Raw genomic sequence first — 54693 nt, forward strand, 5'->3', positions numbered from 1 at the left:
TCGACGATCCGATCGAGATGCAGCGCCTCGGCGAGGAGCTGCCGATCGAGCGCGCCGCGTCGCGCTTCATCGTGTCGGACGACCCGGACGAGCACGTCGAGCGCATCTCCTGGTACATCGACCTCGGCTTCCGCCACCTGGTCTTCCACGACCCCGGGCACGACCAGGAGGCGTTCCTGCGCCGCTACGGCGACGAGATCCTCCCGCGCCTGCGCGCGAAGTACGGCGCGTGAGCCCGCTCTTCCGCCGACGGGCCCGTGCCACAGCTCAGGACGAATCCGCCGCACCGCCGCACTCGCCCGGAGTGTCGGCGGCACCAGCCACCCCTCGGCCGGAGGGCACGCCGCGCTGGGTCGTCGTCGTGCCGGTGAAGCCGTCGGCTCGCGCGAAGTCCCGTCTCGCGGTGCCCGGCGTGGACCGCGCCGGACTCGCCCGCGCGATCGCGCTCGACACCCTGGCGGCGGCGACGGCGTGCGACCTGGTCGCGCAGGTGGTCGTGGTGACCGACGATCCCGCACTCGCCCGCGATGCGGCGGCCATCCCCGCGCTGCGATTCGTGCCCGAGGGCGACGCATCCGGCCTCGACGCCGCCGTGGCGACCGGGATGACGGCGATCGATCCGGGAGGACGGATGCCGCGCGCGGCGCTGCTCGGAGACCTGCCCTCGCTGCGACCGGCCGACCTCGCGGCGGCGCTGCGTGCCGCGGCATCCGTCGACCGCGGAGTCGTCGCCGACGCGGAGGGCACCGGTTCGACGCTCGTCACGGCCCGCACGGGGGTCGCGTGGGCATCGGCGTTCGGCGACGGATCGCTCGCACGGCACGTCGCCCTCGGCTGCACCGAGCTGCCGATTCCGGATGCCTCGACCCTCCGCCGCGACGTCGACACGGCGGAGCAGCTCGAGGCCGCGCGGGCGCTCGGGCTCGGGCCGCGCACCGTCGCCCTCCTCGGCGGGTAGGCCGGTGGCCGGAGCGGAGGCTCGGGACGTCCCGTCTGCAGGAGATCTCCCGTTGTGCAGGACGATGTCGTGCGCAACCGCCCTGCACAACAGCTGATCTCCTGCAGAACCCATGTCCGCCGAGGGCGGGCTGCGCTCCGGATTCGGCGGGCGGATGCCGCGTCGCAGCCGGCCCGGGTCAGGGGATCCGCCCGGGTCAGGCCGGATGCGGCGGGAATCGTCCTGATCTCGGCCGTTCTCCTGCGCCGGATGACGGCCCCGCTGAGTGAGCGGTCGGGCGCAGCCGCTCAGCCGAGGAGCAGGTAGACGGCTCCGACGATCGTGAAGGCGATCACGAGGCGCTCGAACACGTGCTGCGGCATACGGTCGGCGAGCCGCCGTCCGGCGAACGCGGCCACGACGACGAGGGGCACGAGAACGAGGTCGAGCAGCAGCCCAGGCACCGTGATGATCCCGAGCCCGACCGAGAACGGCACCTTGAAGAGGTTGACGATCGCGAAGAACCAGGCCGCCGTGCCGAGGAACTCCTTGACCGGGAACCGGCGCGCGAGGAAGTACATCGACATCACCGGTCCTGCGGCGTTCGCGACCATCGTGGTGAAGCCGCCAAGAGTGCCGTAGGTCGCCGCGGCGACGCGGTGCGGCCCCGGCGTGGCGACTCCGGAGGCGAAGCGGCGACGCAGGAGCGTGATCGCGATCACCGCGAGCAGGATGACCCCGATCGTGCGCTTGACCCACAGGTCGTCGGCGAACCACAGGAAGACGACCCCCGCGAGCACACCGGCGACCACGGCCGGCGCCAGCCGCGCCAGCGTCTTCCAGTCGGTTTGCCGGCGATACATCGCCACCGCGAACAGGTCGGCAACGATGAGCAGCAGCAGCAGCGTCCCGGTGGACTGCTTCGCAGGGAGCACCGCAGCGAAGATCGCGACGGCGACGGTCCCCGCACCGGGGATCGCGGTCTTCGACAGTCCGACGATGACGGCAGCGACCGCGAGCAGCGCCCACGCGTACCACGCCAGCTCGGGCACGTCAGAGACCCGCGGCGCCCAGCGCGACCTCGGCGATCGCGGCGGAGGCGACAGCATCTGTCATCCACAGGGGTGCGACGAGAGGACGGATGCCGCGCCCCGCCACGTCGGGCGCGACGGCGGCGTCCTCCTCGGCGAGCAGCCATGCGTCGAGCACTCCGCCGCTTCCGCGGGAGCCGTAGTGCGCCGCGACGGCGGACGCCGAGGTCTCGACGCCGATCGCGGTGAGGCACACGTCGGCCATGCCGCGCACGACCTTGCCTCCGATGATCGGCGAGACCCCCACGACCGGGGCGGCCGCGGAGGCGAGGACGTCGCGCAGGCCGGGTACGGCGAGGATCGGGCCGATCGAGACGACGGGATTCGAGGGTGCGATCAGGATGACGTCGGCCGACGCGATCGCCTTGACGACGCCGGGGGCCGCGGAGGCCACCTCGATACCGGGGTTCTCGAACCGCGTCGGGGTGAGACCGGCGCGGTGGCGGGTCCACCACTCCTGGAAGTGCAGGCGCGAGCCGTCCTCGACCACGACGATCGTGTCGACCTCGGCGTCGGTCATCGGCAGCAGGCGCGCGCCCAGCGGCCAGCGGTGCGACATCCGCTCGAGCACCTGCGTCGGGGTGAGACCGTCGCGCAGCCAGCCGGTGCGGGCGAGATGGGTTCCGAGGTCGAGGTCGCCGAGCGTGAACCACGGCCAGCCCGCTCCCCACTGCTGCAGTTCGCGGCCCACGCGCTCGGAGTCACCGGCCCGACCCCAGCCGCGCTCGGCGTCGTTGACGCCCGCGAGCGCGTAGGTGATCGAGTCGACGTCGGGCTGCAGCCGCACGCCGGAGAGCCAGAGGTCGTCGCCCGTGTTGACGACGACGGTGAGCGCGGCCGCCGTGTCGTCGACGCCCCGCCGGCGCAGGGCCTCGCGCACGCCGAGCACGAACTTCGAGCCTCCGACACCGCCGGCGAGCACGACGACGCGGGGCGAGACGCGCACCACCAGATCAGTCCTGACGCGGAAGCGGGAGTGCTCCCGTGCGCGGGGCGAACTCGTCTGCGGCGTGCGGCAGCGAGAATCGCGCCACCGCGTCGATCAGCGCATCGACGGTCTGCGCGTCGGCGATCACGTCGACCGGGAGTCCGGCGCGGCGGGCGTCCTTCGCGGTGCGCGGTCCGATCGCGGCGATCAGGGTGGTGGAGGGCAGGTCGGGGAACTGGCCGTGAACCTGCTCGGCGACCGACCCGCTCGTGACGAGGACCGCGTTGATGCGACCCGATCGCACGTCCTCGGCGATACGGTCCGTCACCGGCACGCCGACCGTGCGGTACGCGACGACGCTGCGGACCCGATGCCCGGCATCGGAGAGCATGCGGGTGAGCACCGGCTTGGCGATCTCACTGCGCAGGGTGAGGATGTCGCGCGGCTCCGGCTCGAGCCCGATCAGCTGCTCGGCCATTCCGGCGGCGGAGTTGTCGTCATCGGGCACGAGATCGACGCGGTAGCCGACGGCGAGGAGTGCCGCCGCCGTCGTCTCGCCGACCGCCGCGATCTTGGTGGATGCCGGGACGATCGCGCGGTAGGCGTAGAGCACGTCGACCGTGGTCGCGCTCGTGACGGTGAGCCAGTCGAAGGCGCCGGCGGCGAGGTCCGCGAGCGACTGCTCGAGGGCGGCCTGGTCGTTCGTCGGCGCGAAATTGATGAGGGGAGCGATCACGGGAGTGGCGCCTTGGCGGCGCAGGCTCGCCGCGACACCGTCACCCCAGGGGCCGCCACGGGGCACAAGGACGCGCCATCCCGCGAGGGGCTTGGCGGGCGTGTGCTGGGAGGCTGTGTTCATGGGTCGACTCTCGTGGTACTCAGCCGGCCGCCCTAGACGTCGAGCAGCCGATGCGCGAATCGAATCGGGCTCGCGCGTCGGCAGCATCCGCACCATTGCACTGCCTCACTCCGAGCATACCCCTCCGTCCGCGCCCCGCGTCGTGCCAGGGTCCTGACGGATGAGCAGTCGGAGTCAGCGGCTGTAGGAGCGGACGAAAGCCCAGACCCCGGCGCCGATCCCTGCGGCCGCCACGACGACAGCCGCCGCCGCGAGGACGGGGTTGCGCTTGGAGAACTTCTGGGCCATGTCGACCGACTCGTCGATCCTGACCGAGAGGCGCCGCGGGATGTTTCCCTTCACCTCGATGGCGGCAAGGGCGGCCTTGAGTTCGGCGCGCGCCTTCTCCACGGGGTCGGTGATGCCGAGGGGCACGGCGGTGCGCGGCACGGGTACGGGCGCGTCAGAGCTCATCGCGCACCTCCTTCACATCCTGGGCGATCGACTGCACGGGGTTCTGGCTCTCGCCGATCTTGCGGAACCGCAGGATGCCGAGCAGCGCCAGGATCGCGGTCACGATCAGCATCGCGAAGAACACGACGAGCGCCGACAGCCACACGGGCCACCAGGACGACAGGCCGGCGATGACGAACGTGCCGAGGACGGGCACCGCCCAGAACAGCACGAAGATGGCGGCGACCATCCACAGCGCCCCCCACCCGCCGTCCTTCGCGGTGCGGGCGACCCACTTCTTCGCCGATTCGATCTCGGCGATGACGAGGTTGCGGACGAGCTCGGGAACCTCGCCGAGCAGCGTCAGAAGGCTGTCGTCCGCGCGGTCGCGGAAGCCACGCGGCGAACTCATGTCACGCTCCGCCGCGCCCGGCGGCCGGCGGGTCGTCGGTCTTCTCGTCGATCAGGTCCTCGACGGCGTCCTTCGCGGCCTTCGCCGTCGTCTTCGCGGCACGGCCCACGTCGTCGGCCTGCTCCTTGCCGGTGTCGAGTGCGGCGTCGAGGCGCTCGCCGGGCGTGCCCTTCGTCGTCGCCGCCTTGGTGACCTTGACGGCCGAGTCCCACAGCGTGCTGGGGAGCGCCATGGCGCTCGACTTGGCGAAGTCCTTGACCTTGCCGACCTGCTCCTGCACCGGGTCGAGGTTCCAGACCTTGAGCCACTGGGTCTTGATCTGCTCGTAGCGCTCGCGACCGGCGCGCGTGCCGAGCACGTAGCCCACGGCAAGTCCGACGACGAGTCCTGCTTTGCCCCTCATGGGGTCTCCTCACGATCGGTGGTGCGCTGATGACAGTCCCAGGGTAGCCCCGTATTCCGATTCCGGCATCCACCCTTGACAACGGGGAGCGAAGCGATGTCAGTCCGGCGCCGAAGACGCCCATAGCGCCGCCCGGCGCACCCTCTCGGCCTCGTCCCGGGCGTCCGCCACGACCTGCGCGAGCCCGCTGCCCGAGAGCCACGCGCCGACGGCGGCGAGGCCGGGGAGCTTCGCGACGGAGGTCCGCACGGCGGTCGCATGATCGTCGTGGCCGCGCGCCGAGGCCGGCCGGGGCAGGTCGAACCCGGCGCGGTGCCAGCCGCGCACGGCGTCGGCGCCGAGCGGCACGCCCAGGAGAGCGGATGCCTCCGCTCGGGCGATCTCGGCAAGGGCGGCGCCGTCCGGCGGCAGGGACGCGGCCGCGGTGCCGTCGTCGTCCAGCTCGCGCCACCGTGACTCGACAGGGGCGGATGGGCGATCGAACGCGACGTTGAGCACGTGCCGGCCCGGCCCGGCCGCCTGCGCGAGCCAGGACCACCGCGCGGTCGCGTGCACGACCCCCGAGGTGCGGATCGGACCCGGAACGGGATAGACCTGGCCCCCGCGCGGCGAGGCATTCAGCGCGGGCGCGTCCACGACGAGGGTGACAACGTCGCGTCGGGGCGAAGCATCCGTCATCACGGTGACGGCGGTGCCGGCGTGCGGGGCGAGAAGCGCGGCGGCGTCCTGCGGGCCGGTGGCGATCACGAGGATGTCGGCCGCGGCGACCACCTCGTGGCCGTCGAGGGCGCGCCATCCGGTGTCGTCGCGTTCGATCCCGGTCACACGTACTCCGGTGGAGACGACCGCCCCGAGCTCGGCGAGCCGGGCGACGAGCGCGTCCACCAGCGGCGCGAGGCCGCCGTCGAGCGACTCGACGCCGCCACCTTCACGTCCGACGAGGAGATCGGCCACGGCGCCGCCGAGCGACCCGGTGCGCGTGAGCGCCGAGCTGAGCCCCGGCGCAGCGGCCGACACGTCGACCCGGTACGGAGAGACGCCGAATCGGCCGAGGCTGAGCGGCGCGACCATCCGCTCGAGCACGGCGTCGCCCATGCGCGAGCGCACCAGGCGTCCGAGGTTGAGCTCCTTGCCGATCGTGAGCGGGGGGCGCAGACGGTCGAGGTACGCGCGCCACGCCCCGCTCCAGCCGATGAACGGCCGGACGGACTCGTCCCACGGGTTCGCCGGGATGCCGAGCACGGACTCCCGGGGCACGGGCGCCGCCGCCCCCTTCGCGAGGCCGGCGATCCACGTGCGATCGTCGACCGGCGTCACGACCCGGTCGCCCAGCCCGAGCTCGTCGACGAGCTCGCGCACCACCCCGCCCGCCGTCCAGCACGAAGCACCGACGTCGACGCGGATCCCGGCGACCTCGGCCGTCGCGATCGTGCCCCCCAACGCATCGGACGCCTCGAGCACGGTCACCGGCATCCCGACCTTCGCGCACTCCCACGCGGCGACGAGTCCGGCGATGCCGCCGCCCACGACCACCACCCGCGTCTCGCGCGCGTGCGTCATCAGCTCGTCGAAGGGCTCGGGGGCAGCGGGCATGCTGACATCCTCGCATCCGGACGCTGCGGGAACCGGGTCGCACCGGCTGCGGGACCAGTGCGAGACTGGCGTCATGACGCTCCACATCACGGGGGACGAGACCGCCGACCGTCTGCTCACCGACGACCCGCTCGCCCTGCTGATCGGCATGCTGCTCGACCAGCAGGTCGCCATGGAGACCGCGTTCGCGGGTCCGCTCAAGATCGCGGAGCGCGCAGGGACGCTGGATGCCGCGGCCCTCGCGACGTTCGACCCCGAAGCCTTCACCGAGCTGTTCAAGGCCACCCCCGCCGTCCACCGATTCCCCGGCTCCATGGCCGCACGCGTGCAGGCTCTGTGCACGGCGGTCGAGCAGGACTGGGGAGGGAACGCGTCGGCGATCTGGACGCAGGGCGATCCCGACGGCGCCGCCGTCCTGGCGCGCCTGAAGAAGCTCCCTGGCTTCGGCGAGCAGAAGGCGAAGATCTTCCTCGCCCTGCTCGGCAAGCAGTACGGCTACGACGGCACGGGCTGGCGCGAGGCATCCGCCCCCTACGGCGAAGACGGCAGCTTCCGCAGCGTCGCCGACATCGTGTCGACGGACTCGCTGACGAAGGTGCGCGAGCACAAGCGGGCGATGAAAGCGGCGGCCAAGAGCGGCGGCGGAGGCGTCTGATGAAGAAGACGGGCGGCAGCGTCGCCACCTTCATCGCCGGGGTCACCCCCGCCAAGCGTCGCCGCGACGCCGAGACGATGGTAGCGCTGATGCAGGAGGTGACCGGGCGCGAACCCGAGCTGTGGGGGACGATCGTCGGGTTCGGGGCGTGTCACTACCGGTATCCGACGGGCACCGAGGGCGATGTGCCGATCGCCGCGTTCGCCCCCCGCAAGCAGGCGACGACCGTCTACCTCCTCGATGCGGGCGCGCACGACCTCGACGCCCTCGGACCGCACACGACCGGCGCCGGATGCCTCTATCTCAAGGACCTCGAGTCCATCGACACCGACATCCTGCGCGGCGTGATCGCGACGGACTACCGGCGCGTGCTCGACGGCGACACCGGCGACGCGACCTACACGGTCACCGATTGATCTGACCGGCCGGGCCCCGTCAGGCCCCGCGCAGGCGCTCCGCGAGGTAGGCGTGGAGGGTCTCGAGCGGCACGCGCTCCTGGCTCATCGTGTCGCGATCACGCACGGTGACGGCGCGGTCCTCGAGCGAGTCGAAGTCCACGGTGACGCAGAAGGGCGTGCCGATCTCGTCCTGCCGGCGGTAGCGGCGGCCGATCGCGCCGGCGTCGTCGAAGTCGACGTTCCACTCGCCGCGAAGGTCCTCGGCCACCTCGCGCGCGATGGGCGAGAGCTGCTCGTTGCGCGACAGCGGCAGGATCGCGGCCTTGACCGGCGCCAGGCGCGGGTCGAGCTTGAGGACGGTGCGGGTGTCGGTGCCGCCCTTCGCGTTCGGCGCCTCCTCCTCGTGATACGCGTCGACGAGGAAGGCCATCATCGCGCGCGTGAGTCCGAACGAGGGCTCGATCACGTAGGGGGTGTACTTTTCCCCCGAGGCCTGGTCGAAGAAGGTCAGCGATTGACCCGACGCCTCGGTGTGGCTGCTGAGGTCGTAGTCCGTGCGGTTCGCGACGCCCATGAGCTCGCCCCACTCCTTGCCCGCGAAGCCGAAGCGGTACTCGACGTCGATGGTGCCGGCCGAATAGTGGGCGCGGTCGTCCTCGGGCACGTCGAACCGCCGCATGTTCGCGGGATCGATGCCGAGATCGATGAACCAGTTCCAGCACGCCTCGACCCAGTGGTCGAACCACTCGCCGGCGTCGGCGGGCGGGGTGAAGAACTCGATCTCCATCTGCTCGAACTCGCGGGTGCGGAAGATGAAGTTTCCCGGCGTGATCTCGTTGCGGAACGCCTTGCCGACCTGGCCGATGCCGAACGGCGGCTTCTTGCGGCTCGCGGTGAGCACGTTCGAGAAGTTCACGAAGATGCCCTGTGCGGTCTCGGGGCGCAGGAAGTGCAGGCCCGACTCGTCGTCGACGACGCCGAGGTAGGTCTTCACCAGGCCGGAGAACGCCTTGGGCTCGGTGTACTGGCCCTTGGTGCCGCAGTTCGGGCACGGGACGTCGGCGAGGCCGTTCTCGGCCTTGCGGCCCTTGCGCGCTTCAAAGTCCTCGATCAGGTTGTCGGCGCGGAACCGCTTGTGGCACTGCAGGCACTCCACCAGCGGGTCGGTGAACGTGGCGACGTGACCGGATGCCTCCCACACGCGCTTGGGCAGGATGATCGACGAGTCGAGTCCGACCATGTCGCCGCGGCCACGCACGAACGTCTGCCACCACTGACGGCGGATGTTCTCCTTGAGCTCGGTGCCGAGCGGTCCGTAATCCCACGCAGAACGGGATCCGCCGTAGATCTCACCGGCCTGGAACACGAACCCGCGGTGACGGGCGAGGGCGATGACTTTGTCGAGGCGGGACTGCTCGGCCACGGTGGCTCCAATGGTCGGGAGAGGGGAAGTGCGAAGTCGCTGCACCGCAGAGCGCGGCATCGTCGATTCTAGTCGCCCGACCCGCCTGGCTTCGCGGCCCTCGAACCCGCTCAGACCGGTCGCAGCGCGTCGGGGCCGACCTCGGCGATCGACGTGTGCCCCGACAGCCCCAGGGTGATGTCGAGCTCGGCGAGCACGTTGCGCACGACCTCGCGCACGCCCTCCTCGCCCGCGATGCCGAGCCCGTACGCGTACGGCCGGCCGAGCGCGACGATCGTCGCACCGAGGGCGAGGGCGATGAAGGCATCCGATCCCTGCCGCACGCCCGAGTCGAAGACCACGGGCACGCGTCCGCCGACGCGCTCCACGACCCCGGGCAGGGCGTCGAGGGTCGGCACGGACTGGTCGATCTGGCGGCCGCCGTGATTGGACACCCACACCCCGTCGACCCCCTCATCGAGCGCACGCGCCGCGTCGTCGGGGTGCACGATGCCCTTGAGCAGGATCGGCAGGCTCGTCCACTCCCGCGCCTTCGCGAGGTCGTCCCACGTGAGGGCCGGCGTCGAGAACACGTCGAGGAACGTCTCCACCGCCGCGCGCGGCAGGGGCGAGCGCAGGTTCTCGCGCAGGCCCCCGCCGGTGAGCGCGGCGCCCTTGCGTGCGATCTTCACTCCCGCCGCCACGGTCTTCGGGGTGATCCGCACCGCGGGCGCCGGCGGGACCGCGGCATCCGGACCCTTCCTCACACGCTCGCGCACGAGCTGCTGGAACACCGGATCGCTCGAGTACTGCGCGATCCCCATGCCGCGCGTGAACGGCAGATAGGCGAGGTCGAGATCGCGGGTCCGCCACCCGAGCAGGTGCGTGTCGAGCGTCACGACGACGGCTTCGCAGCCGGATGCCTCGGCACGCCGCAGCAGCGAGGCGTTGAGCTCGTCGTCGGCGGACCAGTAGAGCTGGAACAGCCGGGAGCCGCCGGGAGCGGCATCCGCCACCTCCTCCATGGGGAAGGAGGCCTGGTTGGACAGTGTGTACGGCACGCCGAGGGATGCCGCGGCCCGCGCGACCGCCAGGTCGGCCTCGTCGTGGGCCATCTCCATCACGCCGAGCGGGGCGAGGAGCAGCGGGGTGGGGCGTCGACGGCCGAGGAACTCCACCGAGAGGTCGCGCGCGGACACGTCGCGGAGCGGTCTCGGCCACACCTGCCACCGCTCGAACGCGGTCGTGTTGGCGCGCATCGTGCGCTCGGCCCCGGCGCCGCCGGCGATGTAGGCGAACGCCTCGGCGCTCAGCGCCTTGCGCGCGGCACGCTCGAGCTCAGCCTGATCGACCGGCACCCGCGGGCGCGTGCCGCTGATGCCGGCGCGGTAGATCTCCGACTGGGTGCGGCGGGAGATGCCGCGTGCGGCGGCGGGATCGTGGGGTCGGGCGCTGCTGACCATGCCCCCACCCTAGGCGGGGGCATGGCCGCAGCCAGGGTCGGATCAGGTCTGGCGGCGGATGAAGCGCATGAGCCACGCGATCACGGCGATGATGATGATCACGAGGCCGATCCACAGCAGGAACTTCGCGGCCTCGATGAAGACTCCGAGGAGCAGCAGCACGACGCCGACGATGAGAAGAATGACTGCGAGAGAGGTCATGCTCCCACTCTGGCGAGGACCAGGCTCGCGCTGCAGGGTCTTGACAAGCGGCATCCGCTCGCGCTCGCACTCGGCCTAGGAGCCGAACCCGCACCAGTTCGCGACCCACGTGAGGATCTCCCCCCGCATGTCCTCCGAGGCGGCGAGCTCGATCTCTCCGGGCTCGCCGTCGATCTCCACCTCGACGTCGAAGATCGTGCCGCGCTTGTCCTCCTGCACCGCGTGGGGGTCGCACCGCAGCGGCATGATGGGCAAGGCGATCTCGGTCATCCCGGCGTCGCCCTCGCGGACGGCATAGCCGATGGGGTACGTCTCAACGGTGGCGTCGGCGACTTCGCCGAACGTCAGCAGATTGGTCGTCTGGATGCCGGTGATCGTCACCGCTCCCCGGCCAGTGGGGGCAACGCTCATCGTGAGCGTCGCGGGCTCCCCCGGCGGAGAGGGGTCGAAGCCACCGAACGACACGTGCGCGGAGTCCGCGACCTCTGCCGCCCGGCAGTCGCGTTGGTGGAGCGGCCCGACCACGTCGAGCGGGTCCCGGAGCGGCCCCTCAACGATCGATGCCTCCGGTCGCACGGCGCGCTCGGGCAGATCGAGTTCGAGCTGCACCGTCATCTGGCCATCCGCGGTGTCGCACTGCATGGGCGGGAGCTGGATGCGGATGTCGACCGTTCCACCGGGGGCGATGGTCGACGACCGGCCCGCGGTCGGCCGCGTCGCGACGTCGGCGAAGCGCGGGTCGGTCACCGTGACGTCGCCGATCTCGATCGTCTCGTCGGTGTCGTTGTGCACCTGCACCTGCGCCTGCCGGGCGGCGACATCGGAGCGCAGCTGCACGAACTCGACCGATACACCGTCGGGCAGCGGTGGCGGAGCGACATCTCCGGGAGGCGCGCAGGCCGTGAGGCCGGTCCCGACTGCGCAGACAGCGAGCAGCGCCCACGCGCCACGACGCCGTGCCCGCGCGCCCGTCACCGCGTGAGCGTCTCTCGCACCACGGTGAAGTCCTCAAGCGCGACCGGATCGATCTCGATCCCCAGTCCGTGCCCGGTCGGCACGCGCACGTGACCGTCTTCGAGCACGGCGGGCTCGGTGACGATGTCGCGCGTGTAGAACCGGCTCGATGCCGACACGTCGCCCGGCAGGGTGAAGCCGGGGAGCGCTGCGAGGGCGGCATTGGCGGCACGGCCGATCCCCGTCTCGAGCATGCCTCCGCACCACACCGGGATCGCGGCATCCCGGCACAGGTCATGGATCGCGACCGCCTCCAGATAGCCGCCCACCCGCCCCGCCTTGATGTTGATGACGGATGCCGCACCCAGCGCCAGCGCGTCGGCGGCCGCCTTGGCCGACACGATCGACTCGTCGAGGCACACCGGCGTGCGAAGGCGCCGGGCGAGGGTCGCATGGTCGACGAGGTCGTCCTCCTGCAGCGGCTGCTCGATGAGGAGCAGGTCGAAGCGATCGAGTTCGGCGAGCGTGTCGACGTCGGCGAGCGTGTAGGCCGAGTTGGCGTCCACCTGCAGCGTGATGGCGCCGAACGCGTCGCGCACGGCGGCGGTGTCGGCGATGTCGCGGCCCGGCTTGATCTTGATCTTGATGCGCGCGTACCCCTCGTCGAGGTAGCCGCCGACCGCGTCGACGAGGGCCGCCGGATCGCGTTGGATTCCGACGGAGACCCCGCTCGGCACGCGGTCGCGTACCGCACCGAAGTACTCCCCCAGCGCGCGGCCCTCGCTGCGCAGCGCCGCGTCGAGCACGGCGAGCTCGAGGCCGGCCTTCACCATGCGGTGGCCGACGAACGGCGCCAGCACGGACGCGACCTCTTCGGGTGCGAGCCGGCCGCGGTCCAGCAGCGCCGGGGCGAGCCAGCGCAGCGCGACATCCCACGCGCTCTGCGTGTACTCGCTCGAGTACAGCGGCGCCGCCATGGTCACGATCTCGCCCCAGCCGTCGCCGTCCGAGGTCAGGGCGCGCACGACGATCACCTCGCGCACCGTCTCGGTGCCGAACGACGTGGTGAACGGGGCGACCAGCGGAAGGTGCAGCACCCTCAGCTCGAAGCCCTCGAGGGCGACGGATGCCGCGGCGGAGGCGATGGGCATGCGCTCAGCGTACGCCCGGCCTCGGCGGCGATGCCGTCAGTGCGCGAGGTGCAGGGCGGGCAGCGGCCGCGCCGCGGGAAGCTCGGGCATGACCGGGACGAAGGTGCCTCGCGCCCGCCGCGGACCGCGCTTGCGAACCGCACGAGGACGGTCGCGCCGCAGCTTCGCGGCCACGGCGGCCATCAGGATCTCGATGTGTTCGTGCATGTCCGTCTCCTCGGATGCGTGTCTGCAGGGGAGGAGTGCCGTACGCCGAGCCAGATACCTCGAGCCACCGACCTCGGGCCATCGCGGGCGCACAACTCCTGCACTTTCACGGGCGCCGAAGGCGAGCGCGCCGTGATTCCGGGCCCGCGACCCGCGACCGACCCAGATCTGCAGGAGTTATGCGCCGGTCAAGGTCAGACGGGGACTTCGGCGAACGCCCGCACGGGGAAGGTCCCGAACCCCTCGACGGCCGGCGGAGCGGCTGTGAACCGGGCGCCGCGCGGCGGCAGCTCGCCCAGGTTCGTGAGGTGCTCGACGACGTGCACGCCCGCGCCGAGCAGGAGCGAGTGGGCCGGTCGCTCGCCGCCCGACTCGGTGTCGTCGATGTTGAGCGAGTCGATGCCGACCAGCGCGGCGCCGGCGTCGATGAGCCACTGCGCCCCCTCGCCGGTGAGGAACGGCGCGCCGGATCCGTACTCCGGCCGGCCGAACCAGCGATCCCACCCGGTGTGCAGCAGGACGGCCACGCCGCGCACGTCGCGATCGGCGAGGGTCTCGGGTCGGATGCCGCGGCGCTCCGGCGTCCACGCGTCTTCGAGGTGGAACACCTCGGCGCGCAGACCGACCAGCGAGGACAGCTCGAGCCCCGCGAGGTCGGGGCCCTCGGCGTAGCGGTGGAACGGGCTGTCGAGGTAGGTGCCGGTGTTGCCGATCATGGTGAGGATGTCCATCGCGAACTCGGTTCCCGGCGCGTACTTCGCCCGCGAGTCCTCGCGCGTCAGGTGCGGCGTGATCTCCGGCGCAGGCAGGCCCGGGTAGGTCACGAGCCCGGCGCGGATCGGGTGACTGAGGTCGACCACGCGCGTCGTCGCAGCTGCGCCGGATGCGGCATCCGACACTCCGCGGCTGCCGCGGTGCGGCTCCTCGACGATGCGCAGCCCGCGCAGGTCCACCTCGTCGACGAGCGCGAGACCGAGGTGCTGCACGAGCAGCCGGCCGATCTCAGCCTCGGACAGGTCGCGGTCCGGCAGGTCGAGCCGGAAGCCCGTGCCCGAGAGCTCCCCGCCGTTGGCGAAGCGGATGTCGAAGTCGAAGTGGGCGCGGTAGGGCATGACGCGAGCCTAGGGATTTCCGGCCCGCAAGGAGCGAAGGAGAAGTGACGAGCGGAGGAGGATTCCTGCCGGATACGTGAAGCGCAGCGCTCAGGCCGGGCGCACGAAGAGGTAGCCGCGCTCGTCGTCGAACCCGCCGATCACGAGGCCCTCCGCCAGGCGGGCGAGGATCTCGTCGCGCACGCGGAGGCGCCAGGTCGCAGCATCCGCCGGCGCCTCCCGGCGCAGGGTCTCGATGTCGTGCGGGATCGCGACCGAGGCGACCACCCGCTCGTCGGCCGGGGTGGGAACGGGAGGAGCGGCGAGCGCCCACGACACCATGACGCGGTCGGTCTCGTCGCCGCGGTTGATGCCGTCGTCCATCGGGCCGTAGTGGTTCACGAGGTACTCGGTCACGCGCGTCCCGAGGGTGCGCAGGTTGAAGTGGGCGTTGCGGGCGACGAGCGGGTCGAACGTCCACGTGATGTGTCCGACGTCCCGGGCCAGCGCCCACTCGCGCTGGTGCTGCTTGAGCACGCGCCCGAGCCCCTTGCTCTGCAGGTCGGGGAGCACCCCGGTGATGTGGCTGTGCATCGAGCGGGCCGCGGGCGCGGCGAAGAAGGCGACGGATGCTCCCACCATCCGGTCGCCGTCGTAGAGCCCGACGGCGTAGTTGCCGGCATGGGCGAGCGCCCGCAGCAGGTTCGGCGGCATGCCCCCGTTGTCGCCGCCCCAGACCTCCGCGAGGACCCGCGATGCGGCGTGAACCTCGTCGACGGTGTCCAGGGGACGGATGTCGATGCCCGGCGGGGTCGCGGAGTCGGCCATGGATCCAGTGTGGCACTCGCGGGCGTGCACAACTCCTCTCCGATCGGCCGGGCAGCCGGCATCCGGCCATCTCGGCGACTTCCGGAGGAGTTGTGCTCGCGGAGCCGCAGGCCCACGGCGCGGATAGCCTTGTCCGATGGGCACGCCGGAGGAGAACGCGAGAAGACGACTCACCCGGATGCCTCGCCAGGGAGCGATCATCGCGGTCCTGGCGATCGCAGGTCTCGCGTCGTCGTTCATGTTCACGCTCGTGGTGCCGATCCAGTCGAAGCTCCCGGAACTGCTGAACGCGAGCCGGGAGGACACGGCCTGGGTCGTGACCTCGACCCTGCTCGCCGCGGCCATCATCACGCCGATCTCGGGCCGCCTCGGCGACATGTACGGCAAGCGGCGGATCGTGCTCGTGCTGCTCGCGCTGCTCGTCGCGGGCTCGGTGATCGCGGCGCTCTCGCCCGGCATCGTCGGCATCATCGTCGGCCGCACCCTGCAGGGCGCCGTGGTGGGCGTGGTCCCGCTCGGGATCTCGATCCTGCGCGACGTGCTGCACGAGAACCGCGTCGACACCGCGATCGCGCTCATCAGCGCCACACTCGGCGTGGGCGGCGCCCTCGGCCTGCCGATCAGCGCGCTGATCACCGAGCGTGCCGACTGGCACTTGCTCTTCTGGGTCGCGGCAGGGCTCGGCGTCGTCGTCTTCGCACTCGTGCTGTGGATCGTGCCGGTGAGCGTGCTGCGCACGGCCGGCCGATTCGACTTCGTGGGTGCCGCGGGGCTGAGCGTGGGTCTGCTCGGCATCCTGCTCGCGGTCTCCCGCGGAAACGAATGGGGCTGGACCGCCCCGCCCACGCTCGCGCTCGGCCTCGGCGGGATCCTGGTGCTCGTGGTGTGGGGCTGGTACGAGCTGCGTATCGCCGAGCCGCTCCTCGACCTGCGGGTGGCCGCGCGGCGCCCCGTCCTGCTCACGAACATCGCCTCGGTCGCGATGGGCTTCTCGCTGTTCGCGTCGAACGTCGTGTACCCGCAGATGCTCGAGCTGCCCGTCGCGACCGGCGGCTTCGGGCTCTCCCTGCTGGCGGCCAGCTTCGTGGTCATGCCGGCCGGCGTCGTGATGATGGTGCTCTCCCCGTTCTCGGGACGCCTCGCCCGCACCATCGGGCCCAAGCTCCTGCTGGTGATGGGCGCGATCTCGCTCATCCTCGCGTACGGGTTCACGCTGCTCTTCTCGAGCGAGGTGTGGCAGCTCGTCGTCGCGAACTTCCTCATCGGCGCGGGCATCGGCTTCGGCTACGCGGCCATGCCGATGCTCATCATGCGCTCGGTGCCGCAGTCCGAGACGGGGGCGTCCAACGGCCTGAACGCCCTCTTCCGCTCGCTCGGCACGAGCACCGCCGCGGCTGTGATCGGTGCGGTGCTCGCGACCTACACGATCGACGCGGGTGGGATGCCGGTGCCGTCGCCGACCGCGTTCCAGCTGTCGTTCGTGCTCGGTGGCGCCGCCGCGGTCGTGGCCCTCGTCGTGGCGCTGTTCATCCCGCGTCGGCACGCGGCCGAGGAGCGGCATCCGTCCCTCCCCGAGGGGTACTGACGTCGGCGGACCTCGCCCGCTAGCCTGACGTCATCCACGACGGGCGGCGACGGGAGCAGCCATGGATCACCGCGACGATCGCGAGGCAGAGCAGGTAGCGGCAGGCACGACCGCGCTGGATGACGGCGCCGACCACGACACCCGGTTCTTCGGGCAGCCGTGGGCCCTCGCGCACATCTTCGGCGTCGAGATGTGGGAGCGCTTCAGCTTCTACGGCATGCAGGTCGTGATGACCTACTACCTCTACTTCTCGGTCAGCGAGGGTGGATTGGGTCTTCCGCAGGCGACGGCGCTCGGCATCATCGGGGCGTACGGCGGCACGGTCTACCTCTGCACCATCCTCGGCGCGTGGCTGGCCGACCGCCTGCTCGGCTCCGAGCGGGTCCTCTTCTTCAGCGCGATCGTGATCATGGCAGGGCATGTCGCGCTGGCGGCGATCCCGGGAATCGCCGGCGTCGGTGTCGGCCTGGTTCTCGTCGCCCTGGGCTCGGGCGGCCTGAAGGCGAACGCGACCTCCGTCGTCGGCACGCTGTATTCGGCCAAGGACCCGCGACGCGACGCCGGCTTCTCGCTCTTCTACCTGGGCATCAACCTCGGCGCGTTCTTCGGGCCGATCATCACCGGCGCCGTCCGAGACGTCGCGGGCTTTCACTGGGCCTTCCTCGTCGCCGCGATCGGGATGGGCATCGGGCTCCTGCAGTACTCCTTCGGCCGCAAGTCGCTTCCGCCGCAGTCCCGGGTCATCCCCAACCCGCTGCCGAGGAAGCGCTACCCCGTGGCGATCGGCATCGGTCTCGTCGGCGCGGCGGCCATCGCCGTCCTGGTGCTGACCGGCGTCGTCACCGCGGACAACCTGTCGGCGTCCGTCGCGATCGTGACCTTGGCCGCGGCGATCGCCTACTTCGCGCTGATCCTGACCAGCAGGCTCACCACGCCGGACGAACGCTCGCGCGTCTTCGGGTTCATCCCGCTCTTCATCACGTCGACCGCGTTCTGGTCGCTCTACCAGCAGCAGTTCACCGTCGTTCCGGTGTACTCCGAGAGCAAGCTCGACCGCACGATCCTGGGGTGGACCATGCCCCCGGAGTGGGTGCAGTCGATCAATCCGGTGTTCATCATCGTCCTGTCGGGAGTGTTCGCGGCCATCTGGACCAAGCTCGGAGACCGCCAGCCCTCGACGCCGGTGAAGTTCGGCGTAGGCACGATCCTCATGGGATGCGCCTTCCTCCTGTTCCTGCCGTTCGCCGGCGGCGGCGAGAACTCCACGCCGCTGTTGGCGATGGTCGGCATCCTGCTCGTGTTCACCGTCGCGGAGCTGCTCGTGTCCCCCATCGGGCTCTCGGTGACGACGAAGCTGGCGCCGGAGAAGTTCCACACGCAGATGGTGGCGCTGTTCTTCCTGTCGGTCGCCCTCGGCACGTCGGTGTCGGGCATCGTCGCGGGCTACTACGACCCGGAGAACGAGGTGCCGTACTTCACCATCCTCGGAGGTCTTGCGATCGTGGTCGGTGCCGGCCTCCTGCTGGCGACGAAGCCGGTGCTGCGCCTGATGCGGGGTGTGCGATAGCGGTCGGCCCCGCCGCACAGGGCGCACAGCGGAAGACGGCGCTCAGCGTCGTCGGTTCTGCCGCGCGTCGAGTGCGGCGCGGTAGTAGGTGTCTGCAGCTCCGACGACCTCGTCGAGGCCGTCGAGTTCCCAGTCGCGACCCTCGGGAGCACCTCCGAGAGTCAGATCGAGTTCCACGGCATCGTGGACGGCGTTCGCTATCCCACTCAGGAGGAATGCCCGCCGATCGAAAGGAATGGAGGTTGAGACCTCTCGGGCCTCGCGAATAAGACGTGAGACTCTCGCGTTCGGGGACTCTTCGCTCGTCATCGACAAGATGTTGGCCTTTCGGTTGTTCGCTACAGCTGGCGAAAGAGGCCGGTGATCGGGTCCTCGCGTGGAACGACCAGCACCTGGCCGAAGGTTTCTTCGGCCTCGGTCACAAACGCGCCGAGGGTCGCACTACGGATCTCCTCGCGGATGTGGGGTTCACCGTCCTTGAACAAGTGACCGCTGCCCGCGTTTTCGACCCAGAACCCGACCGCTCCCGGGGTGGGCTCGTCGCCCGGCAGAGTGTGCAGGAACACCGGGCGCTCGACAGGTTCGCCTGAGTAGATCGCGTTGAAGTTGACCGAAGGGGTCGCGTCGTACCGAAACCCCCGCGGGCCTACCGACGACAGCATCACGAGCATGCCGCCGATGGTGCTTGGTCGTCGGAACTGAATGAGGTGCTGCATGGTCGACATCAAACGCGATCGGGCGCTGTCGTCGGGGAAGTCGCCGTAGCGCGCTCGCACGAGTTCGAACACCGTCGTTCCGTTGAGATCCTCGTCATCGCCGGCGATGACGAGGCCCTCGGACGTCACCTCGGCCCATTCACCGTCCTCGACCCTCCACAGCTGCGCGCCGTTTCCCGCAACGATGAAGGTCGCGCCACCCACCTGGGCAAGACCGTCGAGCACCGCGTTCCGCTCAAGACCACGCAGGTTTCCGACCCTCTCTGCAAGGGTGGATGGTCCGGCCCCGGCATATCCGACGGCCAGTCCCTCGGAAAGGCGGATCACCTTGAGCACGGGGTCGGAATAGATCTTGCGCGAGCGCGTCTCGTCTGCAGCCCAGGTGATCTTCGAGTCGCCGGCGAGGTGCACGGTCCCGGCGCGGGCGTCGATTGCTCCAACGATGAGTGTCATATCACCGAGACCTCCACTTCGATGCCGGCTGCCAGGGGCGAGAGCGACCGCGTCAGCGGTCCCATCTCTTATGACCCCCGTGCACACGGACAATGACGCGACGGCGGCACATCGTCGCGAGGTACATCGATGATGCGGGTGCGACAGCGGGCTCGCCGCCCGACAAGGCAGAATCGACGCATGGCCGCTACCCCGCACCTCCCCGCCGACCACGCCTGCCTGATCGTCCACGGCAGCGACCGGCCAGGGATCGTGGCGGCGGTCTCGGCGCTGATCACGCGCAACAACGGAAACATCGTCGCGTTCGACCAGTACTCCGACGACCCGATCGGCGGGGCGTATTTCCAGCGCGTGGTCTTCCACTGCGCCGACCTGTCCGCGGCACTCCCCGGCATCGAGGCCGACCTCGCCCGCACGCTGGGCGACGGGTTCGATCTGCAGTGGTCGATCACCGACCAGTCCATCCCGAAGCGGATGGCGATCCTCGCGTCGAAGCAGGACCACTGCCTGCTCGACCTGCTGTGGCGCCACCGCCGCGGCGACCTGCCGGTCACGATCCCGATGGTGATCTCGAACCACACCACGGCGGCGGAGGACGTGCGCTCGTTCGGCGTCCCGTTCTTCCATGTGCCGTCGGTCGCGGGGCCCGACAAGTCCGCCTCCGAGGCGGAGATCGTGAAGCTCCTGGCCGGCAACGTCGACTTCATCGTGCTCGCCCGCTACATGCAGATCCTCTCTGCGAGCTTCCTCGAGCAGGTGGGCGTGCCGGTCATCAACATCCACCACTCATTCCTGCCCGCCTTCATCGGCGCCGAGCCGTACAAGAAGGCGAAGGAGCGCGGCGTCAAGCTCATCGGCGCGACCTCGCACTACGTCACGGACGACCTCGACGAGGGGCCGATCATCGAGCAGGACACCGTGCGCGTCACCCACGGCGACAGCGTCGAGGAGCTCGTCCGCCGCGGCTCGGATGTCGAGCGCCAGGTCCTCTCCCGTGCGGTGCTGTGGCATGCGCAGGACCGTGTCATCCGCCACGGCAACCACACGATCGTCTTTTAGCGCGACGCAGCGTCGCGGCGAGTCAGACCGCGCGAAACGAAATGTCGCCTGTCGGAGGCTGCGGTGGTCGCCATCCGTAAAGCGGAATCAGCGCTCTTTCCTCCTCCTCGCCGCTGAAGATCGCGCCCGTGTCCACTTCGGCGAGCACTTCTCTTCGCCCGTCGTCGTGAGTCGAGCGCGCCCAATCGATCACTTCGAGAACGTCTCGAGCACCCTCGACACGGTATGCGTTGAGGTTCTCGGCGTACTCAGGCTGCGGCGTCGTCCAAACGTGCACGCGAAACGCCGGCATCTGCTGCACAAAGTCGGTTACTTCCGTCGCCGTCATGATTCACCTCCCGGTCATGTCATCTCAGAAACGCCTCGGCGCACGAGAGGCATGGCTGAAAGGTAGACGATGAGATCCAAGAACCGCTCAACCAGGTGACGCCGACAAGCCCCAGGGAAAGGTGTTTGCAATGAGCAAGCTAACGGGAGTACTCATCAGCACGGCCATCCTTGCGGCCGGGTTGACCATTCTGGGTACGGCCGCGATCCTCACCTTTGAAGCCGGGATGATCGCGGATGCAACAGGCGGAGTCGGCTCGTCGACACCCACCCGGACTGCCATGTGGATCACTGGGCCGGTCATGATTCTCGTCGGCGCCGTGTGGCTGCCGATCGCAATCGGGAAGCGGTCGACAGCCCCCGTGTGATCATCCGACTCGCCGCTGCGGCAGATTCCATGGACCGCTTCACTCGCTGAAGGCGTCGACGAAGCGGTCGCGGAAGGCGTCCATGCGCCAGACCGGCGCGGCGGGCGAGGGGTGCACGCCCTTCTCCCATCCCCACGACGCGATCGCGTCGAAGACCGCCGGGTCCTGCGCGATGATCGTGATCGGCACGTCATGATCGGCTTCCTCCCCGCTGACGATCTGCCACGGCTGGTGATCGCCGACGAGCACGAGCACCAGGTCGGGCTGATCGAACGTCTCGAGGTACGAGAACGTCGCGCCGAGCGTGTAGGCCACGGACTCGCCATACAGCTCCCGCACCCGCTCCCGGTCGCCCCAGACCTCGGAGGCGGACTCCCCGGATGCCGCCTGCCGCGCGAACACCCGGCCGTCGCCGAGCTGCGACCACGGCACGAGCTGCGGTAGCGGCGTCCAGGGCGTGTGGGAGGACACCAGGTCGAGCTCCGCCATCACCGGGCCGTCGATGTCGGCGCGCCGGGAGTGGAACACGCTCCACGTGTACTGGTCGGGCATGTGCGCGTAGCCGAAGTGCGGGCCGCGGTACGCCATGTTCCGCTCGTCGAGCATGGTGTCGAATCCGTAGAAGTCCTTGCCGGCCTCCCATGCGCGCTCGTTCGACGGCACGACCGACATCGTGTGCCAGCCCGCAGAGCCGAACAGCTCGCTGAGGCTGCGCCGGTCGCTGTCGAGCAAGCGCGTGTACTTCAGGGGCGAGTCGGCCCACGCCCCGGTCTGCAGCGTCGAGTGCGCGAGCCAGCTGACCCCGCCGAACGTCGGCGAGGTGAGGAACGCACTTCGGGCGGAGAACCCGGCGCCGGCAAGGGCCTCGCCACCGTTCGAGAGCGCGCGTTCGACCGGGGCCGTGAACGGCGCCGGTTCGAGAGCGACGCGCCCGTAGGCCTCGACGAACACGATCATGACGTCCTTGCCGCGCAGAGCCGTGAACAGCTCGTCGCCGGGCATCGCGTCGAGCGGATCGACGCGGATCGCCCGGTCGAACGCCTGCAGCTCCTGCACGCTCGCGACGGCCCGCTCGGTCGTCGTGACGAGCTCGTCCGCGGAACGGGATGCCGCCACCGGCACGTCGGGGGTGAGTCGGGCTCCGGCGAGCGCGAGCACGATCCACCCCGCCGCGATGCCGGCGACCAGCATCCGTCCGTGTGGTCCGTCCGCCACCGCGCCGCTGACCCGCATCGCCGCCAGCGAGATGCCGGCGACGCTCGCCGCGGCGACGACGGCGACGGCGACGAGCGCGGAGGCCGCGCCGACCTGCCCCATCGCGTCGGCGACGACGCCGTACCCGTCGGCGATCGCCTTGCCGCCGTCGACCGGGTTGAAGGCCCGGTCGATCGTCAGCCGGAACGCGAGGTCGAGCGCCGAGATCAGGATCGCGAGGACCACCACCACGCCGAATCCGATCCCCACTCCGATCCGCAGCGGTCGCCGCACGGCGATGAGGAGCACGAGCACGACGGCGATCGACTCCCCCGGGATCCCCGCGAGCGCCACGGCCCCGTCGCCGCCGAGCACGCCTGGCACGAGCGGAACCAGCACCAGCGTCCCGGCCGCGACCGCGGTGAGCGCGGCGGCGCGGCGCGAGGCGCTCGCGCCGTCGAGCCCGGGCTCAGACCGGCCGCTCACCGTCGGGAGGTCCCTGCGGCGCCCGCACGGCATCGGGGTCCGCGTCGAAGCGGTGCGACAGCGCGTACCGCAGCAGCACCACGTCGGCGATGGGCCGCGTCTCGGTCAGTCGCGCGCGCCGCGACGCGTTCCACGGGAATCGCCCCTCGCCGACGAAACGGGGCGCCTGCGACTCGCCCACGAAGAACGGGGCGATGACCAGCTGCAGCTCGTCGGCGACATCCTCCACGAGGAACTGCGTGTGCATGCGGCCGCCTCCTTCGACCATAAGGCGCCGGATCCCCTGCTCCGCGAGGTCATCCGCGACGGCGGCCATCGTCACCTCGTCTCCCAGGGCGACGACGGTGGCGACCGACGAGAGAGTCCGTGCGATCCTCGCCGACTCGCCACGCGGGCAGTAGACGATCTTCTCGACGTCGCCGGCCGTGAAGAACGCCGACGCGGGCGACACGTCTCCGCTCGCCGTCACCGTGACCTTGACGGGGGTCTCCTCGCGGCCCGCGCCGCGGCGCAGCATCCGTCGCCGCTCGCTGCGCACGAGCAGACGCGGGTTGTCGCGCCGCACGGTCGAGGCGCCCACCATGATCGCGTCGCTGTCGGCGCGCAGCTGATCGACGCGGTCGAAGTCCTCGGCGTTCGACATCGCCAGCCGCCGGGGCGTCTCGCTGTCGAGGTACCCGTCGAGCGACATCGCGCAGCTCAGCGTGACGTACGGCCGGTTCATGCGCCCCTCTCCCTGCGTCGGCGGAGCGCGGATGCCGCGAGCACGACCGCGCCCGGCGCGACGGCGATCATCGCGAGCACGCCGTACGCGGTCGCCGCCGCGAGCCCGGCCGCCGCGCCGAGACCCGCGACGCCGAACGCCCACGCCGCCGCCCCTTCGCGAGGACCCCATCCGCCCAAGCTGAACGGGATCGACGAGGCCAGCACGGCCACGAGGGCCGCCGCCGTCACGCGGTCGGGCGAGGCCTCCACCCCGACCGCGACGCACGCGACGAGGAACGTCGCGACGTGCGCGCCGAGGACGACGACGGATGCCGCCACCACCCGCAGCACCGTCCCGACCGACGAGAATGCCGACCGGAGCACGGCGAGTTCGCGCGTGACGGCGGTCCGTGCGCGGCGGCTCGCTGCGGCGACGATCGCGAGCACGGCGATGATCGCGACCACAACGCCGAGCACGGCGAAGGCCGAGGCGGCCGCCGTCGATCCGGCGATCACGAGCACGGCGAGGGCGAGGGCGAGCTGCACCGCCTGCCCTGCCGCGCGCTCCGCCGCGACCGCGCGCGAGGCCTGCGCGACCTGGTCGACACTGCGGCCGTGCGACACGGCACGGTGCACATCGCCGACGACACCGCCCGGCAGCACCGTGTTGAGGAACTGGGACCGGTAGTAGGCGGCCACCGACTCGCCCCACGCCAGGCGCAACCCCATCCGCGTCGCGAGGGTGCGCCATCGCCAGGCGGCGGCGCAGGTCGCCGCGGCGGCGAGCACCACGGCCGCGGCGATCGCGATCGGCGAGACCGCTGCGAGTCCGCGGAGGAACGGCTCGGCACCCGCGACCGCCACAATGCCCACGAGGATCGCCGCCCCGGCCGCCGCGCGCAGCCATGGTCGCCACCGCGGCGGTTCCGGCGGGGGAACGGGAGCGACCGCGAGCGGGGCCGGGAGCCGGTCGGGTGCGCGCTCCCGGGGAGCGGAGAGATCGGTCATGACGGCCACGCGAGGAGATCCCGATGGTGGACGACGACGCGGAGCCTGCCGGTGAGTACCTGCGCGCGCCGCGTGCGCAGGTACTCACCCGCCCACTCGGTGAGCGCCGGGCGCTCCTCCACGGCGGCGGACACCCACCCCTCCAGCCACTCGGCGACGAGCGCGGGCTCGCGATCGCCCAGGCGCCAGGGCGAGGAATCCGTCCGCACCGACCAGCCGGCCGCCCGGAACAGCCCCGCGGCGACGGCGACCGCGTCGGGTCCGAGCAGGCGTCGGTCCTCGGCGCTGCGGCGCTGGTGGTCGTTGAACGCCGCCGCGAACACGCGGTCGCCGGGGTCGACGGGATCGAGCGCGACGTCCCCATCGACGGTGAGCGCGAACAGCGCCGGGGCGCCGACGCCGACGCAGGCAGCGACGATCGCCTCCACCTCCTCCGCCGACAGCACGTCGAGGAGGGCCGACGTCACGACCAGCGATGCGCCGGCGAGGTCCTCGGCCCGCAGCGTCTCCAGGTGTCCCACCCGCGTCAGCACCGCGGCGACGGATCCCGGAGGCGCGGCGGCGGCGTGCGCGAGGAGCGCGGCGTTCCAGTCGTGCAGCACCCACGTCTGAGGAGAGGGCAGGCGGGGCGCGAGCCAGCGCATCATCGCGCCGGTCCCGCTGCCGAGGTCGTGCACGGTGACCGGCGCGTGCACCAGGTGCGACGCCCGGCGCGCCAGCGAGCGCGAGCGGGACGCGGCATCGGCCTCCTCGCGCAGCGTGAGCCAATCGGCCGACACCGGGATGACGACGCTCACGGCAGGCTCCGCAGCGCGCGGTCGACGGTGCGCGCCGTCTCGGTCCAGTCGCGGCGGCTCGGACCCTCCTGCCGGGCCTCGGCCGTCAGCGCGGCGCGCAGCGACGCATCCGTCATCCACTGCCGCAGCGCATCGCGCAGGGCGGCGGGCCGATTCGGCGATACGAGGATCGCGGCCCGGCTCGGCCCGATCGCCTCCGGGATCCCCCCGACGCGGGTGGCGACGACGGGGATGCCGCGGCGCAGCGCATCGCCGACCACGATGCCGTAGCTCTCGGTGCGCGATGGGGCGACGAGCAGATCGGCCCGCGCGTACAGGGCGTCCAGGGCGCGTCCGTGGACGACCCCGGCCCACGTGATGCGCTCGGCCACTCCGGCGTCCGCGGCGCGCGCCGCGATCCGCCGCACGAACGCGGGGTCGGCGGCGACCGACCCGGCGATCGTGCACGTCCATCCGGGTCCGAGGGCGGTGAGGGCGTCGACGAGCAGATCCTGCCCCTTGTGCGGGGCCACGACGCCCACGCACAGGAGCGACCCGCCCGTCGTCGTTCCCCCCGAGAGCGGCGCGTCATCGGATCCCGGCGTCGCGACCACGACCCGGTCGGGGGCGACGAGGCCGCGGGCCACCAGCTCGTCCCGCGTCCAGACGCTCGTGGCGACGACCAGGGCGGCGCTCGCCAGCACCCGTCGCTCGTGCTCGATCGCCGCGGGGTCGGCCTCGTCGAACGCCGCGGTCACCATGTGCACCAGCACCGCCAGGCGCAGCCGGGCCGCCGCTGCCACGACGGCGTCGGGGGCACCGCGCGCGACGAGCCCGTCCACGAGCACCAGACCGCCCGACGGCAGGCCGTCGAGCGCGGCACGGGAGGCGGCATCCGCTCGCGCCTCCACCCGCCGCACGTCCCAGCCGAGTCGTCGCAGTCCCTCGGCCACCCGGGCGTCGAAGACGTTGCCGCCGCTCACGCGCGCCGGATCGTCGACCCCCTCGGGGACGACGAACCACACCACGCGTGCGCTCACAGCTCCACCTCGTACGAGGCCCACGCGACGTGGGACTCGCGCAGCGTGACCCCGATGCCGGTGAGGCGCGCCGCGCCGAGGGAGCCCTCCCGCGCCGCGAGGACGAGCTTCTCGGCGATGACGCCGCACAGCCGCTCGGTGGTCGTGTTCACCCCCGCGAACTCCGGCTCCTCATCGAGGTTCCGGTACGAGAGGAGCGACAGGATGCCGCGCAGCACCTCGCTCGCCCGCCCGATGTCGACCACCACGCCGTCGTCGTCGAGCGCCGCGGCCCGGAACGTCGCGTCCACGACGTACGTGGCTCCGTGCAGCCGCTGGGCCGGGCCGAACGCCTCGCCGGTGAGGCTGTGGGCGATCATGATGTGGTCGCGCACCGTCAGGGAGTAGGTCATGCGTCGCTCCAGTCGATCGTGTGACACAGGCCAGGGGCCGAGCCGTCGGCGATCGCGGCCATCACCGCGGGCAGGTCCCGCCACGACGACTCGCCCGTGAGCAGCTGATCGAAGGCGGGGTCGCGCAGCAGATCGAGCGCGAGAGCCAGGCGATCGTGCGTCGAGCGACTGCCCCGCCGCCGCGGCGCCACCATCCCGACCTGGCTCGAGCGCACCGTGAGGCGCCGGGAGTGGAACGCGCCGCCGAGGTGCACGCTCACCGGGCGATCCCCGAACCAGCTCGCCTCGATCACCTCGCCCTCGGTCGTCGCGAGGTCGAGCGCGAGCTGCAGGCCGTCGCCGGATGCGCTCGTGTGGATCACGAGATCGCGATCGCGCGCTGCCGTATCCGGTGCGGCGAACGCGACCCCGAGGCCCTCGGCCACCGCCGCCTTCGAGGGATCGATGTCGACGAGCTCGACGTCCGCGCCCGGGATGCCGGCGGCGAGGCGCGCGACCGCGCAGCCGATCATCCCCGCACCGACGACGCTGACGCGGTCGCCGACGAGGGGCGCGGCATCCCACAGGATGTTCACCGCCGTCTCGACCGCCCCCGCCAGCACCGCGCGGCGGGTCGGCACGCCGTCGGGCACGACCGACACGGCCGAGCCCGGCACGACGAACACCGACTGGTGCGGGAAGAGGGTGAACACCGTGCGGCCCGCGAGCTCCGCCGGTCCGCTCTCCACGACCCCGACGTTGAGGTAGCCGTAGGCGACGGGGCCCGGAAGCTCACCGTCCTGGAACGGCGCGCGCATGCGGTCGCGCTCCCCCGCCGGGACCTCGCCCCGGAACACGATCGATTCGGTCCCCCGGCTGATCCCCGTCACGAGCGTGCGTACCACGGCGTCGCCGGGTGCGGGGTCGCTCAGCGCAACCTCGCGCAGCGACCCCTGCGAGGGGCCGTCCACCCAGAACGCGGTGGCGTGCATCAGAAGAGCGGCCCTCCCGATTGAACCGAACCCCACCCCTGATCCGTGTCACCGGTGATATCCATGACGGAGAAACGGTGCTCCCCATGCAGAAGGTTCATCTCGCTCCGCTCGCGTCGGTCGGCGCGGGGCTCGTCGGTCTGATCGTGGTCGCGCTCGTCGCCCCGCTGTCGGCGGCCGGATGGGCAACCGGACTCGCCTACCTTCTCGCCTCGAACGCCCTCCTCGCCAGGGGGTTGCATCGCCGGGCGATGTCGTCGTTCGGTCCGGCCAACGCGGCGACGGCGATCCGATCGACGCTCGTGGCGCTCATCGCGGCGCTCGTCGCCACCTCGTTCACCGCTCCCGTCCCGGTGCCGCTGCTCATCGTGCTGGCGAGCATCGCTCTCGCGCTGGACGCCGTCGACGGATGGCTCGCCCGCCGCACCCACTCCGAGAGCGAGCTGGGCGCGCGCTTCGACATGGAGGTCGATGCGTTCCTGCTGCTCGTGCTGAGCGCCTACGTCGCGGAGAGCCTCGGCGGGTGGGTGCTCACGATCGGCCTCCTGCGCTACGCGTTCGTCGCGGCCGGTTGGGTGCTCCCCTGGATGCGGGCGACGCTGCCACCGAGGTACTGGCGCAAGGTCGTGACCGCGGTGTCGGGCATCGCTCTCATCGCCGCGGCATCCGGTCTGCTCCCCCCGGTCGCGAATCTGGCCGTGACCCTCGTCTCCCTCGCCCTGCTGCTCGAGTCGTTCGGCCGCGACGTCCTCTGGCTCGCGGCTCACCGGCGCACCCCGACCATCCCCGCACACGCGGACCACCCAAGGAATGTGAGGTCGACGACATGAACGACGGCAACCAGAGGGTCCTGTGGGCCCTGCGCATCCTCAGCGCACTCTTCCTGCTCGCCGCGGGCGGCATCCACCTGTATCTCGTCTTCAACGGCGTCGGCGGCATCCTGGGCGTCATGTTCGTGCTGAACGCCGTCGCAGGGCTCGTGCTGGCGATCGCGATGGTCGTACTGCGCGGACGGATGCTGCGCCTGGCCACCGTGCTCAGCCTGCTGTTCCTCATCGCGACGCTGCTCGCCCTCGTGCTGGCCCTGACGGTCGGCCTGTTCGGCATCCACGAGACGTGGGACTTCATGCTCGTCCCCGAGACCGTGATCGTCGAGTCGATCGGCATCGTCGTGCTGGCGATCACCACCTACGCGGTGTTCCGGATGCCGCTCGCGGACGGGGCCGGGCGGCAGGGGGCGTAGCGCACCGCCCCGTCAGAACACGTACTCCATCAGTTCCATGCCGAGCGTGCGGAAGGCCTCGTGCGCGCGCATCCGGTGCATGATCGACAGGTCGTCGAAGCACACGATGAGCGCGTAGGAGACGCCGGCGCGCGGACCCGCCAGCACACCCGCTTCGACGCGGATGCCGGCATCCCGGCCGGTCTTGTTGATGAAGAGCATCCCGTGCTCGTCGTTGTCGTGGGAGAACGGATCGAGCCCGGTGGCCGAGGCGACGAGCGACAGGTCATGGTTGAGGCTCAGCCACTCGGCGACCTGGGCGCTCACGCCCGGCGAGACGACCTTCGAGTTCACGAGCGCCGCGAAGACCTCGGCGAGCTCGCGGGCCGAGCCCAGCGCGAAGTGCGGGGCGTCATCGGGGCCGCGCACGTCGCGGAAGCGATCGAGCAGCGCCGACCTGACCAGCCCGAGGTGCTCGATCCGCGCGCGCACCGCCGGGAGCCCGACGCGCGCCAGCAGCGCGTTGGCCGCCAGCGCGTCGCCGGTGGACGCAGTGAGCACCGCGAGGTCCGAAAGCGGCAGCGCCGGAGCGACGAGGTGCTGCCACACACCGCCGACCGTGACCGGCTCGATGCTCGAGCGGTCGATGATCTCCAGCGGATCGAGCGCTCCCGACTCGAAGCCGGCAGCCACCTCGATGAGCAGCGGCACGACGCCGAGGCCCGCCACCGGAAGCGTCACGAAGTCGTCGCCGGCGAGCACCGAATTGCCACGGTCGAGGTCGGTGATGCGCACCGAGATCTTGGTGCCGGACGCGGCGAGGTCGTCGAGCGCCTTCAGCGTCGACGTGAACGATCGGCGTCCGGCCGCCGCGCGCCTCGGCACGCGTCTGCCGGTGCTTCGCCGCGACCCCCGCTGCGACTCGGCATCCCTTCTGGGCTCGGTGCCCACGGGCTTCCTTCCGGTGGATTCGGGTGGGGAGCGTGCGCGTCCCCAGGAGGCGCACGGGTACAGCTCACCAGATGGTGACGCGCTGCTCCTTGTCGAGCCACAGCGCGTCGGAGGGCGACACGTCGAACGCGTCGTAGAACGCGTCGATGTTGCGGACGATCTGGTTGCAGCGGAACTCGTTCGGCGAGTGCGGGTCGATCGTCAGCAGACGGATGGTCTCGGCATCCCGCCCCTTCTGCTGCCAGATCTGACCCCAGCTCAGCAGCAGCCGCTGCACGCCGGTGAAGCCGTCGATGACGGGCGCCTCGGCCCCGCCGAGGGAGAGCTCGTACGCCTTCAGGGCGATGCCGAGGCCGCCGAGGTCGCCGATGTTCTCGCCGATCGTGAGCGAGCCGTTCACCTTGTAGTCCTCGCCGAGACCCTCGGGCGTGAGGGCGTCGTACTGGGCGATGAGGTTCTTCGTGCGCTCCTCGAACGCGGCGCGGTCGCCGTCGGTCCACCAGTCTCGCAGCGAGCCGTCGCCGTCGAAGCGGCTGCCCTGGTCGTCGAACCCGTGGCCGATCTCGTGCCCGATGACCGCGCCGATCCCGCCGTAGTTGGCGGCCGCGTCGCGGTCGGCTTCGAAGAACGGATGCTGCAGGATCGCCGCGGGGAACACGATCTCGTTCATGAGCGGGTTGTAGTACGCGTTGACGGTCTGCGGCGTCATGTACCACTCGTCGCGGTCGATCGGCTGACCGACCTTCGCGAGCTGGCGGTCGTGCTCCCACACGTGCGCGCGGTGGACGTTGCCGACCAGATCGGCGGCGTCGACCTCGAGCGTGGCGTAGTCCTTCCAGGCCACGGGGTAGCCGATCTTCGGCGTGAAGGCGTCGAGCTTGGCGAGCGCACGCGCGCGCGTCTCGGGGCTCATCCACTCCAGGTCGGTGATGGACTGCCGGTAGGCCTCGATGAGGTTCGCGACGAGCTCGTCCATCGCCTCCTTCGCCGCCGGCGGGAAGTGGCGCTCGACGTAGACGCGCCCGATCGCCTCGCCCATCGCGGCCTCGGCGAGACCGACGCCCCGCTTCCACCGCTCGCGGTTGACCGGCACGCCGGTGAGCTGGGTGCCGTAGAACGCGAAGTTCTCGTCGACGAAGTCGTCCGACAGGAACGCCGCGGCGCTGTGCACGATCGACCAGCGCAGCCAGGCCTTCCAGTCCTCGAGGCGCTCCTCGGTAAGCAGCGACCCGAGACCCTCGACGAAGCTCGGCTGGTAGACGTTGACCTCGGCGAACGCGTCGGGGTGCCCGGGCGCAACGCCGGCGACCCACGGGTCGAGGTCGACGCCCGCGAGCTCGCGCACCTCGCTCCACGGCTTCAGGTTGTACGTGGCGACCGCGTCGCGGCTCTTCACGTTGTCCCAGTGATGGGTGGCGAGCTCGGTCTCGATCGCGAAGATGCGATCAGCGGATGCCGCGGCCTCGGCCACGCCTGCCAGCTCCAGCATCTTCTGCACGTGCGCGCGGTACGCGGTGCGGGTGGCCTCGAAGTTGTCGAGACGGTAGTAGCTCTCGTCGGGGAGCGACAGCCCGCCCTGGATGAAGAAGGGCACGTAGCGCTGCGGGTTGCCCGGGTCGGGCTCGATGTAGAGGTGCACCAGGCCCGCGATGCCGTCCCGCTCGAACTCGCCGACGGTGCGCAGGAACGTCGGGATGTCGCTGACCGCGTCGACGCGGGCGAGCTGCTCGGCCAGGGGTGCGGCGCCCAGGTCGGCGATGCGCGCGGTGTCCATGAAGCTCGTGTAGAGGTCGCCGATCTTGCGCGTCTCGGTGCCCGGCGCGGCGGCCTGCGACTCCTCGACGATCGCGTGGACGTCCTTCTCGGCCTGTTCGGCGATGAGGTGGAACGACCCCCACCGCGCCTTGTCGTCGGGGATGTCGGTGCGGTCCAGCCACGCGCCGTTGACGTGACGGAACAGGTCGTCCTGCGGGCGGATCTCGTCGCTGAGCTCGTCGAGCGCGAGACCGGTACGGGGGGCGTCGGTCATGCGTCCAGGATATGCGCCCCTCCCCTCCGACCGCTTGCCGAGAACGCGCTTGTGTGCGAACGGCCCGGCGTGTCACGGACACGCGCGCGTTCTCGGCGAGTCGGCGGGGCGGCATAGGGTCGGAGGGTGACAGAGGGACGGGGGACGCTGAACCGCGACATCCTCCGGCTCGCCGTCCCGGCCCTCGGAGCGCTGATCGCGGAGCCGCTCTTCCTCATCGTGGACTCGGCCCTGGTCGGGCACCTCGGCGTGGTGCCGCTGGCGGGCCTGGGCATCGCCTCGGCGGTGTTGCAGACGATCGTCGGCCTCATGGTGTTCCTCGCCTACTCCACGACGCCGGCCGTCGCGCGGCGGTTCGGCGCCGGCGATCCGACCCGGGCGGTGTCGGTCGGCATCGACGGTCTGTGGCTCGCGCTCGGGCTGGGCACGGTCCTCGCCCTCGTCGGATGGTTCGCGACGCCCTTCCTGGTCGGCCTGTTCGGGGCGACGCCCGTGGTGGCGGACCAGGCCGAGATCTATCTCGGCATCTCGATGTGGGGGCTCCCGGCGATGCTGATCGTGTTCGCCGCGACGGGGCTCTTGCGCGGCATGCAGGACACCGTGACGCCGCTGTGGATCGCCGGCATCGGCTTCGGCGCCAACGCGCTGCTCAACTGGCTCTTCATCTACGGCTTCGGCTGGGGTATCGCGGGCTCCGCCGTCGGCACGGTCGCCGCGCAGTGGGGCATGGTCGCCGCGTACGTCCTGGTCGTCGGGCGACTGGCGCGGCGGCACGCGGCATCCGTCCGTCCTCACCGGGAGGGCGTGCGCGGCTCGGCGCGATCCGGCGGGTGGCTGTTCCTGCGCACGGTGTCGCTGCGCGTCGCGCTGCTCGCGACGGTGGCCGTGGCGACCGCACTCGGCACCGACGAGCTCGCGGGCTGGCAGGTCGCGTTCACGATCTTCTCGACGGCGGCCTTCGCGCTCGACGCGCTCGCGATCGCGGCACAGGCGCTCATCGGCAAGGGGCTCGGCGCCGACGACGTGCCTCTCGTGAGACGCGTGCTCGGCCGGACCCTCGCCTGGGGGGTCTGGTTCGGCGTGATCGTGGGCGTCGTGATCGGCGTGTTCTCGGGCGCCATCGGCCTGGTCTTCACGGGGGATCCCGCGATCGCGGCCCTCGTGCAGCCGGCGCTGATCGTGCTGGCGATCGCGCAGCCGCTGTGCGGTGTGGTGTTCGTGCTCGACGGGGTGCTCATCGGTGCGGGCGACGCCAAGTACCTCGCCTTCGCGGGGCTGCTCAACCTCGTCCCGTACATTCCGGCGCTCGTGCTGGTGGCCGTGATCCATCCGAGCGGCGCCGCGGGCCTGGCCTGGCTGTCGGTGGCCTTCTTCGGCGTCTACATGCTGGCGCGATTGGCGACGCTCGGCTGGCGCGTGCGGGGCACGACCTGGACGACGATCCCCGCCTGAGGCTGTTCCCCGCGGCCCGCTCTCTCACGACCCGCAGGTCACGCCCAGCGGCGGCACCACTCGTACATCACGACCGCGCCGGCGGCACTCGCGTTGATCGAGCGCGTCGAGCCGTACTGGGTGATCTCGATGACGGCGGATGCTGCGGCCAGCGCCTCCGGTGAGAGTCCTGGACCCTCCTGCCCGAAGAGCAGCACGCACCGCTGGGGGAGGTCGGCGCGGTCGAGGGGGAGCGAGCCGTCGACGTTGTCGATCGCGAGGATCGGGAGGGATGCGGCATCCGCCCATTCCTTGAAGGCGGCGACGGTCTCGTGGTGGCGCACGTGCTGGTACCGATCGGTCACCATCGCCCCGCGGCGGTTCCAGCGGCGCCTGCCCACGATGTGCACTTCGGCGGCGAGGAACGCGTTGGCGCTGCGCACGATCGAGCCGATGTTCATGTCGTGCTGCCAGTTCTCGATGGCGACGTGGAACCCGTGGCGGTGCGCGTCGAGATCGGCGACGATCGCGTCCATCGTCCAGTAGCGGTAGGCGTCGACGACGTTGCGCGTGTCGCCGTGCGCGAGAAGCTCGCGGTCGTAGCGCGCATCGTCGGGCCACGCGTCCAGGCCCCCTGGCCACGGCCCGACACCGTGCGGCACCGTCGGCTCGTGGGGGGTGGGGTCGGTCACCGGCTCAGGCTATCCGGCCGGGCGTCCTGACGCCCGGGTGGGCGGACCCCTGCGCGCAGAAACGAGGAAACACGCCGACCTGCGCACGCCATCGGCCCACACACCGCCCGTTCTTCCTCGTTTCTCGACATCGACCGACTTTTCGGTGGACCGAAATATCGGTAGGGTTTCGGTGTGCCGAAAAATCTCCCGGCTCCGTCGACGGCGACGGATGCCCCCCGCTCCATCTCCGTGCCGCGCGCCGCGTGGCTGATCGGGCCCGCGCTCGTCGCCGGCGTGGCGTACCTCGACCCGGGCAACGTCGCCAGCAACATGACCGCCGGCGCGGTCTACGGCTACCTGCTCGTGTGGGTCGTCGTGCTCGGCAACGTCATGGCATGGCTGATCCAGTACCTCTCGGCCAAGCTCGGGATCGTCACGGGCCGCAGCCTGCCCGAGACCCTCGGCGCCCGCATCCGCAACCGCTGGGGCCGCCGCGCGTACTGGCTGCAGGCAGAGCTCGTCGCGATGGCGACCGACATCGCCGAGGTGATCGGCGGGGCGGTCGCGCTCAACCTGCTGTTCGGCGTGCCGCTGCTGTGGGGCGGGCTGATCACGGGCACCGTGTCGATCGTCCTCCTGCTCGTCCAGTCGCGGCGAGGGGCGAAGACGTTCGAGTTCGTCGTGATCGGACTGGTCGCCATCATCGCGATCGGCTTCACGTACGGCGTCTTCGTCGCGCCGCCCGATCCGGCCGGAGTCGTGGCCGGTCTCGTTCCGCGATTCGAGGACTCCGGGTCGGTGCTGCTCGCGGCATCCATCCTCGGTGCCACGATCATGCCGCACGCCATCTACGCCCACTCGGCCCTCGCGAGGGACCGCTTCGCGCCCTCGCCGGCGGCCACGGCCGGCAGCCACGCTCGCGCAATGGCGCCGGAGTTCGGCGACGAGGGCCCGGGCGCGCGGGTGCCCGTGCCGCTCGAGGAGCTGCGCGGCATCCCGACCTCGCGGCTGCTGCGGGCGACGAAGTGGGACGTGACGATCGCGATGCTCATCGCGGGCACGGTGAACCTCTGCATCCTGCTGCTCGCGGCGGCCAACCTCGCCGGCGTTCCCGGCACCGACACGCTGGAGGGCGCCTACGCGGCGCTGTACTCCGGCCTCGGACCCGTCGTCGCGACGCTCTTCGCCGTCGGACTGCTCGCGAGCGGCCTGGCCTCCACGTCGGTGGGCGCGTACGCGGGCGCCGAGATCATGCACGGCCTGCTGCACATCCGCGTGCCCCTGATCGCCCGACGGCTGGTCACCCTGATCCCGGCGCTCGTGATCCTCGGCATCGGCGTCGACCCGACACTCGCCCTCGTCCTCAGCCAGGTGGTGCTGTCCTTCGGCATCCCGTTCGCACTCATCCCGCTCGTCGCATTGACCGCGAAGGCGGACGTGCTCGGCCGGTTCCGCAACCGCACGCTCACGACGGTCGCCGGGATCGCGGCATCCGTGTTCCTCATCGCCCTGAACGCGATCCTGCTGTGGCTGGTGCTGACGGGCGCGTGAGGGCCGGCCGGTAGCCTGGGGCCGTGCCCTCCCCCGCCGTCGACGACTACCTCAAGACGATCTACCACCACACCGAGTGGCAGAGCGCGCGCATCACGCCGTCGCAGCTGGCCGCCGAGCTCGGCCTCGCGCCGTCGAGCGTCACCGAGATGGTGCAGAAGCTCGCGGCGCAGGGGCTCGTCACGCATCGTCCGTACGGCCCTATCGCGCTCAGCGATGCCGGCGAGAAGCGGGCGGCGGCGATCATCCGGCGCCACCGGCTCATCGAGACCTGGCTGGTGAGCGAATTCGGGTACGCGTGGGACGAGGTGCACGACGAGGCCGAGGTGCTCGAGCACGCGATCAGCGACCGGCTTCTCGAGGGCATCGACGAGCGGCTCGGACGGCCCAGGTTCGACCCCCACGGCGATGCGATCCCGGATGCCTCGGGCCACGTCGACCGCGCGCCCTTCGTGTTGCTCGCCCAGGCGCCCGCCGGGCACGTCGGCCGCGTGCTGCGCGTGAGCGACCGTGACCCCGAGCTGCTCCGCGCCGTCGAGGCGGCGGGCGTGTCCGTCGGAGCGGTGGTGACGGTGGCGGATGCCGCGACCCTCCGTCTCGACGAGGTCGACGTCGCGCTTCCCGCCGCCGCGGGCGACGCCGTCTGGCTCAGCGCCTGACCCCGCCGCGGGTGCGTTCGTCGGCACGACAACGGCGCTCCGCTCGCCTGCGAAGGTCGGTCTCGCAGAGGTGAGCACCGTCGAAGGACTGAGGCGCTCGGCTCAGCGCCCGGCCGAGGCCGCCGCCTTCGCGAACGGCCAGCGCACACCCGTCGCATTCTCGGCGGCTCGCCAGAGGCGCACGGCGACCTCGTCGTCGCGGGTGATCTTCGACGCGGTCTGCCGGCGGGGAGCGCCCCGGGCGACCGTGCGCGGACCCCAGAACTCGCCGCCTTCGACGTCGGGATCGACCAGTGCGCGCACGAGCGGCCAGGCGCCCTTCTCCTTGGACTGCGCGATCGCGGCCTGGAGATTGTCACGAAAGCGCTTCGCGCGGGTCGGCGCGTTCACGCCGGCGATGCCGGGGGTGCGGCCGCTCGTGGAGTAGCCGGGGTGGGCGACGACGCTCGCGACGGGAACGCCCGCGGCGCGCAGGCGGCGGTCGGCCTCGAATCCGAGCGATGTCGTCGCGATCTTGGACTGCACGTACGCACGCCAGGCCGTGTAGCCCTCCGTCAGCTGCGGATCGACCGGATCGTAGGGGGTGAGCGAGGTCGACATGCTGCCGAGCCACACCATGCGCCCCTCGCGCGCGGCGAGCGCGGTGAGCAGTTCGCCGGCCAGCGCGAAGTGACCGAGTGCGTTCGTCGCGAACACGACCTCATGGCCGTCCACCGTGGTCTCGCGCTCCTTCGGCGGGTGCACGATCCCGGCGTTGAGCAGCAGGCCGTCGAGTCCGCCGTGACCGCGTACGCTCGCAGCCGCCGAGCGGACCGATCCCAGGTTGCTGGTGTCGAGGACGAGCGTCTCTGCGGCGTCGGGCGCAGCATCCGGAACCCTGCGGCGGATCGCGGCGCGCGCCGCCGAGAGACGGTTCGGATTGCGACCGGTCATGTAGACGTGAGCACCCGCGCGCACGAGCTGCTCGGAGGCGAAGTAGCCCAGGCCCTTGTTCGAGCCCGTGACGAGATAGGCGCGGCCGGACAGGTCGGGGAGGCTGCGGGGATCCCAGGTCGACGCCACGACTCCGACCATAACCCCCACGGCCCTAGGCTGGGCGGCATGCGGACGCGCGCCGAGATCGAATGCTGGCTGACCGACATGGACGGCGTGCTCGTCCACGAGAACACCCCGATCCCGGGGGCGTCGGCGCTCCTGGAGCAGTGGCGCGACTCCGGCACCCCGTTCCTCGTGCTGACCAACAACTCGATCTTCACGCCGCGCGACCTGTCGGCGCGACTGCGGGCATCCGGGCTCATCGTGCCGGAGGAATCGATCTGGACGTCCGCGCTCGCCACGGCGGACTTCCTCAAGTCGCAGATGCCCGGCGGCACGGCATTCGTCATCGGCGAGGCCGGCCTCACCACCGCGCTCCACGAGGCCGGGTTCATCATGACCGAGACCGACCCCGACTACGTCGTCGTCGGCGAGACGCGCAACTACTCGTTCGAAGCGATCACCAAGGCGATCCGGTTCCTCGGCGCCGGTGCCCGGTTCATCGCGACCAACCCCGACGCCACCGGACCCTCGACCGAGGGGGTTCTGCCGGCGACGGGCGCGATCTCGGCCCTCATCACGAAGGCCACCGGCATGGAGCCCTACGTGGTCGGCAAGCCGAACCCCATGATGTTCCGCTCGGCGCTGAACCGGATCGGCGCCCACTCCGAGAACACCGGCATGATCGGCGACCGCATGGACACCGACGTCGTCGCCGGCATCGAGGCCGGCCTGCACACCGTGCTCGTGCTGACCGGCATCAGCGATCCCGCCGAGATCCAGCGGTATCCGTTCCGCCCCGACGAGGTGCTGAACTCGGTCGCCGACCTGCTGGCCACCGAGCCGGTCGAGAGCGAAGAGGCCGACATCCTCTGACGAGCCTCAGTCGTGGTGGAAGATCTCCGGGAGCTCGTGCCACCACTCGCCGTCGGCGCGTTCGTCCAGCGGCCGCTGGAGTGGCTCCTGCACCGCCCACCAGCGCTGCGTCTCGGGGTCTGCCGCGATCGCGGCCATGTCGCCCTCGTAGTCGTCGCCGATGTATTCGAAGTACGAGAAGAGCAGCTCGCCGTGGCGGTAGATCGAGTAGTTGGTGATGTTGCTCGCCGTCAGACGCTCGAGCACACGCGGCCATACCGCGGCGTGGTACCGCTCGTACTCCGCGCGGTTCTCGGCGGGCAGTCCGATGACGGACGCGATCCGCTTCATCGGGCCTCCGCCTCCTCGGGCACCGTGACCGGCACGCCCTCTCGTTCCTGGGAGGCGTAGGCCGCCTCGACGACCGCCATCGTGTGCAGCACATCGTCGACCGACGTCGGGAGTGTGGGCACCGACCCCTCGGCGAACCGCTGGACCGCACCCATGGAGCCGATGAAGGCATCCGGGAACCACGAGCCCTCGAACGGCACGGCCTGCCATCCGGCCGCCTTGTCGGCCAGCCGGACGATCTCGAGCGCGTCCGGTCCGCCCTCTGGGTAGTCCAGGAGCAGGCCCATCTGCGCGCGGATGGCACCCTCGGTGCCCTCCCACTTGATGAAGCTCTCCTCGTGGGCGGGCCCGAACGCGTGGTCGTGGTTCGTGCTCACGGTCACCCGCAGCGGCCGGTCGCGGTAGCGCAGCAGGATGGTGGAGCGCGTGTTCGCGACGTCGTCCTTCGCCGGATGGCGCACGGTGACGGCGCTCACCGAGTCGGGGTCGCCGAAGAACGACCGCACCAGATCGAGATAGTGCACGCTGTGCATGTTGATCTCGAGCCGCTCCAGCCCGAACACGTGCGGGAACAGGTGCCACGGGGTGTCGACGGAGACCCGGACCTCCATGTCGTACACCTCGCCGATCGCGCCCTCGGCGATGAGCCGGCGCGCCTGCTCGACGTAGGGGGCGAAGCGCAGCTGCGTGTTGACGGCGGCGATGAGCCCTTTCCGCCGGCACAGGTCGCGCAGCTCGACGCCCTGTTCGAGCGTGTGGCCGAGCGGCTTCTGGATGAGCACCGGCGCTCCGTCGGGCAGCGCGCCGAGCGCATCGAGGTACTGCTCGGGCATGAGCGCGATGTCGTAGACCGCGTCGGCCGGGGCCTGCGCCACCGCCTCGGCGACCGTGCCGAACACGTTCTCGATCCCGTACTCGTCGGCGAGCGCCTGCGCGCGCGCCACCGTGCGGTTGACGAGCCCCCATACGGGGTAGCCCGCCTTGCGATAGGCCGGGAGGTGCGCGTCCTTGACGATGCCGCCGGTGCCGATGATGACGATCGGCCGCGGGCGGTCGGGCAGGCGCACGGTGTACGCCTCGGCGGGGTGGAGCTCGGGGTGGTCGGTCATGTCCGTCAGCCCTTCACCGCTCCGACCGTCTGGCCGCGCACGAGGTACCGCTGCGCGCCGAGGAACACGATGAGGAGCGGGATCATCGAGATCACGGTCGCCAGCGCGAGCTGCGGCATGTAGAGCTTGACGTCCAGGCCCGCAGCAACGGTGGCGTTGAACAGCGGGCTCGCGCCGATGAGCTCCTGGATGCCGATCGAGATCGTCTTGTTCTGCTGGTTCGACGTCAGCAGCGCCAGCGGAAGGAAGAAGTTCGTCCAGTTCGCGACGAAGGAGAAGAACGCCACCAGCGCGACCGCCTGCTTCGAGATCGGGAGACCAATGCGGAAGAAGATCGCGATCTCCCCGAGTCCGTCGATGCGCGCCGCCTCGACGAGCTCGGGCGGCATCGTGGTCATGAAGTGGATGTAGGAGAGGTACACGCCGAACGGGAAGAAGCCCATGATGATCGCGACCGGCCACAGCTGCCCGACGGCGCCGATCGCGTTGACCTCGAGGAAGAGCGGGATCACCAGCACCGTGTTCGGCATGACCATCGCCAGGAGGGTGGCGAACAGCCAGATCCGGCGCCAGCGGAAGCGCAGGCGCGCCAGTGCATAGCCGGCGGGGAGCGCTGCGACCAGGGCGAGCAGCCCGCCCGCGATCGCGAGGATCAGCGAGTTGATGATCCACTGCTGGTAGAGACCGCCCTCTCCCGGGCCGAATCCGGTGATCTGGCTCCAGCTGTAGACGACGTTGTCCCACGACATCCCGCCGAGTCCGAGGAATCCGTCCGAGCCGGCGGCGACGTTCTCCTGATTGCGGAACGCCATCGCGATGAACCCGACGATGGGGATGACGAACATCGCCGAGACGACGAGCATCACCAGGACCCGGCCGAAGCGGCCCGCGCTCCAGCCGCGCGTGCCGACCGCCCGGTGCGTCTCGGCCTTCGTCGACGTGCTCACTTGGACTTCTCGCTTTCGCCGAAGAGCCCGCTGCGGAACACGATGAACATTCCGATCGCCAGCGTGATGACGAGGAGGATGACGGACATCGCCGCCGCGGCGGGGAAGTTGCGGTTGGTGAACGCGAAGGCGTACCCGAGCTGGGTGGGCGCCCACTCGGCGTCGATCGATCCGGACGAGATCTGCCGCATCAGGTAGGGCTCGAGGAACAACTGGAAGCCGTACGCGAGGTTCATGAGCGCCGCGTACCCGATCCACGGACGGATGAGCGGGAGCTTGATACGCCACGCGAGCTGCCACGCGTTGGCGCCGTCGATCTGCGCGGCCTCGAAGATCTCGTCCGGGATGCCGTTGAGACCGCCGTAGACGATGATGATCCACGTTCCGACGCCCTGGAAGAAGAGCATCGCGGTGAGGATCCACGGCATGTTGCCGGCGGTGACGACCTCTTTGAGGTTGTCCATCCCCGCACCGCGCCACAGGAATCCGATCGGCGAGATCGAGGGGTTGAGCAGGTACACCCACAGGACGAAGTTGGCGATGCCGGCCAGCGCGCCTGGCAGGAAGTAGATGAACCGCATCGAGCCGCCGAAGCGTCCCGGGCTCGCGTGGACCAGGAGCGCCAGGCCCACCACGCCGATGATCATGAGCGGAAGCCAGATGATCATCACCGAGAAGATGTTCACGAACGTGTCGATGAACCGGTAGTCCGTGACCGCCGTGATGTACGCGTCCAGCCCGCCGAACCCGGTGCTCGGGTCGACCAGCGTGGGTGCCTTCTGGAAGGAGATCCACAGGGCGTAGCCGATGGGGAGCGCCGCGGCCACGAGGAAGAGCGCCGCGTACGGCGACATCAGGATCCAGGCGCCGCGCGCCTCGACGCGATGCGGCGCGCGCCGGCGTCCGGTCGTGGCCCGCGGCGCTCTGCGGCGGCGGTCGGCCGTCGTCAGCGTCTCGGTCGCGGTGACTGTCATTGGCTTCTTCCTCGAAGTCGTGGGGTAAGGCAGGGGCGCCGGTCGAGACCGACGCCCCTGCCTTCCTGCATTACTGGACGGTGTAGCCGATGGAGGTCGCCTGGTTGACGAGCTCCTCGCCGAACTTGGCGATCGCCTCCTCGACGGTACCGCCGCCGATCAGCGTCGGGCTGACCGTCTCGGTCCACACCGATCCGGTGTCGTACAGCATGTACGAGTAGGGCTGCACGGCGGATGCCGCTTCCTTGAAGGACGACTGGACCGAGGGGATGTCGGCGAAGTAGGCGTCCGCCTCGATCTTGTCGAGCCAGGCATCCTGCACCGGACCGTAGCCCGGCAGGCCGGTGCTGAGGTCGACCTGCCATGCCGGGTCGGTCGCGACGAACGTCGCGAAGGTCAGGGCGTTCTCGAGCTGCTTGCCCTTGATGTGCGAGGAGACGCCCCACAGGCCGCCGCCCTCGTTGCCCGTGGCGGGCTCCGACTCGCCGTCCCAGGTCAGCGGTGCGACCGCGCTCATCTGATCGGCAGGGATCTTCCAGGTGTCGCGGAACAGGTAGTTGCCCCACCACACGGCTCCGGGGCTCATCACGAGGTTGACTCCGGCTTCGGCGGCGTCGCCGTCGAAGATGCCCTGCGTGCTGAGCGCGCCGGCGTCGTACATCTGCGTCAGCAGCTCGGTCGCGCGCACGCACGTCGGGTCGGACAGGTCGATGTGCGCCTCGGTCTCGGACACGCGGTCGTTGGTCGGGCAGCCCGACGCCTGGAGGTAGCGGTTGATCGCGTACGCGTCGCCGAGGAATCCGCTGATCTTGCCGGGGTGCTCCTCGGCGATCTGGACGGCGAGGTCGCCGTACTCCTCCCACGTGGTGGGCAGCGTGTAGCCGTTCTCGTCGAAGAACGCCTTGTTGTACCAGAACACGTCGGGCGCGGCGTCGTTGCGGAGGCAGCGGATCTTCCCGTCGATGTCGCAGAAGGACAGCACCGCGGGGTCGTAGCCTTCGATGACGTCGGGCAGGAGATCGGTGAGATCCGCCGCGTAGTTGCTCGCCGAGCTGGTCGCCCAAGCGATGTCGTCGTTCGAGGGGAAGAAGATGGCGTCGGGCCAGCCCGAGCCTGCGGCGTCGAAGTTCGCGAACGCCTGCTTGACCGTCTTGCCGCCCACCGTGCCGTCGATCTGCACGACGTCGATCTCGATGTCGGGGTATGCCTCCTGGAACGCCTCGGCGGCGGGAACACGGGGCGGGTCCACCCACACCGTGATCTTGCCGCCCGAGTCCGTCTGGGGCTGCTCTGTGGCGCCGCCGCCGGAGCTCCCGGCACAACCGGCGAGAGCGAGAGCGGCTGCAATGAGCCCGGCGCTCCCTACGAGGATCCTCTTGGTCTTCATTGACACTCCTTGGTGTGAGGTGGCTTCCCGATCGCACGCCCTGATGGGCCTGTATCGCGCGCCGGTCGGGAACCTGCTCAAACGTTATCCCTGCCAACGTGGGAAGTCAAACGTTTGCTCAGATTATCCGTCGGAACGGCTTCCGCGCCGCAATCGAAGAATACATCGGATGAATGCGCCCGTCCAGCGCGTCAAGCAACGAATTGGTGACGGATGGGTGCGCGAGTGATTGGATCAATGGGCCCGGAGGCGCTCAGAATCCAGGCGATAGAACTCCACCGCCGTCCGCCCGAGGATCTGCTCCCGCGCGGCACCGTCGAGCGCGTCGAACAGCGGCCGCAGCCCCTGCCAGACGCGCGTATAGCCGCCGGCGAGAACCGAGATCGGCCAGTCCCCGCCGAACATCAGCCGCTCGGGGCCGAACAGCTCCAGCGCGCGGTCGAAGTACGGACCGATCGCCTCGGTCGTCCACGATCCGATGTCGTCCGTGGCGGAGTAGAGCCCGCTGATCTTCGCGTGGACGCGGGGGTTCTGGGCGGCCGCTGCGATGAGGCTGTCCCACGGCTCATCGTCGGCCAGCCCGATCGGCGGCTTTGCGAGATGGTCGATGACCATCCGCAGCTCCGGATGGCGCGCCGACAGGATCGGCACGATCTCCAGGTGCCGGGGGAGCACCGCGACGACGTCGAGTGGCATGCCTCGTCGCTCGAGAACGGCGAGCGCGGCGTCGACCTCGGGCCGCAGCAGCCAGTCCGCATCCGGCTTGGTGTGGATGAGGTTGCGCACCCCGACCATCAGCGAGTCCGACGACCACGCGTCCAGCGTGCGCTCGGTGGCGTCGGGGTCGTCGAGCGGCGCGAAGCCGACCACCCCGACGACCTCCGGGTGTCGCGCCGCCGACGCGCGCATGATGTCGGTGTCCTCGGGGTTGTCGGCGGACTGCACCTGAACGGTGAAGTCCACTCCGGCCGCCCTCAGTTCGGGCTGGAGATCCTCGAAGGTCATCGCGCCGTCGATGGGTGCGAGCTCGGGGCCCAGCCAGTCGTAGCGCGCCCGCTCCGGATCCCAGACGTGCTGGTGGGCGTCGATCACAGGGAAGGTCATGTACGTCTCCATCCGTTGGGTGCGAAGCGTCGTGCGCGATTCACAGCACGCGATGACGATCCCACACCGTGCGCAGGCTGTCTCCCGCGAGCAGCTCGGCGAGGACCGTGGACTCACGGGATGCGCGCTCGCGCGCGAGCGCGAGGACCTCGTCCTCGTGGCGGCGCGGGACCACCACGACGCCGTCGTCGTCTGCGATGACCAGGTCGCCGGTCTCGATGCGCACACCGGAGAGCACGACGGGCTCGTCGACGTCGACGATGCGCAGGCGCGCGCGGAAGTCGATCGGCCGGCGCGACCGCGAGAACGCCGGGAAGCGCAGGGCGGCGATGCGGTCGGTGTCGCGCAGATTCCCGTCGGTGACGACGCCCGCCGCGCCGGAGCCGATCGCCGCGGCGCTGAACAGCTCGCCCCAGAAGGCGGAGTCGTTGCTGGCGTCGGTCGCGATCACGACGAACTGTCCCGCTCGGATGCCGTCGATCATCGCGATCGCGTCGGCATAGGGGTCGTCGGGTCGGTCGACGAGCGATGGCGCGAAGCGGACGGTGCGCGCGCGGCCGATGGCGCGGGTTCCGGGCACGATCGGCGACAGCCGCTCCTGAAGCACCTGATGGCGCAGCCCCGCGGCGTCGCAGGAGTCGCTCACGATCGGGGTCGTCAGCCGCTCGTCGCCCGGAAGCGGCTCGAAGCCCTCCTCAGCGAATGACATGGCCGCCTCCCGGGACGAACGCGAAGTCCTGCTCCAGCTCGGGCGTGAGGACGAGCCCGAGCCCTGGTGCGGTCGGCGCGCCGATCCGTCCACCCTGGAAGTCGACCGGCTCCACGCGCATCGCGTCGCGGAGCGGATTGGGCAGCGTGCAGAACTCGAAGAGCTCGACGTGGGGGTGCGCGAGTGCGGCATGGAGGTTGGCCGCGAAGGTGACCGCGCTCCCCCACACGTGCGGCACGCACGCGACGCCGGACGCGGCGGCCCGGTCGGCGACGCGTGCGAACGCGCGCGGACCCCCGACGAACGTCACGTCGGGCTGGGCGATGTCGATCGCGTCGGCGTCGATCAGCTGCGCGAAATCGCGCTCGGTGCCGTTGGACTCGACACCGGAGATCGGCACATCGACCGCGCGGCGCACCGCCGCGAAGCCCGCGACGTCGTCCGCCTGCGCGGGCTCCTCGTACCAGCGGGCGCCGAGGGATGCCGCGTGCCGGCCGACTCGCACCGCGTCGTCGACGCTCCACGGGTGCGAGGCGCAGGCCTGGACGGCGTCGATGATGAACCTCGTCCCCTCGGGGAGCCGGCCGACGACGTGGTCGAGCAGGGCGATCGTGGTGTCGGGATCGGTCATGGCGCGGAACTTCACCGTGCCGAAGCCGGCCCGCACCTGCGCGGCAGCCCAGTCCGACACCTCGTCGAATGTCGTCCCGAGGCCGCCGCTCGCGTAGGCCTCGATCTCACGTCGTGCGAGGCCCCCGAGCAGCTCGTACGCCGGCACGCCGGCGCGGCGGGACGCGGCATCCAGGACCGCCGTCTCTATCGCGCCTGCGACGCCCGACGCGATGCCTCCGCGCGACCAGAACGCCGTATAGGCGCGGAGGTGGTCGCCCACATCGAGGGGGTGCGAGAACGTCTGGCCCTCGACGTACGGACGATAGGCCTCGACCAGACCCGGGACGGCGACTGCGGCCATGATCCCGGCGCCTGCCTCGCCGATGCCCGTGGTGCCGTCGCTCAGCGTCACCTCGACCAGGGCGGCGTCCCACGAGCGGATGACGCCCCCCACCCAGGTCAGCTCCTCACCGGCCGCATACCGGTGGGACAGGAGCACGGCGCGCAGGGTCTGGACCGTGATCGATGTGTTGTCAGGGGCTTTCATCGGCGAAACTCCCAAATCATCGGATGAATATGTGGTTCTACCATAGGGCAAACGATTGAGTGATGCCTAGTCCTCGGATGACTGAGGAGAACCTACACTGACTCCTATGAGTGACGAGCAGCCCACGGGCGAGAGCCGGTCGCAGACCGACGTCGTGATCCAGGGCATCAAGGAGATGCTGACCCGCGGGGAGCTCGGCCCCGGCTCGCGTCTGCCCGTCGAGAAGGATCTCGCTGCCCGGCTGGGCGTCTCGCGTGGGTCGTTGCGCGAGGGAGTGCGCGCACTCGCGACCCTCGGTGTCCTGGAGACCCGCCAGGGCGACGGCACCTACGTGACCTCGCTCGATCCGACGAAGCTGCTCAGCCCGCTCGGATTCCTCGCGGACCTCCAGCAGCCCGCCCACGCCGCGGATCTCCTGGCCGTCCGCCGCGTGCTCGAAGCCGAGAGTGCCGCCCTCGCTGCGACCCGTCTGTCCGAGACCGAGCTCGGCGAACTCCACGGCGTACTGGCTGTCGTGGACGGCATCCTCGAGAGCGATCCGGACATGGACCTCGAGGCCTTCATCGACGCCGACACGGAGTTCCACCGCATCATCGCGCGGGCCAGCGGCAACCCTCCGCTCGCCGCGATCATCGACACTCTCGTCGGCCGCACCTTCCGGGCGCGGCTGTGGCGCGCGATCTCGCAGCGCGGCTCAGTGCGCATGGCGCAGGCCGAGCACCGCGCGATCCTCGACGAGCTGGTGCGCCGCGACCCGGAGCGGGCACGCATCCGGATGGAGGTCCACCTGCTGGGCGTCGAGGAGTTCAGCGCCGCTCACGCGGACGAGATCCCCGAGGACGAGTAGCAGCGCTCAGCGCGACGCCCAGTACGAGCCTGCGGGGAACGAGTACTCGTCGACGGATGCTTCGTGCATCTGCGCGCTGTACCCGGGCAGGCTCGGCAGCACGTAGGCCCCGTCCTCGACGATGCACGGGTCGACGAAGTGCTCGTGGAGGTGGTCTACGTACTCGGTCACGCGGTTCTCGAGGGTGCCCGAGACGCACACGAAGTCGAAGATCGACAGGTGCTGCACGAGTTCGCACAGTCCCACGCCGCCGGCGTGCGGGCACACCGGGACCCCGAACTTCGCGGCCATGAGGTACACGGCGATGATCTCGTTGACACTCGCGAGACGGGCGGAGTCCAGCTGGCAGAAGTCGATCGCCTGCGCCTGGAACATCTGCTTGAACAGGACGCGGTTCATCCCGTGCTCGCCCGTGGCGACGCCGATCGGCGCGACGGCGGCGCGCACGGCCGCGTGACCGAGGACGTCGTCCGGGCTCGTGGGCTCCTCGATCCACAGCGGACGGAACTGCGCGAGATGCCCCATCCACTCGATCGCCTCGGGCACGTCCCACACCTGGTTCGCATCGATCATGAGGTTCGCATCCCAGCCGATGACATCGCGCGCGATCGCGAGGCGGCGGATGTCGTCCTCGAGGTTCGCACCCACCTTGAGCTTGACGTGCCGGTAGCCCTCGTCGACGGCCTCCTGCAGCAGGCGCCGCAGCTTTTCGTCGCTGTAGCCGAGCCAGCCGGCGCTGGTCGTGTAGCAGGGGTACCCGCCACGCGCCTCGAGCTCCGCGATCCGCGCCGCGCGGGTCGGTGCGAGCTCCGCGAGGATGCCGATCGCCTCGTCGCGCGTGAGCGCGTCGGAGAGGTAGCGGAGGTCGGCCACGTCCACGAGCTCTTCCGGAGTCATGTCGGCGAGCAGACGCCACAGCGGCTTGCCCGCCACGCGCGCGGCGAGATCCCACATCGCGTTCATCACGGCCGCCATCGCGAGGTGGACGACCCCCTTCTCGGGACCCAGCCAGCGCAGCTGCGAGTCGGAGGCGAGCTCGCGGTACAGCCCGCCGAGGTCGGACACAGCATCCTCGACCGACCGGCCGACGAGCGGGATCCCGCGCTGTCGCGCTGCCTCGACGCACAGGTCGTTGCCGCGGCCGATCGTGAAGGTGAACCCGTATCCCTTGACGGCGGGATCGTCGGTGTGGACCACGACGTAGGCGGCCGAGTAGTCGCCGTCCTTGTTCATCGCATCGGAGCCGTCCATGCTCAGCGAGGTCGGGAAGCGCACGTCGTGCGCGGTGACGGCGGTGATGGTGGTCATGCGTTCTCCTTCGGGATGAGCCCGCCCTCGGCGAGCTCGTGCCACAGGGCGTCGGGCACGGGCGTCTGCGCCCGTGCGAGGTTCTGCTCGACCTGGCTGCGGCCGCGCGCTCCGAGGACCACCGACACGACAGCGGGGTGGCGCAGGACGTAGGCCACCGCCGCCTCGGGGAGCGTGACTCCGTGCTGCTCGCACACGTCGGCGATCGCGTGGGCGCGCTGCATCAGCGCGGCCGGAGCCGGGGCGTAGTCGAAGAGGGCGTCGGCGGGCGGGCGCGGCGTGCTCAGCAGACCGGAGTTGTAGACGCCGGCGGCGACGATGCCGACGCCGCGCTCGAGTGCGAGCGGCAGGAGCGCCTCGAGGGCGGAGTGGTCGAGCAGCGTGAACCGGCCGGCGCACATCACGACGTCGACGTCCGCACGACGGATCAGCTCCGCGAGCGGTGCGGCGTGGTTCATGCCGGCTCCGACCGCCCCGACGACGCCCTGCTCGCGCAGCTCGATGAGCGCGCCGATCCCCTCCGTCGAGGCCTGGTCGAAGTGGTCGTCCGGGTCGTGGAGGTAGAGGATGTCGAGGCGGTCCAGCCCGGTGCGCTCGAGAGAGGCCTCGACCGAGCGCAGCACGCCGTCGCGGCTGAAGTCCCAGACCCGCGTCGGGTCGGCGGGCACGTCGAAGCCGTGCGGGTCGCGCTCATGCGCCGTCGCAGGGCTCGGAACGAGGAGTCGTCCGACCTTCGTGGACACCACGTACTCGTCGCGCGGACGGCTGCGCAGCTGCTCGCCGAGCCGCCGCTCCGAGAGGCCCACGCCGTAGTGCGGCGCGGTGTCGAAGTAGCGGATGCCGCCCTCCCAGGCGGCGTCGACGGTCTGGGCGGTCTCGTCGTCGGTCGTGACCCGGTGAAGGTTTCCCAGCTGCGCGGCCCCGAGGCCGAGTTCGGTCAGCTCGAGTCCGTGCGGCAGTGCACGAGTGCGCATGGTGTTCCCTCCCTCGGTACACAGCGTAGTCGATTCATCGGATGACTCGCATGCTATGACAAAGATTCAACGTTTGATCTTCGAACTGGCGCGCGTATAGATCCGTTCACTCGCCCGAATGCGGGTCAGGCGCGAGGCGCGCCCGTGGACTCGCGCACCACGAGCTGGGGAGCCGGATCGCTCACCACGACGTCCGCGACCGTCCCGGCGGTGATCCGCTCGAACAGCGCGGCCATCGCCGTGCGGCCCAGCTCGTACAACGGCATCCGCACCGTCGTGAGCGGGGGCCACGCGTTCTCGGCCGTCCAGGCATCGTGCATCGCGACGATGGAGAGGTCTTCCGGAACGGTCATCCCGAGACGGCGTGCTTCGAGCAGCGCGCCGTGCGCGGCGTTCACGTTCGCGACCACCACGGCCGACGGGGGCGTCTCGAGCGCGGCCAGCTCCGACATCGCGACCCCGCCGCTGCGCGGGTCGTAGCCGAGGCGGGTCACGTGGTCCTCGCGGACCATGAGTCCGGCATCCGCCATCGTCTCGCGGAACCCGGCCTCGCGCCTTCGCGCGGTGTCGGACGCGGGCAGGCCGTTGATCAGTGCGATGCGGGTGTGTCCGAGGTCGATGAGGTGCTGGGTCGCGAGGCGCAGCCCGCGCTCGTCCTCGAGCACCGCCGACCCCACGCCCTGCGGCGGGATCGAGTTCACGAAGACGACCGGGAGCTTGCCGGTCACGAGGCTCTCGAGGTCCTGCGGGCGCATGTTGTCGCCGACCTGCACCAGCACGCCGTCGACGCGCCCCTCGCCGATCAGGCGGGGGATCGGCTCCTCGTCTTCGAGCATCTCCTCCGCTCGCGCGAGCAGCACCATGTAGCCCCGGCGGTGCGCCTCGTCCTCCACCCCGCGCATCAGCTCGGTGAAGATCGCGTTCGTGAGATCGGGCACGACGAGACCGACCACGTTCGTGCGCGCGAACTTGAGGGCTCGGGCCGCGAAGTTGGGCCGGTACCCCAGCTCGGCCGCCGCCTCGTGGATGCGCTGACGCGTCCCCTCGCTCACGCGCGCGCTCGGAGCGTCGCTCAGCACCCGCGAGACGGCGGAGACCGAGACTCCCGCGCGCGCGGCGACATCGCTCAGCGTGGCCATTCGCCCAGTGTAGGGATGTGCGCCGCGCGGGCGCGGATCACGGGGCGGCCGACGCGCGGCGATTGACCAGATACAGGTGGGTCAGCACCATCACGGTCTCGTCGCGCTGGTTCACCACCGTCACGAGCTCGTGCACGTACCCGTACTCTGCCGGCCGCTTCGCATGCGCGGTCTTCTCGGTGATCTCCGCGGTGACACGGATCGTGTCGCCGATGAAGACGGGCTTGATGAACCGGATCCGGTCGTAGCCGTAGCTCATCGACTGCGGGTTGATGTCGCCGGCCGTCATGCCGACCGCGACCGACAGCACGAGCGTGCCGTGCGCGATCCGCTGGCCCGCGGGCTGGGTGGCCATCCATTCGGCGTCCATGTGATGCGGGAAGAAGTCGCCGGTCTGCCCGGCGTGGAGGACGATGTCGGCCTCGGTGATCGTGCGGCCGACGGTCTCGCGCCGCTCGCCGATCTCGATGTCCTCGTACCAGCGATCGATCGTCCTCACGGCGCCACCAGCCATTCCTGCACGCCCTCGTCCAGGCGCTCGCGCAGCCCGTCGTCGGTGAGCTGACCTCGCAGTGCGGCGGTGACGTGCTCGGAGAGCGTGTTCTGCAGCTCGATGTAGTGCACGAAGCGGGGGCGCACGTAGGCACCCTCGAGCGTCGCGCGCGTGCCGCGGAAGAAGTCGAGCGAGTCGGCATTCGTGCGGTCGCTCTCCCACGCGACGGCGTTGCCCGGCTGTCCGCCGGCGTCGTAGTAGACGCCCTCCTGCACCTGTGCGCAGTCCAGCCAGAACGCGTGGTCGACGGCCTGCTCCGGATGCCGCGTCCGGGCCGACACCGCGATGCCGGCGCCGCCGAGCAGCGAGCCGCGCACGCCCTCGCGGGAGGCCGGGATGTCGATGTACCGGAGGCGGTGCGGCCGGAATCCGGCGCGGCTGTAGTTCGTGTACCCGAACATCAGCGGGACGTACGCGTAGCGATCGCCGGTGCTCAGTGCATCGGCGGCCTGGATCGGGTTCCAGCCGCTGTTCGCCTCGGGCACGAGCCGGGCGAGTCTGCGCAGCGTCTCCATCGCCTCGCCGAGTCCGTCGGGCGAGAGGAAGACGCCCGGCGAGCGCATCGGCTCCTCGCCGTTGCCGGAGGCGACGGTGACGAGACTCGAGAACGCGTCGACCGGCTTGTACGGCCAGAGCACCCGCCCTTCGGCGGCGAGGGCGAGGACACCCTCCCAGTCGCGCGGCGGCTCGGGCAGGAGGTCGGGCCGGTACGCGGCGACCTGCGCCGCAGCATCCGTTGCCAGACCCCACTGCCCGCCGGCGTGCGCGTACGTCTCGTGCGACGCGCCGACGGACTGCGCGGCGAGCACCGCGAGCTCGTCGTCGTGACCGGTGCCGTCGAGCCGGAGGAACAGGCCGTGCTCGGCCGCGAGCGGGATGTGCGGATGGTCGATCACGAGCAGGTCGTACTCCTCGACCAGCTGCTCGAGCGGCTGATCGGCGAAGGCCTGCAGCGAGCGCTGCTCCCAGCGCACCTCGACGTCGGGCACCACCGCGCGGTAGGCCTCGGCCGCGGCGGCGACGCTGCCGTAGCCGCGCGCGTGCTCCCAGGTGATGCCCCGGAGGATCGTCGTCACGTCATGCCCTTTCCCGCACGGGCGGGAACTCCGCGCGCACTCGTTCGTCGTCCTCGCCGAGGATCGGCGCCGCCTTGCGGCTCGTGAGGATCTCGCCGTCGATGCGCAGCGGACTGCGCGTGGTCGAGATGGCCGCGGACCCGCGGTCGACCTGCTGCGTCATCCGGATCGCGGCGAAGCCCTCGGAGGCGAGCAGCTCGTCGAGCGTCAGCACGGGAGCGCACCACACGTCGGCCGCATCGAGGGTGGCCAGCCAGCGCGCGGTCGTGTCGGTGGCGAACCGGGCTGCGAGAATCGCCTCGATCTCCTCCTGGCGGTCCCACGCCTCCTGGGGGTCGGTCATCCCTGCGAGCTCGGGAAGGTCCAGCAGCGCGCCGAGCTTCGGGATCGGGTTCATCGCGAGCGCGATGTATCCGTCCTTCGTGGGATAGGTCCCGTACGGCGCAGCGAGGAAGGCGTTCGCGGAATGGGTGCCGTGGCGCTCCACGTGGATCGAGTCGTCGTTGAGCTTCGTGCTCAGCAGCTCGAACTGCAGGTCGAGCATGGCCTCGAGCAGGCTCGACTCGACGTGCCCGCCCTCGCCGGTGCGGAAGCGGCGCACGAGCAGCGCGGTGACGCCCTGCGCGATATGGCAGCTGAGGAGATGATCCGCGATCGAGAGCCCCACCGGCACGGGTCCGTCCTCCTTCGATCCGCTGAGCCACGGCAGTCCCGAGATCGACTGGGCGAGGAGATCCTGCCCCGGCCGGTCGCGCCACGGTCCCTCGTCGCCGTAGCCGGTGGCGCTGGCGTAGACGATCGACGGATTGATCTCCCGCACCGAGTCGTAGTCGAGGCCGATGCGCTCCATCACGCCGGGACGGAAGTTCTGGATCATCACGTCGGCGCGGGCGATGAGCTGCCGCACATAGGCGAGGTCGTCGGGGTTCTTCAGGTCAGCCGTCACCGACTCCTTGTTGCGGTTCATGGCGTGGAACGAGACGGTGTCGCCGTCGATCGTCCGGCCCGCGAACGCGAGGGTGCGGCCGATGTCGCCGACCCCGGGGCGCTCGATCTTGATGACGCGGGCGCCGAGGTCGGCAAGTCGGAGGGCAGCGACAGGCCCCGCGAGGAACTGGCTGAAATCCAGAACGAGCAGGCCCTCGAGGGGTCTGATGTTCGATGCGGTCATCGGTGTGAGCTGCTTTCTCCGATTTGAAGATCTTCCATGATCAATCGTTTGCTCATGGTAGTTTATGGAGCAGTGGGCCGCAAGGCGACATCGCTCGGACGATAGGGCATGATGGGATTCACGAATTCATCTGATCTTTAGGAGCACCGGTGCTGACAGCGACGTACAGCGGAGACCGCACGATCGAGGTGTCTGAAGCCGAGCCGAGCACGCCTGCGCCCGGCCAGGTCCAGATCGCGGTCGCCTACACGGGGCTGTGCGGCACCGATCTGCACATCTTCCACGGCTCGATGGACGCTCGCGTGCAGACGCCTCTCGTCTTCGGCCACGAGATGAGCGGCACGATCGCCGCCGTCGGCGAAGGCGTCACGGGGTGGGCGGTCGGCGACGGGGTGACGGTGATGCCGCTGGCGTGGGACGGCACCTGCCCGGCGTGCCTCGCGGGCAACCAGCACATCTGCCAGAACCTCGATTTCATCGGTATCGACTCCCCGGGATCGCTGCAGGCGCTGTGGAACGTGCCGGCCGAGACGCTCGTGCGTCTGCCCGCGGGTGTGGCGCTCGACCATGCCGCCCTCGTCGAGCCGGTCGCGGTCGCCGTCCACGACGTGCGGCGCGCGAACCTGCAGCCCGGCGACACGGCGGTCGTCATCGGCGGCGGTCCGATCGGCGTGCTCATCGCCACCGTCGCGCGCCACTTCGGCGCCGACGTGCTGGTGATCGAGCTCGACGAGAAGCGCCGCGCGCAGATCGAGGGACTCAGCTTCGCCACCCTCGACCCCCGCGCGCGCGACCAGGTCGCCGTCGTCGAGGAGTGGACCGGTGGAGCCGGCGCGGATGTCGTGTTCGAGGTGTCGGGAGCGGCGCAGGCGGTGCGGGGCGCCACCTCTCTCGCCAAGGTGCGCGGCACGATCGTCGTCGTCGCGATCCACCCGACGCCGCGCGAGATCGACCTGCAGCGCGTGTTCTGGCGGGAGCTCAGCATCCTCGGTGCGCGGGTCTACGAGCGCCGCGACTTCGAGACGGCCGTCGAGCTGGTGGCGGACGGCGTGATCCCCGCCGATCTCCTCATCACCCGCATCGTCCCGCTCAGCAAGACCGCCGAGGCCTTCGCCGACCTCGAGGCGGGGCGCGCCATGAAGATCCTCGTCGACGTGGCGGGCCAGCGATGAGCGGCCTGTTCTCGCTCGACGGCACCACGGCCGTCGTCACGGGTGCGCGTCGCGGCATCGGCTTCGCGATGGCCGTGGCCCTCGCCGAGGCCGGCGCCGACATCATCGGCGTCAGCGCGTCCCAGACGGCGACGGGCAGCGACATCGAACGGGCCGTCACCGCGGCGGGCCGCAGGTTCGAGGGCATCGCGTGCGACTTCGCCGACCCGGCGGCCGTCGACGGGCTGGGCAGGGCGCTGGCCGGGCGCCGCGTCGACATCCTCGTCAACAACGCCGGCACGATCGAGCGCGCGCCGGCCGCCGAGCATCCGATCGACGTGTGGGACCGCGTCGTGCAGATCAACCTCTCGAGCCCCTTCCACCTGACGCAGGCCGTGGCCCGCCCGATGCTCGAGCGCGGCCGGGGGAAGATCATCTTCACGGCGTCGCTCCTCAGCTTCCAGGGTGGCATCAACGTCCCCGGGTACACGGCGGCGAAGTCCGGGATCGCGGGCCTCACCAAAGCCCTCGCCAACGAGTGGACCTCGCGCGGTGTGAACGTCAACGCGATCGCACCCGGCTACATCTCGACCGACAACACCGAGGCCCTCCGCGCCGACCCCGCGCGCTCGGCCGCGATCCTCGACCGGATCCCCGCCGGGCGCTGGGGCGAGG

At 70.7% G+C, this 54693-nt stretch carries 60 protein-coding genes (2 of these 60 running past the window's edge); 17 read left to right on the forward strand and 43 right to left on the reverse strand.

All coding sequences use genetic code 11. The annotated features are described in order from the left end of the window. Window positions 1–233, forward strand: the 3' portion of a protein-coding gene (gene fgd / locus ASD93_RS12070; protein WP_056122793.1) for a glucose-6-phosphate dehydrogenase (coenzyme-F420). 781 nt of this gene lie to the left of the window's left edge; 233 of the gene's 1014 nt are visible here — the last part of the coding sequence; its start codon lies off the left edge, out of view; its stop codon occupies window positions 231–233. Continuing rightward, window positions 230–958, forward strand: coding sequence for a 2-phospho-L-lactate guanylyltransferase (cofC, locus tag ASD93_RS12075; protein ID WP_082569307.1), 729 nt, complete (start codon window positions 230–232; stop codon window positions 956–958). The genes fgd and cofC overlap by 4 nt, the downstream gene beginning before the upstream one ends. A 287-nt stretch (window positions 959–1245) precedes the next feature. Here cofC and ASD93_RS12080 read toward each other — a convergent pair whose 3' ends face one another. The 7 genes from ASD93_RS12080 to ASD93_RS12110 all read right to left on the reverse strand — a co-directional run bounded on the left by ASD93_RS12080 (window position 1246) and on the right by ASD93_RS12110 (window position 6655). Continuing rightward, window positions 1246–1989, reverse strand: coding sequence for a sulfite exporter TauE/SafE family protein (locus ASD93_RS12080; protein WP_235566949.1), 744 nt, complete (start codon window positions 1987–1989; stop codon window positions 1246–1248). A gap of 1 nt (window position 1990) precedes the next feature. Continuing rightward, window positions 1991–2977, reverse strand: a complete 987-nt coding sequence (cofD, locus tag ASD93_RS12085) for a 2-phospho-L-lactate transferase (RefSeq protein WP_414843704.1) — start codon at window positions 2975–2977, stop codon at window positions 1991–1993. Between the two features lie 4 nt (window positions 2978–2981). Then, complete coding sequence (locus ASD93_RS12090; protein ID WP_056122799.1) at window positions 2982–3815, reverse strand: uroporphyrinogen-III synthase; 834 nt, start codon at window positions 3813–3815, stop codon at window positions 2982–2984. A 174-nt stretch (window positions 3816–3989) separates the two neighbouring features. After that, the gene (locus ASD93_RS12095; RefSeq protein ID WP_056122802.1) at window positions 3990–4268 is read right to left on the reverse strand and encodes a hypothetical protein; all 279 of its coding nucleotides are present in this window, start codon (window positions 4266–4268) and stop codon (window positions 3990–3992) included. Next, window positions 4258–4659 (reverse strand): phage holin family protein, encoded by a 402-nt coding sequence (locus ASD93_RS12100; protein WP_056122805.1) that lies wholly within the window; start codon window positions 4657–4659, stop codon window positions 4258–4260. Before ASD93_RS12100 ends, ASD93_RS12095 begins: the two co-directional genes overlap by 11 nt. Window position 4660: 1 nt before the next feature. After that, window positions 4661–5062: a hypothetical protein gene (locus tag ASD93_RS12105; protein ID WP_056122808.1), complete on the reverse strand. Its 402-nt coding sequence runs from the start codon at window positions 5060–5062 to the stop codon at window positions 4661–4663. A gap of 99 nt (window positions 5063–5161) precedes the next feature. Further along, window positions 5162–6655 carry a protoporphyrinogen/coproporphyrinogen oxidase gene (locus ASD93_RS12110; RefSeq protein WP_056122810.1) on the reverse strand — a complete coding sequence of 498 codons (1494 nt, stop codon included), beginning with the start codon at window positions 6653–6655 and terminating at the stop codon, window positions 5162–5164. Between the two features lie 73 nt (window positions 6656–6728). Here ASD93_RS12110 and ASD93_RS12115 point away from each other — a divergent pair, with 73 nt between their 5' ends. Together ASD93_RS12115 and ASD93_RS12120 are read left to right on the forward strand one after the other, a co-directional pair. After that, window positions 6729–7310: an HhH-GPD-type base excision DNA repair protein gene (locus tag ASD93_RS12115; RefSeq protein WP_056124468.1), complete on the forward strand. Its 582-nt coding sequence runs from the start codon at window positions 6729–6731 to the stop codon at window positions 7308–7310. Then, the gene (locus ASD93_RS12120; RefSeq protein WP_056122813.1) at window positions 7310–7726 is read left to right on the forward strand and encodes a DUF1801 domain-containing protein; all 417 of its coding nucleotides are present in this window, start codon (window positions 7310–7312) and stop codon (window positions 7724–7726) included. The genes ASD93_RS12115 and ASD93_RS12120 overlap by 1 nt, the downstream gene beginning before the upstream one ends. Before the next feature lie 19 nt (window positions 7727–7745). Here ASD93_RS12120 and ASD93_RS12125 read toward each other — a convergent pair whose 3' ends face one another. From ASD93_RS12125 to ASD93_RS12150, 8 genes are all read right to left on the reverse strand, one after another. Beyond that, window positions 7746–9131 carry a glycine--tRNA ligase gene (locus tag ASD93_RS12125; protein ID WP_056122817.1) on the reverse strand — a complete coding sequence of 462 codons (1386 nt, stop codon included), beginning with the start codon at window positions 9129–9131 and terminating at the stop codon, window positions 7746–7748. A 110-nt stretch (window positions 9132–9241) separates the two neighbouring features. Then, window positions 9242–10573 (reverse strand): alpha-hydroxy-acid oxidizing protein, encoded by a 1332-nt coding sequence (locus tag ASD93_RS12130; protein ID WP_056122821.1) that lies wholly within the window; start codon window positions 10571–10573, stop codon window positions 9242–9244. A gap of 42 nt (window positions 10574–10615) precedes the next feature. After that, window positions 10616–10774, reverse strand: a complete 159-nt coding sequence (locus tag ASD93_RS16040; RefSeq protein WP_200950676.1) for a hypothetical protein — start codon at window positions 10772–10774, stop codon at window positions 10616–10618. A 75-nt stretch (window positions 10775–10849) separates the two neighbouring features. Continuing rightward, window positions 10850–11749: a hypothetical protein gene (locus ASD93_RS12135; RefSeq protein ID WP_157536944.1), complete on the reverse strand. Its 900-nt coding sequence runs from the start codon at window positions 11747–11749 to the stop codon at window positions 10850–10852. Then, the gene (menC, locus tag ASD93_RS12140; protein ID WP_056122824.1) at window positions 11746–12879 is read right to left on the reverse strand and encodes an o-succinylbenzoate synthase; all 1134 of its coding nucleotides are present in this window, start codon (window positions 12877–12879) and stop codon (window positions 11746–11748) included. The genes ASD93_RS12135 and menC overlap by 4 nt, the downstream gene beginning before the upstream one ends. Before the next feature lie 36 nt (window positions 12880–12915). After that, complete coding sequence (locus ASD93_RS15955) at window positions 12916–13086, reverse strand: hypothetical protein (RefSeq protein WP_157536945.1); 171 nt, start codon at window positions 13084–13086, stop codon at window positions 12916–12918. Between the two features lie 194 nt (window positions 13087–13280). Continuing rightward, the gene (locus ASD93_RS12145) at window positions 13281–14198 is read right to left on the reverse strand and encodes a cyclase family protein (protein ID WP_056122828.1); all 918 of its coding nucleotides are present in this window, start codon (window positions 14196–14198) and stop codon (window positions 13281–13283) included. Between the two features lie 90 nt (window positions 14199–14288). After that, window positions 14289–15005 (reverse strand): hypothetical protein, encoded by a 717-nt coding sequence (locus tag ASD93_RS12150; protein WP_056122831.1) that lies wholly within the window; start codon window positions 15003–15005, stop codon window positions 14289–14291. Window positions 15006–15183: 178 nt separating this feature from the next. Between ASD93_RS12150 and ASD93_RS12155 the strand changes: the two genes are divergently transcribed. After that, window positions 15184–16590, forward strand: coding sequence for an MFS transporter (locus ASD93_RS12155; protein WP_056122833.1), 1407 nt, complete (start codon window positions 15184–15186; stop codon window positions 16588–16590). A gap of 61 nt (window positions 16591–16651) precedes the next feature. Further along, window positions 16652–18157 carry a peptide MFS transporter gene (locus tag ASD93_RS12160; RefSeq protein WP_056122837.1) on the forward strand — a complete coding sequence of 502 codons (1506 nt, stop codon included), beginning with the start codon at window positions 16652–16654 and terminating at the stop codon, window positions 18155–18157. A gap of 42 nt (window positions 18158–18199) precedes the next feature. On the opposite strand, the gene ASD93_RS16260 is transcribed toward ASD93_RS12160, so the two are convergent. Then, complete coding sequence (locus ASD93_RS16260; RefSeq protein ID WP_268777960.1) at window positions 18200–18334, reverse strand: hypothetical protein; 135 nt, start codon at window positions 18332–18334, stop codon at window positions 18200–18202. Between the two features lie 161 nt (window positions 18335–18495). Beyond that, window positions 18496–19326, reverse strand: a complete 831-nt coding sequence (locus ASD93_RS12165; protein ID WP_056122840.1) for a hypothetical protein — start codon at window positions 19324–19326, stop codon at window positions 18496–18498. A gap of 180 nt (window positions 19327–19506) precedes the next feature. Between ASD93_RS12165 and purU the strand changes: the two genes are divergently transcribed. Then, window positions 19507–20385, forward strand: coding sequence for a formyltetrahydrofolate deformylase (gene purU / locus ASD93_RS12170; protein ID WP_056122843.1), 879 nt, complete (start codon window positions 19507–19509; stop codon window positions 20383–20385). A gap of 22 nt (window positions 20386–20407) precedes the next feature. Here the strand turns inward: purU and ASD93_RS12175 are convergent, their stop codons facing one another. Then, window positions 20408–20713 (reverse strand): hypothetical protein, encoded by a 306-nt coding sequence (locus ASD93_RS12175; protein WP_056122847.1) that lies wholly within the window; start codon window positions 20711–20713, stop codon window positions 20408–20410. Between the two features lie 130 nt (window positions 20714–20843). On the opposite strand from ASD93_RS12175, the gene ASD93_RS12180 reads away from it, so the two are divergent. Next, window positions 20844–21080: a hypothetical protein gene (locus ASD93_RS12180; RefSeq protein ID WP_056122850.1), complete on the forward strand. Its 237-nt coding sequence runs from the start codon at window positions 20844–20846 to the stop codon at window positions 21078–21080. A gap of 39 nt (window positions 21081–21119) precedes the next feature. Here ASD93_RS12180 and ASD93_RS12185 read toward each other — a convergent pair whose 3' ends face one another. From ASD93_RS12185 to ASD93_RS12215, 7 genes are read right to left on the reverse strand one after another with little or no spacing between them, the layout of a single operon-like run. Continuing rightward, a complete protein-coding gene (locus ASD93_RS12185; protein ID WP_157536946.1) occupies window positions 21120–22760 on the reverse strand; it encodes a CDP-alcohol phosphatidyltransferase in 1641 nt (546 codons plus the stop codon). Beyond that, window positions 22744–23484, reverse strand: coding sequence for a RibD family protein (locus tag ASD93_RS12190; RefSeq protein ID WP_056122855.1), 741 nt, complete (start codon window positions 23482–23484; stop codon window positions 22744–22746). The genes ASD93_RS12185 and ASD93_RS12190 overlap by 17 nt, the downstream gene beginning before the upstream one ends. After that, complete coding sequence (locus tag ASD93_RS12195) at window positions 23481–24473, reverse strand: lysylphosphatidylglycerol synthase transmembrane domain-containing protein (protein WP_157536947.1); 993 nt, start codon at window positions 24471–24473, stop codon at window positions 23481–23483. The genes ASD93_RS12190 and ASD93_RS12195 overlap by 4 nt, the downstream gene beginning before the upstream one ends. After that, on the reverse strand, window positions 24470–25270 hold the full coding sequence (locus tag ASD93_RS12200; RefSeq protein ID WP_056122861.1) for a hypothetical protein: 801 nt from the start codon (window positions 25268–25270) through the stop codon (window positions 24470–24472). The genes ASD93_RS12195 and ASD93_RS12200 overlap by 4 nt, the downstream gene beginning before the upstream one ends. After that, window positions 25267–26289, reverse strand: a complete 1023-nt coding sequence (locus tag ASD93_RS12205; RefSeq protein WP_157536948.1) for a glycosyltransferase family 4 protein — start codon at window positions 26287–26289, stop codon at window positions 25267–25269. Before ASD93_RS12205 ends, ASD93_RS12200 begins: the two co-directional genes overlap by 4 nt. Next, window positions 26286–26681 carry a 6-pyruvoyl trahydropterin synthase family protein gene (locus tag ASD93_RS12210; RefSeq protein WP_056122864.1) on the reverse strand — a complete coding sequence of 132 codons (396 nt, stop codon included), beginning with the start codon at window positions 26679–26681 and terminating at the stop codon, window positions 26286–26288. The genes ASD93_RS12205 and ASD93_RS12210 overlap by 4 nt, the downstream gene beginning before the upstream one ends. Further along, a complete protein-coding gene (locus tag ASD93_RS12215; RefSeq protein WP_056122867.1) occupies window positions 26678–27652 on the reverse strand; it encodes a zinc-dependent alcohol dehydrogenase in 975 nt (324 codons plus the stop codon). Before ASD93_RS12215 ends, ASD93_RS12210 begins: the two co-directional genes overlap by 4 nt. Window positions 27653–27738: 86 nt before the next feature. Here ASD93_RS12215 and ASD93_RS12220 point away from each other — a divergent pair, with 86 nt between their 5' ends. Together ASD93_RS12220 and ASD93_RS12225 are read left to right on the forward strand one after the other, a co-directional pair. Continuing rightward, a complete protein-coding gene (locus ASD93_RS12220; protein WP_056122870.1) occupies window positions 27739–28482 on the forward strand; it encodes a CDP-alcohol phosphatidyltransferase family protein in 744 nt (247 codons plus the stop codon). Further along, window positions 28479–28895: a hypothetical protein gene (locus tag ASD93_RS12225; RefSeq protein ID WP_056122872.1), complete on the forward strand. Its 417-nt coding sequence runs from the start codon at window positions 28479–28481 to the stop codon at window positions 28893–28895. Before ASD93_RS12220 ends, ASD93_RS12225 begins: the two co-directional genes overlap by 4 nt. Before the next feature lie 12 nt (window positions 28896–28907). On the opposite strand, the gene ASD93_RS12230 is transcribed toward ASD93_RS12225, so the two are convergent. Both ASD93_RS12230 and ASD93_RS12235 read right to left on the reverse strand, forming a co-directional pair. Further along, window positions 28908–29759 (reverse strand): serine hydrolase, encoded by an 852-nt coding sequence (locus tag ASD93_RS12230; RefSeq protein WP_157536949.1) that lies wholly within the window; start codon window positions 29757–29759, stop codon window positions 28908–28910. A 130-nt stretch (window positions 29760–29889) separates the two neighbouring features. Further along, window positions 29890–31854, reverse strand: a complete 1965-nt coding sequence (locus ASD93_RS12235; protein WP_056122878.1) for a M13 family metallopeptidase — start codon at window positions 31852–31854, stop codon at window positions 29890–29892. Between the two features lie 126 nt (window positions 31855–31980). Between ASD93_RS12235 and ASD93_RS12240 the strand changes: the two genes are divergently transcribed. After that, complete coding sequence (locus ASD93_RS12240) at window positions 31981–33306, forward strand: MATE family efflux transporter (RefSeq protein ID WP_056122883.1); 1326 nt, start codon at window positions 31981–31983, stop codon at window positions 33304–33306. 38 nt (window positions 33307–33344) lie between these two features. Here ASD93_RS12240 and ASD93_RS12245 read toward each other — a convergent pair whose 3' ends face one another. Further along, window positions 33345–33977, reverse strand: coding sequence for a TrmH family RNA methyltransferase (locus tag ASD93_RS12245; RefSeq protein WP_056122887.1), 633 nt, complete (start codon window positions 33975–33977; stop codon window positions 33345–33347). A gap of 174 nt (window positions 33978–34151) precedes the next feature. Here ASD93_RS12245 and ASD93_RS12250 point away from each other — a divergent pair, with 174 nt between their 5' ends. Continuing rightward, window positions 34152–35510: an Nramp family divalent metal transporter gene (locus ASD93_RS12250; protein ID WP_056122889.1), complete on the forward strand. Its 1359-nt coding sequence runs from the start codon at window positions 34152–34154 to the stop codon at window positions 35508–35510. A gap of 23 nt (window positions 35511–35533) precedes the next feature. After that, on the forward strand, window positions 35534–36169 hold the full coding sequence (locus ASD93_RS12255; RefSeq protein ID WP_056122894.1) for a metal-dependent transcriptional regulator: 636 nt from the start codon (window positions 35534–35536) through the stop codon (window positions 36167–36169). Window positions 36170–36271: 102 nt separating this feature from the next. On the opposite strand, the gene ASD93_RS12260 is transcribed toward ASD93_RS12255, so the two are convergent. After that, window positions 36272–37231 (reverse strand): SDR family NAD(P)-dependent oxidoreductase, encoded by a 960-nt coding sequence (locus ASD93_RS12260; RefSeq protein WP_235566950.1) that lies wholly within the window; start codon window positions 37229–37231, stop codon window positions 36272–36274. 39 nt (window positions 37232–37270) lie between these two features. On the opposite strand from ASD93_RS12260, the gene ASD93_RS12265 reads away from it, so the two are divergent. Further along, a complete protein-coding gene (locus ASD93_RS12265) occupies window positions 37271–38080 on the forward strand; it encodes an HAD-IIA family hydrolase (protein ID WP_056122903.1) in 810 nt (269 codons plus the stop codon). A 6-nt stretch (window positions 38081–38086) separates the two neighbouring features. Here the strand turns inward: ASD93_RS12265 and ASD93_RS12270 are convergent, their stop codons facing one another. The 8 genes from ASD93_RS12270 to ASD93_RS12305 all read right to left on the reverse strand — a co-directional run bounded on the left by ASD93_RS12270 (window position 38087) and on the right by ASD93_RS12305 (window position 45799). Then, window positions 38087–38410, reverse strand: coding sequence for an L-rhamnose mutarotase (locus ASD93_RS12270; protein WP_056122907.1), 324 nt, complete (start codon window positions 38408–38410; stop codon window positions 38087–38089). After that, window positions 38407–39519: a Gfo/Idh/MocA family protein gene (locus ASD93_RS12275; RefSeq protein WP_056122910.1), complete on the reverse strand. Its 1113-nt coding sequence runs from the start codon at window positions 39517–39519 to the stop codon at window positions 38407–38409. The genes ASD93_RS12270 and ASD93_RS12275 overlap by 4 nt, the downstream gene beginning before the upstream one ends. A 5-nt stretch (window positions 39520–39524) precedes the next feature. Beyond that, complete coding sequence (locus ASD93_RS12280) at window positions 39525–40466, reverse strand: carbohydrate ABC transporter permease (RefSeq protein WP_056122913.1); 942 nt, start codon at window positions 40464–40466, stop codon at window positions 39525–39527. After that, window positions 40463–41440 (reverse strand): carbohydrate ABC transporter permease, encoded by a 978-nt coding sequence (locus ASD93_RS12285; RefSeq protein ID WP_056122916.1) that lies wholly within the window; start codon window positions 41438–41440, stop codon window positions 40463–40465. The genes ASD93_RS12280 and ASD93_RS12285 overlap by 4 nt, the downstream gene beginning before the upstream one ends. A gap of 70 nt (window positions 41441–41510) precedes the next feature. Further along, window positions 41511–42827, reverse strand: coding sequence for an ABC transporter substrate-binding protein (locus tag ASD93_RS12290; protein WP_056122919.1), 1317 nt, complete (start codon window positions 42825–42827; stop codon window positions 41511–41513). A 234-nt stretch (window positions 42828–43061) separates the two neighbouring features. Beyond that, window positions 43062–43931 carry an amidohydrolase family protein gene (locus ASD93_RS12295; RefSeq protein ID WP_056124474.1) on the reverse strand — a complete coding sequence of 290 codons (870 nt, stop codon included), beginning with the start codon at window positions 43929–43931 and terminating at the stop codon, window positions 43062–43064. A 40-nt stretch (window positions 43932–43971) separates the two neighbouring features. Beyond that, a complete protein-coding gene (locus tag ASD93_RS12300) occupies window positions 43972–44640 on the reverse strand; it encodes an RraA family protein (protein ID WP_056122923.1) in 669 nt (222 codons plus the stop codon). Then, window positions 44627–45799, reverse strand: coding sequence for a mandelate racemase/muconate lactonizing enzyme family protein (locus ASD93_RS12305; protein WP_056122926.1), 1173 nt, complete (start codon window positions 45797–45799; stop codon window positions 44627–44629). The genes ASD93_RS12300 and ASD93_RS12305 overlap by 14 nt, the downstream gene beginning before the upstream one ends. Window positions 45800–45905: 106 nt before the next feature. On the opposite strand from ASD93_RS12305, the gene ASD93_RS12310 reads away from it, so the two are divergent. Further along, the gene (locus ASD93_RS12310; protein WP_056122929.1) at window positions 45906–46646 is read left to right on the forward strand and encodes a FadR/GntR family transcriptional regulator; all 741 of its coding nucleotides are present in this window, start codon (window positions 45906–45908) and stop codon (window positions 46644–46646) included. Between the two features lie 6 nt (window positions 46647–46652). Here ASD93_RS12310 and ASD93_RS12315 read toward each other — a convergent pair whose 3' ends face one another. The 6 genes from ASD93_RS12315 to ASD93_RS12340 all read right to left on the reverse strand — a co-directional run bounded on the left by ASD93_RS12315 (window position 46653) and on the right by ASD93_RS12340 (window position 52867). Continuing rightward, entirely contained in the window at window positions 46653–47954 is a 1302-nt protein-coding gene (locus tag ASD93_RS12315; protein ID WP_056122932.1) for an L-fuconate dehydratase, read from the reverse strand. Continuing rightward, the gene (locus ASD93_RS12320; RefSeq protein ID WP_056122935.1) at window positions 47951–48928 is read right to left on the reverse strand and encodes an aldo/keto reductase; all 978 of its coding nucleotides are present in this window, start codon (window positions 48926–48928) and stop codon (window positions 47951–47953) included. The genes ASD93_RS12315 and ASD93_RS12320 overlap by 4 nt, the downstream gene beginning before the upstream one ends. A 125-nt stretch (window positions 48929–49053) precedes the next feature. Then, window positions 49054–50067 (reverse strand): LacI family DNA-binding transcriptional regulator, encoded by a 1014-nt coding sequence (locus ASD93_RS12325; protein ID WP_056122937.1) that lies wholly within the window; start codon window positions 50065–50067, stop codon window positions 49054–49056. A 37-nt stretch (window positions 50068–50104) separates the two neighbouring features. After that, window positions 50105–50566, reverse strand: coding sequence for a MaoC family dehydratase (locus ASD93_RS12330; RefSeq protein ID WP_235566951.1), 462 nt, complete (start codon window positions 50564–50566; stop codon window positions 50105–50107). Next, the gene (locus ASD93_RS12335; RefSeq protein ID WP_056122943.1) at window positions 50563–51696 is read right to left on the reverse strand and encodes an extracellular solute-binding protein; all 1134 of its coding nucleotides are present in this window, start codon (window positions 51694–51696) and stop codon (window positions 50563–50565) included. The genes ASD93_RS12330 and ASD93_RS12335 overlap by 4 nt, the downstream gene beginning before the upstream one ends. Window position 51697: 1 nt before the next feature. After that, window positions 51698–52867: a CaiB/BaiF CoA transferase family protein gene (locus ASD93_RS12340; RefSeq protein ID WP_056122945.1), complete on the reverse strand. Its 1170-nt coding sequence runs from the start codon at window positions 52865–52867 to the stop codon at window positions 51698–51700. A gap of 149 nt (window positions 52868–53016) precedes the next feature. Between ASD93_RS12340 and ASD93_RS12345 the strand changes: the two genes are divergently transcribed. Together ASD93_RS12345 and ASD93_RS12350 are read left to right on the forward strand one after the other, a co-directional pair. Next, window positions 53017–54039: a zinc-dependent alcohol dehydrogenase gene (locus ASD93_RS12345; protein ID WP_056122948.1), complete on the forward strand. Its 1023-nt coding sequence runs from the start codon at window positions 53017–53019 to the stop codon at window positions 54037–54039. Next, window positions 54036–54693: the 5' portion of an SDR family oxidoreductase gene (locus ASD93_RS12350; protein WP_056122950.1), read on the forward strand. The gene runs 101 nt beyond the window's last position; 658 of the gene's 759 nt are visible here — the first part of the coding sequence; it begins with the start codon at window positions 54036–54038; the stop codon falls past the right edge of the window. The genes ASD93_RS12345 and ASD93_RS12350 overlap by 4 nt, the downstream gene beginning before the upstream one ends.

This window comes from Microbacterium sp. Root180, assembly GCF_001428485.1.
Classification (GTDB): Bacteria; Actinomycetota; Actinomycetes; order Actinomycetales; family Microbacteriaceae; genus Microbacterium.

What these genes read in the sequence shown, in the direction of transcription:
- ASD93_RS12090 (WP_056122799.1), bottom strand. Translation starts at nt 3,815, where the DNA reads ATGAACACAGCCTCCCAGCACACGCCCGCCAAGCCCCTCGCGGGATGG.
- ASD93_RS12095 (WP_056122802.1), bottom strand. Translation starts at nt 4,268, where the DNA reads ATGAGCTCTGACGCGCCCGTACCCGTGCCGCGCACCGCCGTGCCCCTC.
- ASD93_RS12100 (WP_056122805.1), bottom strand. Translation starts at nt 4,659, where the DNA reads ATGAGTTCGCCGCGTGGCTTCCGCGACCGCGCGGACGACAGCCTTCTG.
- ASD93_RS12105 (WP_056122808.1), bottom strand. Translation starts at nt 5,062, where the DNA reads ATGAGGGGCAAAGCAGGACTCGTCGTCGGACTTGCCGTGGGCTACGTG.
- ASD93_RS12110 (WP_056122810.1), bottom strand. Translation starts at nt 6,655, where the DNA reads ATGCCCGCTGCCCCCGAGCCCTTCGACGAGCTGATGACGCACGCGCGC.
- ASD93_RS12115 (WP_056124468.1), top strand. Translation starts at nt 6,729, where the DNA reads ATGACGCTCCACATCACGGGGGACGAGACCGCCGACCGTCTGCTCACC.
- ASD93_RS12120 (WP_056122813.1), top strand. Translation starts at nt 7,310, where the DNA reads ATGAAGAAGACGGGCGGCAGCGTCGCCACCTTCATCGCCGGGGTCACC.
- ASD93_RS12130 (WP_056122821.1), bottom strand. Translation starts at nt 10,573, where the DNA reads ATGGTCAGCAGCGCCCGACCCCACGATCCCGCCGCCGCACGCGGCATC.
- ASD93_RS16040 (WP_200950676.1), bottom strand. Translation starts at nt 10,774, where the DNA reads ATGACCTCTCTCGCAGTCATTCTTCTCATCGTCGGCGTCGTGCTGCTG.
- menC (WP_056122824.1), bottom strand. Translation starts at nt 12,879, where the DNA reads ATGCCCATCGCCTCCGCCGCGGCATCCGTCGCCCTCGAGGGCTTCGAG.
- ASD93_RS15955 (WP_157536945.1), bottom strand. Translation starts at nt 13,086, where the DNA reads ATGCACGAACACATCGAGATCCTGATGGCCGCCGTGGCCGCGAAGCTG.
- ASD93_RS12145 (WP_056122828.1), bottom strand. Translation starts at nt 14,198, where the DNA reads ATGCCCTACCGCGCCCACTTCGACTTCGACATCCGCTTCGCCAACGGC.
- ASD93_RS12150 (WP_056122831.1), bottom strand. Translation starts at nt 15,005, where the DNA reads ATGGCCGACTCCGCGACCCCGCCGGGCATCGACATCCGTCCCCTGGAC.
- ASD93_RS12155 (WP_056122833.1), top strand. Translation starts at nt 15,184, where the DNA reads ATGCCTCGCCAGGGAGCGATCATCGCGGTCCTGGCGATCGCAGGTCTC.
- ASD93_RS12160 (WP_056122837.1), top strand. Translation starts at nt 16,652, where the DNA reads ATGGATCACCGCGACGATCGCGAGGCAGAGCAGGTAGCGGCAGGCACG.
- ASD93_RS12165 (WP_056122840.1), bottom strand. Translation starts at nt 19,326, where the DNA reads ATGACACTCATCGTTGGAGCAATCGACGCCCGCGCCGGGACCGTGCAC.
- purU (WP_056122843.1), top strand. Translation starts at nt 19,507, where the DNA reads ATGGCCGCTACCCCGCACCTCCCCGCCGACCACGCCTGCCTGATCGTC.
- ASD93_RS12175 (WP_056122847.1), bottom strand. Translation starts at nt 20,713, where the DNA reads ATGACGGCGACGGAAGTAACCGACTTTGTGCAGCAGATGCCGGCGTTT.
- ASD93_RS12180 (WP_056122850.1), top strand. Translation starts at nt 20,844, where the DNA reads ATGAGCAAGCTAACGGGAGTACTCATCAGCACGGCCATCCTTGCGGCC.
- ASD93_RS12190 (WP_056122855.1), bottom strand. Translation starts at nt 23,484, where the DNA reads ATGAACCGGCCGTACGTCACGCTGAGCTGCGCGATGTCGCTCGACGGG.
- ASD93_RS12195 (WP_157536947.1), bottom strand. Translation starts at nt 24,473, where the DNA reads ATGACCGATCTCTCCGCTCCCCGGGAGCGCGCACCCGACCGGCTCCCG.
- ASD93_RS12210 (WP_056122864.1), bottom strand. Translation starts at nt 26,681, where the DNA reads ATGACCTACTCCCTGACGGTGCGCGACCACATCATGATCGCCCACAGC.
- ASD93_RS12215 (WP_056122867.1), bottom strand. Translation starts at nt 27,652, where the DNA reads ATGCACGCCACCGCGTTCTGGGTGGACGGCCCCTCGCAGGGGTCGCTG.
- ASD93_RS12220 (WP_056122870.1), top strand. Translation starts at nt 27,739, where the DNA reads ATGCAGAAGGTTCATCTCGCTCCGCTCGCGTCGGTCGGCGCGGGGCTC.
- ASD93_RS12225 (WP_056122872.1), top strand. Translation starts at nt 28,479, where the DNA reads ATGAACGACGGCAACCAGAGGGTCCTGTGGGCCCTGCGCATCCTCAGC.
- ASD93_RS12235 (WP_056122878.1), bottom strand. Translation starts at nt 31,854, where the DNA reads ATGACCGACGCCCCCCGTACCGGTCTCGCGCTCGACGAGCTCAGCGAC.
- ASD93_RS12265 (WP_056122903.1), top strand. Translation starts at nt 37,271, where the DNA reads ATGCGGACGCGCGCCGAGATCGAATGCTGGCTGACCGACATGGACGGC.
- ASD93_RS12270 (WP_056122907.1), bottom strand. Translation starts at nt 38,410, where the DNA reads ATGAAGCGGATCGCGTCCGTCATCGGACTGCCCGCCGAGAACCGCGCG.
- ASD93_RS12275 (WP_056122910.1), bottom strand. Translation starts at nt 39,519, where the DNA reads ATGACCGACCACCCCGAGCTCCACCCCGCCGAGGCGTACACCGTGCGC.
- ASD93_RS12285 (WP_056122916.1), bottom strand. Translation starts at nt 41,440, where the DNA reads ATGACAGTCACCGCGACCGAGACGCTGACGACGGCCGACCGCCGCCGC.
- ASD93_RS12290 (WP_056122919.1), bottom strand. Translation starts at nt 42,827, where the DNA reads ATGAAGACCAAGAGGATCCTCGTAGGGAGCGCCGGGCTCATTGCAGCC.
- ASD93_RS12295 (WP_056124474.1), bottom strand. Translation starts at nt 43,931, where the DNA reads ATGACCTTCCCTGTGATCGACGCCCACCAGCACGTCTGGGATCCGGAG.
- ASD93_RS12300 (WP_056122923.1), bottom strand. Translation starts at nt 44,640, where the DNA reads ATGTCATTCGCTGAGGAGGGCTTCGAGCCGCTTCCGGGCGACGAGCGG.
- ASD93_RS12305 (WP_056122926.1), bottom strand. Translation starts at nt 45,799, where the DNA reads ATGAAAGCCCCTGACAACACATCGATCACGGTCCAGACCCTGCGCGCC.
- ASD93_RS12310 (WP_056122929.1), top strand. Translation starts at nt 45,906, where the DNA reads ATGAGTGACGAGCAGCCCACGGGCGAGAGCCGGTCGCAGACCGACGTC.
- ASD93_RS12315 (WP_056122932.1), bottom strand. Translation starts at nt 47,954, where the DNA reads ATGACCACCATCACCGCCGTCACCGCGCACGACGTGCGCTTCCCGACC.
- ASD93_RS12320 (WP_056122935.1), bottom strand. Translation starts at nt 48,928, where the DNA reads ATGCGCACTCGTGCACTGCCGCACGGACTCGAGCTGACCGAACTCGGC.
- ASD93_RS12325 (WP_056122937.1), bottom strand. Translation starts at nt 50,067, where the DNA reads ATGGCCACGCTGAGCGATGTCGCCGCGCGCGCGGGAGTCTCGGTCTCC.
- ASD93_RS12340 (WP_056122945.1), bottom strand. Translation starts at nt 52,867, where the DNA reads ATGACCGCATCGAACATCAGACCCCTCGAGGGCCTGCTCGTTCTGGAT.